The following is a 57,671-nucleotide window of genomic DNA, read 5'->3' as shown; positions in this document are numbered from 1 at the left end:
TCAGTTCGTGCATCACGTCGGACACCACGCCCAGCCGCCGTGTCCTCGCCGCCCCGTCCGGCTCCCGTGCGGGGGCGAATGAAAGTTCGTCCGGGCCGACGCTTTCCACGCCTTCCGGTTCCGCTGGCCTGCCCATCGGGCTGTCGTCTCCATCGTCCGTTACCGGTGGGGATGGTTCCGTATCCGGCCGCTGTGGTCGGCTGCCCGAAAGCAGCCCTTGTATTTCCGTGCGGAAATACAGGAACAGGACCGCCGCGTACCATGCGGCGGAGAGGATGGCCGCTGTCGTAAGGAACTGTTGCCAGGTGAATTGCTGTAACATATCTTTCTGCTTTTGGCCCCGGCACCCCATTGTGCCGGGGATTACGGAAGCAAAGGTGGGCAGGGGGCAAAAAAATCGTTGACAATCCGCATGGGGAGCCGGAACGATTTTCCTGAAAAGCGGCCCTTACGGCATGGTACGCGGGGATTTCGTGAGGGGCTTGTATGCGTTCCCGTCGTCTATCCTCCGGTGGACGGCCTCGCGCATCTCGTCGAGGAAGCGGGTCTTGCTCACCGTCTTGCGCTGCTTGATCTCGCTGAACCTCCGGTAGTAGCGGTGCAGGCTCACCCCGAAACTCTCTTCCAGCCATCCGATGATGTCGCCGATGTCCGCACCGCCCTCGTTGATCTGTTTGGTCTCGTAGATGCCATAGGCTATTTCTATCAGGTTGCAGGTATCGCCCGTCCATTTCATTTCCCTGCCCTTGCGCGTCATGCGCGGAAAGACGTCGCCCGTTTCATGGCCATGCATCGATTCCAGTATATGGGTGTGCAACCGTTCGTAGGCCATGAATTTGGCAAACAGATAGCCCATCTTGGTCCCGGTGCGCCCGTCCACGTCCGGCACTTCCGGTATGAGGATGTCGGGTATCTCCGCGTTGGGGATGAAGTAGAGGTGGTCGAGTTCAGTCGCGCCCAGTTTGTAGTATTGGTAATGGAATGGCTGCATGGCCATGAAACGGGCGGTGAATACAAGCTCCCTCTTCCAGTAATCTTTCAGTCTGTTACGGTCGCCGATGGGCTGGTTGGCTTCCATCGCATACCATTCCATGTGCTGGACGTGCCAGCTTAGCACGGAAGGCCACACCGTTTTGTACAGGTATATCTCTTCGTCTGCGGTGGCGGGCGGGCGTTTCTCCACTTTTTCCCTGAGTTCCGTTTTCGCCCTGCGAATGGTGCGCAGGGCGAGCCTGAGCCGTTCGAGTGTATCGCTCACCCCGTCCAGGGCCGATTCCAGCCTTTCGGCCAGTTCCCGGCCGGGATTCCCATAGATTACATTATCCATTTGACCTCCTTTATTTGGTTTACATGCCACGGAAAACCGCCAAAGGAAAGGGTCGCGGGGATACGCGTCAAGTAGATGTACCGTACATATACCCCGGGATGGGAAATACGGAAATCATGGAATACAGCGGGATTTTGCTTATCTTTGTGATGTAAAAATATTGCATAGCGGCAGCTATTTGACTTGTCACTGAAACCCGCGAAGTTTTGAATGAACACAAGGAAAAATAGGCTGGTCGCCCGCGTTATAGCGTGGGCGCAGCTTATCTTGTGTTCGGGTTCTTCGCGGGACCTCAGGGGCAGGTAAGTTTGTGTCCCACGCTATATCGTTGATGTACCCACCGTGCCGGGACAGCGGTGACAAACTTCAGGCGATGCATCCGTTCAATACCCCGGCAATCCTCCGCCAACCCATCGATACCCTTGGCATGAGTCGTGAATTTACCGTCACGATGGAAATCCTCGGATTCGTGACACTCGGCGACCTTGCCAGTCGCCGTAGCAGGGATCTGTTGGCCCTGCCGGGATTCACGCGGGAACTGCTCTATGAATACGTCGATTTCATGGAAGTCAACGGGATGGGAAAACTCATCGACCCCTGAACGGAAAAGGGCCGATGGAGAAATCCCCACCGGCCCGCAAACACACGAAATAAATCCTTTACCCGAAGTCGTCGATATCCTTCCGCAGGTCGTCGAGGAGTTTCCCGATGGCACGGATAGCGGACGGCTCCTTTGTGTAGAATTTCGATTTGATGCTGGCGGGGGACAACGACTCCTGCCCCCTTGTGGCAAATGCATGGGCTGTCTTCTCCGCGAACAGGTCGAGGTTGGCCTCGTCGTACATGCCATGGTCATACAGCAGTTTCTGCCACAGGGCCAGTTGGGTGGCCTTGAACGTCGTGTTGAGTTTCATCACGTTGTGCCGTTGCCGTGCTATCCCACCGTTGCCGCCGATTTCCGCGTCCAGCCACCGGATGAGTTCCTCCGACATCGGCGGCATATCCCTGTCGAAGCGGAGCATCGTGAGGCGATGCGTCTGCAATACGTGTTGGCGTATCCCTTTCAGGTAATCCGCGCGGGCGGGACCGTCCATCCCGTTGGCCTTGAAACGGATGGCATGTGCAAGGTAGGCCGCAAAACGGGCGTGGTTGAACCCCAGTGCGATGAGCCTGATGCATACCAACCATTTATCGAGCACGCCCTCGGCGACCAATCCTTCCAGCCCTTCCGTGTATTTCCGCAGGTATTGGAACGCCATCCATGTCGCGGCTTTCGTCTTGTCCCCGAACCGTTCGAGCGGCACGTCCATGATGTTGAGCAACGCCGTGTCGATGGCCATATCCGTGAGGGAACGCTTCACGGCTTCCCACCGTGCCCGCAACCGTACCCCCATGGTATCACGGAAGATTTCGGGCAACACAATCTCTTCCGGCAGCATGTCCGATACGGCCCTGCGCAGGGCATCCATGATGCCCACTAAAACTTCCGCATCGGGATTGTACGGGGATTGGGGGTCATAGAGGCTGTTGCAAAGCCCGACCAGCCTGTTGAGGTGCGCCTTGAGGAACAGCCTGATCTGCGTCTCGTTATCCAGCCGGAGCAGTTCGGCGAGCAGTAGCGCTTCCAGCCGCTTTGCCTCCGTCGATATCAGGGGGTCCGGGCCGCCCTGCCCGTCGGCTTTCCTCGGCGTGGCGGCCAGGTTATCCAGCAGTTCGTACTCATAATTCAGTTCTTTCATTTCGATTCCTTTCTTGCTTTCGGCCGCTGCCCGCCATGCCCAATGGATGATCTGCCCGATGGTGCGCCGGAGGATGTCCCTATTCCGGGATGCGTTGAGGTCCAGGCCGCATACAGGGCCGTTGTTCGCGCTGGATTGCAATACGGGGAAGTAGGTGCCGCCGAGTACGACGGCCAGTACCGCCCCGAAGTGGACATCCGTCCCCGAGAACCATCGGTCTGCCAGCCGGATGAGCTGCATCCCTTCGGCCTCCCTCTTTGCGGATGCCGACCGCATCACCGGATGGTATTCCGATGCCTGCCAAAGGATGACCCGCTGCATTTCCCTGTCGTCAAGGAAATGCTGGAAGTTCTCCTGCATCAGCTCAGTGAATACGGCCTCCATCTCCGTCGCGGACAGGGGTTCCGTCGGCCTGAACCGTTCGAAGAACGGCGGCCAGTAGTCCCTGTCGCGGACGTACTCCGCAAGCAGCTGGCCGAGGCCGCCGAAGTGGTAGCGGATCATGTTCTTGTCCCTCCCCACACGGCGGGCGATGGTGGTGGTACGCAGGTCGTGGAAGCCCGTTTCCCGCAGGATTTCACCCACGGCCTCTTTCAGGGCCCGCATGGTGGCTTCCCTGTCCCTGACCTTGTATTTCTTCCGGGGCGTGGCCATCATTGTGTGCTCATTTCCTTTTTCCTATTCCTGTTTTGCGGATGACCCATTCCCACGCATTCAGTACTCTGTCCAATTGTTCCTCGGTGTGCGTGGCCATCACACTCATCCGTACCCGTGCGTCCTTGCGTGCCACTGCCGGATAGTTTATCTGGTTGGCGTACACACCCGCTTCCAGCAGCAGCCCACAGATCTGCGCGTTCAATTTGATGTCGCCGATTTTCACGGGGATGATGGCCGATTGCGTATCGCCCGTTTCCAACCCCATCCCCTGCAATCCCCCTTTCAGATGGCGGATGTTATCCCACAGCTTGGCCATCCATCCCGGCTCGTCGTCTACCAGATCGATGGCCGTGCCGATACAGGCCGCCGCCGGGGATAGCGTTGCCGAAAAGATGTGCTGGCGTGCCTGGAATTTCAGGTAGTCCACCAGTTCGCGGCTGGCCACCACGTAGCCGCCAACATGGGCGAATGTCTTGCTGAACGTTCCCGTGACGATGTCCACCTCCCGCAACAGGCCATGCAGTTCCATCACTCCGCGTCCCGTGTCGCCGATTACCCCCGTGCCGTGCGCGTCGTCCACCATCAGGTAGGCCCCGTAATGCCTGCACAGTTCCAATATGCTGTCCAGCGGGGCAAGGTCGCCGTCCTGCGAGTACACCCCGTCGATGATGACCATCCGTGTCCGGTAGCGGTCGTTCGATAATTTCAGTACCCGTTCCAATGCGTCCATGTTGTTGTGGGGAAATGTCTTCACGTTGGTCATCAGGCAGCCCTCGTATACGCTGGCGTGCACGGCCATGTCCAGTATGGCCAGATCGTCCCTCCGCAGCAGGCATTGCAGCGATGCGCTGTTGGCCGTGTATCCGGTGGAGTAGACAATGGCGCTGTCCCGTCCGAAGAACGCTGCGATTTTCTCCTCCAGCCATTGGTGGAAATCGTAATGCCCGCCGATGGCCGGACTTGCGCCCGCACCTGTCCCATACTGTTCAATGGCTTCTGCGGCCATGGCTTTTACCCGTGGGTGTTGCGTGAAGCCAAGGTAGTCGTTGGATACCAGGCTGACGAAGCGTTTGTGGGCGATGCCCGTTAATTCCAGTTCCATCTCCGGCCCGCAACCGGAAAGGTTCCGCTGGCGGTAGTTCCATTCACCGACTTGTTTGCGGCTGTCCACATAAGCCGTCCAAAGCGCCGCCCGTCCGTACGGGTCGATGCCCGGAATGTCCTCGAAGTCCTTGAAGCTCGCTTTCTCGAAATCAATTGTTGTCATAGGCCCTCCCTACTTTGATTGGTTAAAACTATGGCACCAATATCGATACGGAATTTGCCCCGGGTGGGGAATTAAGGGGCATTTTTTTGGAAAAAGTTTGTTTTCTGGTTTACTGCATGTTTTTTAACAAAGCGCCCTCGCTCCACGGTCGCGGAGCAAGGAACGCTTTTTGCAAACACATGACTCTTTATTCCAACCGGGACAACCGCATCACGTGGAACTGACCGTTTTCACGTAACGTCTCGCAAAATCGATACACTGCCGTGGAGGAATCCTTAGGACACTGGAGCCTCAAAATTGCTTTATCGGCATTCCAAGAGTTAACATCCAATCCAAGCGGGATTAGCCCCATCTTGTCCGTCATCCAAAACGGCGTAAAACTTTGGCCTGATACTGCCATCAACTCTATTTCCCAGACTTCGGGTTGGATTGCATTCATTTCTTCTTTACTGGATAGCCCACGCGAGTGCGTCGTCGAGCAGCTAGTAAGTACCAGCATCACAAAAACCGATAAGACGATCATACTTTTCATAGCTTCTCTTCAAACAGCTGCTTTTCTTCCGGTTTGATGAATTCGCCGTATTTCTCCAGGTATTCCTTTGCCACGGGCCGGAATGCATCCCAATCCTGCTGGTTGAGCGTATGGATGGTCTTGGCCCGTAAATACATTTCTTCGCCGGGTGCGCCGTAGCTTTTTACCTTTTCCCGGATTTCTTCCCAATTGGGCTTCGTATCGGGTGTCGGGACGTACGGCTGGATGACATCGGTGAAGATGATGTTCATCAATTTGATATGCAGCGGACGGTTACCCTCGGATTGCACCACGAGTATGGGAAAACCCGCATCCGTTACTTTCGTCGTACTGCCCTCAATGAAGGCCAAATCCGCTTCGCTATAGGGTGCCGAAAGCGACAGGATGTACAGGCTATTGAACCGGTTCTTACCGGCCGCGTCGCCGGTCTGCGCGGCCAGCATGGCTAACCTTTTCAAATCGGTTTCCCGACCGTCGATGTATTCCTGTAGTGCCTGCTCATAGGTCACCGCCGGATCGGTCAGGTCGGCATCGATGGCCGTCACTTCCGGGATTGTACTCCTATCCGGACTCAGTGGCCGATGGATTTCCCGTAACTCCGCGAACGGGATTTTGATCACTTCCCGGTCGTACGTCATCAATCCGTTCTGTTCGCCCTCCACATCGAAGGGCTGGGTGTAGATTGATGCCGACAAGCCCTCCTTTTGCAGTAATTGGAGGTGCTTGTTCATGATGCTGTACTTCGCCTTCAGCGCCGCGGGCTTTTCGTTGATATAGCCCCAGGCGCTGCCGGTGTTCCACTGGTGGCCGGGGATGAATACGCCGATGCCGCCGAATTCGCCCAGTACCCGCGCCTTGCCATCCATTTGGAGGCTGTTCATCGGATCGGGGTAGCTGTGCACATCGGTTATGTCCGAATTCACATAGGCATCGGGGGACGGTGAGCGGAGCTTTTCATTGACGTAGAGGTACTCCCCGCTGTGGCCGTTGACCAGCCTTGACGGATCGGTGTCTTTTACCCATTGCGTCAACAGTTCTTGATCATACTGCCCCCACTTCTCGTTGAACAGCACCCACGTGGTGATGCTCGGGTGGTTATGTAATTGCGCCATCATTTCCGCGCCCTGCTTTTCGAAGATTTCCTTCGCCCCTTCCGGCAGGTTGGGATTTGGCTGCACGAAATCCTGCCACACCAATATACCCAATCTGTCGGCATGATAGTACCACCGTGCCGGCTCGACCTTGATGTGCTTGCGGATGGTGTTGAAGCCCATCGCTTTGATGGCTTTGATGTCAAACGCCAATGCCTCGTCTGTCGGAGCCGTGTACAATCCGTCCGGCCAGAAACCCTGGTCGAGCGTGCCCAGGTTGAAATATGGCTCGCCATTCAGGAAAATGCGGTCGTGACCGTCGGCGCCCCTCTCTACCGAAACTTTTCGCATACCGAAGTAGCTTTTTACTTTATCCGCTCCCAAGGTTACTTCCAAGTCGTAGAGGTAGGGATCGGCGGGTGACCACAACCGCACATCGCTTATCGGCAAACTAATCTCCGTATTGGCATGGCCTTTTACCGTCCGGCCCGCCGCGGTCACCGTGACCGGCTTGTCTGTTGCCGATTCCACTACGACGCGGACGGCTCCGTTATCCACATTGGGCGTTATCTTCAACCTTGTAATGTAATCCTTCGGCACCGTTTCCAGCCACACCGTCTGCCAGATACCCGATGAAGGCGTATAATAAATATTCTGGGGGTTGAGCACTTGTTTACCCCTCGGACCAATCCCCGCGTCACTCGGATCGTAGACTTTGACGACGAGTTCATTCGCCCCGCTTCTCACGAAATCGGTGATATCGAAACTGAACGCCATGTAGCCGCCTTCGTGGGTACCTACCTCTTTACCGTTCACATACACCCAGCATTGGTAATCCACCGCGCCGAAGTGCAACAACAGACGCTCACCTTTTGAAAGCGCCGGGCGGTCGAACGACCGCCGGTACCAGAGCCGCTGCTCGGGTAGCAGCGTACGCTTTACGCCCGATAGTACGGACTCCAGTGGATACGGCACCAAAATCTGTCCTTCATACGTAGGTGAATTGGTTATGCTATCGGTAACGGCGTATTCCCATAACCCGTTCAGATTCGTCCAGTTATTACGCATCAGTTGCGGACGGGGATATTCGGGAAGCGCGTTATCGGGCGCTATTTCCCTAGCCCACCTTGTTTGGATCGGAGCGGATTGGACTGTATTTTTCTCTTGTGCCGCTGTATCGTTCATTGAAGAGATGAATACAGCTGTGGCTATCAGCAACTGTTGCGTTATTTTATTATGCCTGTACATCTGTCGTTTGTCTGATTAATCTATTTATTGTCTAGCTGTGGTCGGATACCGGTCGGCCAAGCATTTCCAGTATCCCTTCGTTTTCGATGATGATCATTCCCTGTCGGTCCGTTGTGATGCCGGATGCCATCCGGTACGTATAACGAGGTACTGCCCCTTCCATCACCGTGGGCATGTATCGGAATTGGATGTTCGCCGTACCGTGCAATGCATCGCCTACCTCGATGATGTGCGTGGAGATGACAAAGGCACAGGTATGGTATTTTGCCAATTTCTGGGTAACCGCTAATGTCGCGTCGTAGGCGTCCTTCACATTGGTTCCCTTGAATAGCTCATCGAACAGGACGAACAGCCGCTTTCCGCTGCTCACTTCTTTCGCCACCAACTTCACCCGCATCACTTCCGCATAGAAATGGCTCCAGCCCTGACTGATATCGTCCGGCACATTGATGGATGTAAAGAGACCTTCCATTACCGCGAAACGCATCCGCTCGGCGGCCACCGGAAAGCCCATATGGGCCAGGTAAAATGAAATACCCAGCGTTTTCATCCACGTGGATTTCCCCGCCATGTTCGCACCGGTAAGGAAAACGACGTTTTCCTGCCTGCTGAGTGTAATGGTATTGCCCACCGCATCCGCCAATGCGGGGTGCTTTAAGTTCACCACCTCAATCCAATCGTTGGTTTGGCCAGAGCCTACATCCACTGCTTGTGCATAAACCAGGCCTTTGTCTACCGCCACCTGTCCGACGGAAAGATAGACATCCAGCTCATAAAGCAGCCGCAGCAGTTCCTCCAGTTCCCGCCGGTACCTGTTCAGCATCAGGAATTGGCATTGGGCCATCTGCTGCACGGTATAGGGGTACTTCGGCTTAAGCTGTTTCAAGCCCGGTGCATTAATAATCGCCGAGACCCGATCCTGAATCGCCTTGCAGGGGTGCTCGCCTTGACCTTGCTTTTCCAGTTGGCCGAGCAGGTTACTGGCCGCTAACAACACTTCCTGTACCGCGAAGATATGTCGCTGCTGGATGGCATATTTTTGCGAGCGGTAGAGTACCTCCTGTGTCTTTTCTTTGTAGCAGTTGAATAGGCTACTCAACGGGTTGGCCGGCCGTGGCTGGGTCAGGTATTCCGAAGCCATCTCGGTGAGCTCGCCGTTGATTTCCAGCTTCACCCCCAGTCTGCCCAGGTATTCGATACGGGCCGAGCGTTGGTTTATCGCCATAGCGTCGACCAAAGGTGCCCGGAACATCTCCTCCAGCAGCAATTCGCCGCCCCGTGTCTTTACCCGGTTGAACAGGTTGAACATGGAGCCAATCTTGTATTTCCCCATCAGGTTCAGGTCGGCCAATGTCTGTTTATCCGTTATGAATGCCATTGCACGCCCTCCATTTTTTTCAATCCTTCGTCCAGCATTTCCAGGATGCCCTCATTCTGGATAATGACCATTCCCTGTCGGTCCGCCGTGATTCCTTCCTTCAATAGTCGGGTATACACCGGCGTATTGCCATCCATCTCGGTGGGCAGGTATTGATACCTTATCGGCAAAGCTTCCTGCTGTAAGGCTTCGCCCGCTTCCATGATGTGCGTGGAGATTACAAAGTGGCTGCCGTGTTTGGCAGCGAAGGCTGTGGTCAGCGCGATGGTGGCGTCATAGGCATCCTTTACGTTGGTGCCCCGGAACAGTTCATCGAAAATGACAAAAAGCCGCTGCCCCTCACTTAAGGCCACTGCTACTTTTTTAACCCGCAGCACTTCCGCGTAGTAATGGCTGGCACCCATACTGAGGTTGTCGGCCAGGTTGATGCTGGTATAAATCCCATCCCGTACCGCAAACGTTAAATTTTTAGCCGCTACGGGAAATCCGATATGCGCAAGGTAAAGTGCCACTCCGATGCTTTTCATCAGCGTCGACTTACCCGCCATATTGGCACCGGTGAGAAATAGCACATTATATTCCCTGTCTAGATCGAGATCGTTCGCTATGGCGCCTTCCACATGCGGGTGGAATACCTCTTCGTAATGGAGACCATCACTTTCCCGTGGCATGGCCTTGGCAAAATTATAATTTCGGCTACGCGCCAGCTGCCCGATGGCAATACACACATCCAGGTCATACAGCAGTTCCAATAACTCCAGCATGCTTTCGCGGTGATCAAAGCGCACCCGTTTATCCAGTTCGGCAAGTTCCATCACGTTCAGCTTTACCTCAAATTTAGCGCTTCCATGTAGCCGTACCTCTCCGAACTCTTGTGCGTTAACCAATTCCCTCAGCTTGGTATAATCGGGCTCAAAAGCGGTACCGGCCACCCGTGTTTCCTGCTGCTGGAGGAACATATCCAGCCTGTAAAACAAGCGCAGCACAGCCTGCACCCCGTCGTGCACGAACATTTGGTCAGCATCGGTGGCTACCATATCTTTGAGTCGCTGGCTCAACGACTGACCCCCGACCTGTAATTGGGTTCTTACGTCATCATTTTCCAGGTAATAGGCTATCGTGCCAATTGTGGTCGAATCGACGGGGAATTGGAATTCCTGCATGCTGAAATACTTGTAAAGTCCCACCCTTGCGTTGATTGATTTCTCGTCTGCCAACGGGCGGCGGAAAAGGGCTTCCAATCTCACCGCCCCTCCTTGCGTACACGTTTTATTGTACAAATCGAAGATGGAGGGTTTTCCGGCTGCACTGAATATGCCCAGATCACTTATCGTCTGTTCGTCTATTGTTAAATACTTCACTTTTCGATTATTTACGTTTGCGGCGGATCAGGATGATGGACGCAATCAATGCGATCAATGCAGGAATAATCCAATAATAAATCACCTTTTGTTTTGGAATGCTATTTACCGTAACACGGAATTTATCATCGGTTTGCGGTCTAAGCGTATTGGCGGGAAACGCTCCGTACGAGAAGCGGCTGAAACTCCAAAAGCCGAATTCAAAATTATACCGATACGGATAACCTGTCCCGGCAGACTGCGTGCGTGTGAGGAAATCGGCATCACTTGTTACGACAATCCGTTGCTCTTTGCCATTGACCACCCGTTTCATGCCCAATGCCGTGACGAAGCTGCCACGTTCGTCACTGGGCAACCTTTCCACCTCAAGCTGTAACGAATCTTCGCTAATTGGCGCCAATCGATTCCAGCTTAGTGTTGAATCGGTATAAAGTAACGGTTCTACCTGAAAGCCGTCTTTTTCTTGATATTCAATGGCGCTTGCCCCCTCCATCGCTACCCGGAATACGGAATCCCCTCGGTATTTAGTTTCATCTGTTATGAATTGTGCAAATTGTGGGGATAGATCTTTGGCTGTATCTGTGAGGACTGCAAATGCACAGTGACTCGAGAAATAATCGTTAGGCTGGATCAATAGCCCATCCCGCAAGGAAAGCCCCAGCTTATCGAATAGCGGTTTCGTCACTTCTTTCCTATCCGGTTCGCTGGCTATAAAGAGATTACCGCCCTGGTCTATGTACTTGCTGATTTTTTCCAGATTACTTGCCGAAATCGGTGTGCGGGGATCCGCAATCGCCAATGCCGCTATTCCATCGGGGATATCCCGTTGCTTCAATGATAGCGTGTCAAAATCGTAACCTTGATTAATCAAGGAGTACCTAAAGCCCCGACTGCTTGTTAGCGTTGAATAATCCCTTGTCCGCTTTAAGAAGGGACTGCGTTCAATCTCATCAGATAAAAAGACTACCTTTGGTGCGGTATCGATTAACTGATTGATTGCTGCCGCAATCTCGTTTTCAGATGGCCAAAATTCCTGATCATCGAATGTCCTAACGATGGTCGTTTTATCTTTATATTTTAGCAAGAAGAAACTCCTGAATTCTTCCTCTTTAACATCAACAAGTTGATTGACCTGATCCGGCGTTAAATAGTGCTCTATATCCGTTCTAAATGTCTTCGCCTCTTTCTCTGCGATTTCATCGATGGTTTTGTCTGGATTTAGCTTATAATGATATGAGTTCGTATCAAGGTCATAATATGACTGAAACTTCACCTTTATATCAGGTTTGAACCGGATGTAGGGTTCCCACACATTACTGACAATGCTGTTTTGCTGACTTGAAAGGAAGCGCCATCGACTCATTTGAAACAAGTTCGAAAAACCGATGATTTCCAACTCGCCATCACTCAATTTAGCCAACATGCTTTGGGTTGGCGGCGTAATGGTGTAAATCTGATCGCGAGTGGCATCCACATATACATTTAATTGGGGCCTGCTCGTAATGTAACCAACAACGAAAGCGATAGTGACTACAAGTAGGTAGCGCATCGTCTTCTTACCCACGGAAACGGATTCTGTTGCCGCTTTGATGCGAATCGTCGTAAAACACAAAAAAGTCGCTATCAGAATGATGAAGTAAAATAAATCCCTGAGGTTCATCAGACCGCGAATAAAATTGAATGACTTCTCACCGATGTTTAGGTAATAGGTTATGTTACGGGCAGCTTCTATCTCTTGCCAAAGGTCCCCTACATTTGAGAATAGCGCAAATAGGCCCAAGGTAATAATCGCCGCGACAATCTGGTAGGAAGTCAAAGCCGATATAAACAATCCAATTGCAGCATATGTAGCCAACACAAGGAAAAGACCCAGTAGCGAAGCGAGCATCTGCCCATAATCGGGATTCTCCAGGCTGATTGCTACCCCCACATAAGTAAAGACAACCAACGCCAACAAGCAAAATGTAAAACAGAGTACGGCTACATATTTGCCCAAGACGATCTCCCTGACCCGAATGGGTGAAGAGTAGAGGAGTTTGATTGTACCGCTGCTCGTTTCCCGACTAATCAAACCCATCGTAATCAACGGGAAGAATATGTACAAATTCTTGATTACCTTAAACAGATATCCACCGGGTGGATTTGCTGTCAATTGAGTCGTCAAGTCCTTCATGGCTCTCAAGTACAATCCACCCTTTTCAAATCCCATCAAGTAAAAATCAGTAACACCGATGTAGTCTGCGCTGGTCAAGACCACAAAAAGAATCATTAGTATCCACGCTATGGGAGAATAAAATAACGTGTGCAGTTCGTTTCTAGCGATGTGAAATATTTTTTTCATTACTAATTATTTGCGGTGTTTTTAGTTAATTGCCTGAATATCTCATCAACCGAATTCTTTTCAACGGTCAATTCGGTCAGCCGCCATCCCTTCCCTACGCTTTCCTTGACTATCCCTTCACAGACACTTTTATCACCGTCGAAAAACACCCGATAGGATTTAATCCCCAGTTGTTCAACCCGATTGATGCCTTTAATTGCCGCGACACTTTCCAAGTCTGGTGCATTTTCAAATTCAACTAGCAGGCTCTGGGGTGCGATGTAGTTGTTAAATGCCTCCATACTATCGGAAAACACCAGCCTTCCCTGTTCGATCATGATGATATCTTCGCACAATACCTGAATTTCGCTCAGGATATGGGACGACAGGATCACGGTTCGATCCTGCGCAATTTCCTTGATCAGGTTACGGACTTCCACAATCTGGACGGGATCCAGGCCATTTGTGGGCTCGTCGAGAATCACCACTTTTGGCTTATGTACGATTGCCTGCGCAATACCGACCCGTTGCCTGTATCCCCCAGAAAGATTCTTCAGCAGACGATTCCTAACGTGTACGATGCCGCATTTTTCCATCACTTCTTCCAGTGATGGCGGTATCGCAGCTTCCTTAATATCCCTCAGCCGCGCGCAGTACAAGAGGTATTCATACGTCGTCAAATCGAGGTATAGTGGAGCAACCTGGGGAAGAAATCCGATTTGCCGCTTCGCGTCAATGGGGCTTTCATTTGTATTTATCCCATTGATGTAGACGCTGCCTTCCGTCTGATTTAGTACTCCACAGAGAATATTCATCGTGGTCGACTTTCCTGCCCCATTAGATCCCAAAAGGCCGTAGATGCCCTTTTTGTTTATTTCGAAATTGATGTCTCGTATCGCCCACGCGGTTGCGTAACGATGCGAAAGATTTTTGATTTCTACGATTTGATGTGTTGCCATTTCTTATTTGCTTAGTATCTTATCACTTTCGTTGTATCTAATTGAATGAATTAATCTTATTCACCGTAGAAATTCATCCATAGTGGGCCCTTAAAGAAAGCCCAAATGGACTTTCCTTAAGGGTGGATTCACTGGAAATCACTTAATAACCACTGTTCTGGATAAGTTGCGGCGCCTTTTCAAGTTCGACTTGCAGGATTGGATACCATTGCCAATTTGCATCCCAAGTACCACCCTTTCGAGGAGTCACTTCCGCCATGACTTCGTTAACGCTACCTGTACGTTTAAGATCCAGCCACCGGTGCCCTGATTCGGTAAAGAATTCTATCCGGCGCTCGTGAAGGATTGCGTCTAATAGTTCCGATTTTGTTGTGGCTTCTACATCCCCAAGGCCCGCCCGGCCCCGAACCGCAACCAAATCGCTCGCAGCCTCCACTAACTTATCCTGCTGTGCTAATGCCTCTGCCCGGATCAGGTATTGTTCCGCGAGCCGGAGAACCATGGAATACTCCGTTATCGGCTGATTAAAGACGCTTACTTTGTATTTGTATGGATAGTAGAACGTTATTCCATTCACGTCAACATTACCTACCCACTCTGATTTACGTTGATCCTCTTCTTCAAAGCTACCGAGTAAATCTTCACTTAAATAAACAGGCCAGCTGTTTTCATTTGGCCCTGTTTCCGGAATGATAAACAAAATGCCTTCGGGGGTATTCGCCCCGCTCAAGATAGGCTGCAGTTGCCAAATCGCCTCGCGACTATTTTTCAAAAAAACATCATTAAGCGAACTCAGGCCATAAAGATCCGATTGCTGGATCACTGCGGTTGCTTCTATTTCGGCTCCAGCATAATCTCCGGTGTACAGGTATACCCGTGCGAGCATGGCCGTTGCTGCCCATTTGTTTGGCCGGACTCGCTCACTGGTCGTAGCACTCACGTTTGCATCCAAATAATTTTCGGAAAGATCCCGCTGTGCGTCCTTTAAGTCGCTAATAATTTGCTGGTAGACAACCGAGCCATCCATCCGCGTCGCGGCCGCATTATCTTTCCAGTCAACACCCAGCACCAATGGTGTATCGCCGTAGAAATTCACCAAATAAAAATAACAGAACGCCCTAATGAACTTGGCCTCGCCAAGCAGACGTTGCTTAACTATCGGGGTCAACTTGGTTGACTTCTCTAATCCATCTATGGCCGCATTCGCTTTAAAGATGATTGGATAAAGCCATGACCAATAGTCGAAACCCTGCGTCAGTGTACTGGCGGATAGCGAATTTTGATAGTACTGGACATAGCTGGGGTTTGCATCGGCGCTATGAAGGGTAAGTTCATCAGCCGATAGCCCTCCTAGTAAGGACAGTGAAACAAACCGGGCGGCATCCATAGGCCCCGAACACATATTGGTATAGATGCCCGTTAAGACGGCCGCAGCGGTAATGTCGTCATCGAACACATTATCTTGATTAACGCTTGTATACGGAGGGTCAACGGCAATCCATTTCGAGCACGATAAGGAAAGCAAACATGATAGCACAATCAATATGTAACCAACTGACTTTAAAATATATCTCGATCGCATGCTAATATTCTTTTAACTATTTCAACTATGATTAAAGCGTCGCCTTGACACCAACAGTGAATATACGAAGGGGAGGCAATCCTAACGAACCCGGGTATTCTGGGTCACCACCAACGAAATTTGTGAATGTTAGTAAATTCTGCCCTTGTGCATATAGTTTCGTATTTCGTACGAAATCGCTTACCCGCCATTTTTCAGGCAAACTCCAGGATAATGAGACGTTCTTCAGCCGTATGTAGGAGGCGTCCGAATAGCTGATATCTGAAGCTTCTCCAAGCCGATACTGATCGCCTATACTGTAGTTTGAATTAAACCGCTGATAGGTTGCATTATCACCCGGCCTCTGCCAGCGACCCAAAACTTCTACGGGTTGGTTCCTATTAATTCCCGGCAAACCGTAACCCATTCTGAAATTACGGCCTTTTTGTTTTACGAATTGAAACAAAAAATCGAGGTCGAATCCCGCATAGCCGATAGAATTCTGGAGTCCTCCATACAGAGTTGGTGACGTGTCAAATAATACCGTTTTATCCGATGGGTCGCTTGGTGTCGACGTCGGCTGCCCATCGCTACTCGCAAATTGATAAACTCCCGTTTCTGGGTTCACCCCCATAAAATGGAATGCTCTATTAATTGTTGTCGGTTGTCCGATCTCCAACCAACCTGCATATGAAGAATTTTCAATGTTCGGAAATCTTAATAGTTTATTTCTGGCAACGGTTATATTGATGTTACTTGTCCATTTAAACTTTCTGGAATCGATGTTTGTTGATTGCAACGATAGTTCCCATCCGTAATTTTGGATTGTTGCCGGAAAGTTCTGAGCAATATTAGAAAAGCCTGTTATGATAGGTAGCCGATAAGATATCAATTGGTTGGACGATCGGTTATCATAGTAGGTTGCATTCAACAGAAGTTGATCTTCAAACAAGCCGAGATCGATTCCTAACTGCATTTTTCTTGTTTGTTCCCATTGCAGGTGCGGATTCGGTAGACCGGTTGTCGCTAAACTTGATACCCCCTGATAAGGCACCGGTGCAAACACGGATGTATATAAATTAAAAAACTCATAGTCGCCGATTTGGTCATTACCCGTTATTCCGTAACTCCCCCTCAATTTACCGAAACTTACAATTGGCAGGTTCTCGTCAATAATTGGTTCTTCAGAAAATATCCACGCAGCGCCAATTGCGCCGAAATTCTGAAGCTGATTGGCTCCGCCGAATCGACTACTGCCATCCCGACGCGCCGTAATATTGACAATGTATTTATCAGCAATATTATAGTTAACCCGACTAAAGAGCGCATTGTACCTGTACAATAATGCGAAAGAAGGCCCAGAAAAAACCGAACCTGCATTTCTGATGGCTAGCATAGCGTCGTCAGAATTATAGTACCAACCAGACAAATGCTGACCAGTACTGTTCTGCTGTTGAAAGGTCGAGCCAATCAATACATCCAGCCTTCCTTTCCAAACAGTTCTCTTATATGTTATTTGGGGCTCGGCAATCCAAGACCGGATATTGCTGTTCCCATAACCCGCGTTTCTGCCGCCATTGGGGCGATCTTCAGGGCGAAGAGCGGTCAACGGGGAAAGACGAATTTGATCTGAATGAAGATTCGTATAACCCAAACTGCTTTTTATATTTAATCCAGGTATTATCTCATAGCTCAATACCGTATTGCCTATTAAATTAGTCGTTTTGTTATTGAATCTACGGTATAGATAAGACACAGGGTTCTCCCATGTTGACGAACCAGCAGCATTCGGCTCCCAATTGAGTTCGCCATCATCCGTATAAAGCGGAGGCGCTACCGGTGGGAGATAAAGTGCGTGGCTGGTGATGTCCTCGTTCGGCAGCCGATTGTCGTCCAGCATGTAGTTTCCCGAAAATTGCATCTTAAACCGTTGGTTAGTAGAAGCGGTATTGATATTAAAATGCACGGAGGCCTTTTGATCGGAAAAATCGTCCGGAAATACCGTTGTTTCCCTATGGTATGTACTACCAACCAAGTATTGAACGTTTCCAGTACCTCCTGATATCAAAGCGCTTATATTCGTATAATTAGCAGTTTGCCCGATGAGCTCTTTTTGCCAGTCCGTATAGCGGGTCGTATCCCAAACCTTCAAGTCATTAGCCACAAACGCAGGATCGCGCCAATCGATGCCATCATTTTCGAAGGCCTCGTATCGCATATCCAGGTATTGTCGGGTATCCAGTAGGTCGATTTTACGCGCAACTGTACCCCACCCACTTTGAAGGTTGAAGTCCACTTTGGTTTCGCCTGAACCGCCCTTTTTTGTCGTAATCAGGATAGCACCGTTGGCGGCACGCGAACCATAAATCGCAGTTGCATCCGCGTCTTTAAGGACATCGATACTCTCAATATCATTCGGATTTATAAAATTCAAGGGATTTCCTGCAACCCCATAACCCGGACTTACCGATTGCCCCCCTGCAGTGCCTTGTATGCTACTTACTGATGGAAGCATTTGCGATCCAAACGGGACCCCATCAATTACATACAGCGGTTCACTTCCTTTTGCAAGGCTATTCTGCCCCTGTATCCTCACCTTGATGCCACTGCCGGCGAAACCAGTTTGCTGAGCTATTGTTATACCCGGTACCCGTCCCTGTAGTGCTAAAATCGGATTATTGATCGGCTGCTTTTCAATTTCCGAGGCGCGAACCGAAGTGACATTTCCAGTATTTAACCTTCGACTTGTCGTACCATATGCAATTATTTGTACTTCGTCCAATGGGCTTTCGGACTTTTTGAGCTGGATGGTGCCCATGTTTGCTTGCACTACCACTGTTGCAGCGGCATATCCGATAAATGATACCTGAACCTGCCCGCCATCCGGGACGTTTTTTAACCGAAACATGCCGTTGCGATCGGTGGTGGTTTGGACCGTCGTGCGTTTGCCGTCGGCGGTCAACACCACGATGCTGGCGCCTTCCAACGGCGTACCCAAGCTATCGGTGACGCTACCGGTGATCTGTTGCTGAGGCTTCACGCTAGCCTCTTCGTCCGTAAAAAACTCCTTGATGCGCTGCGGGATGGGTTTCTCCCGCTCTTTGATGATAATGGTCTTCTCGTCAATCGTAAAGGTGAGCGGCTGTCCTTCTAGACATTTGTTAAGAACTTCTTTTAAATCTGTTTGATTGAATTGGGCATCGATTTTCCGGTCGTCATTGAGCTTTTTGGCCGAATAGAATACAGTGAAATCCGTCTGCCGCTTGATCTCCTTGAAAACCTGCGCAAGGGTGGCATCCTTTTTATTGTACGTAATGTAAGGCTGGGCCAAACTGGTGGCACCCACCTGAAGGATGGCCATCAACAAAATAACCGATGTTATATTTATCTGCATAAGCACCTTTCGTAAAATCGACGGGCTTATGTCCAATCCTGCGGAACCCCAACCCGGCAGTAATCTTTTTATACAGCGCAAGCGCCTGTATAATACATTTTCAGTAAAATTTATATACATTTGAATGTTTGGTTAGATAAAAACTATTGTACGCAACAATTTTTTGTCCCGAACATTCCTGCCTGGCAGGAACCCGCCGGAAGTGCTGTCAACACTCCCGGCTTTTTTACGGGTGGGGGTGGGGTGTGTATGTGCTGGCCGTGTCCTCCTTTGTTATTGATGAATCCGTTTTGTTACTTATTATATACCAGAATCGTTCGGTCCCTGATTTCAAATCGGATGTCCCCGGCCTGTTCCAGCATACGCAGCATGGTCGATACGTCGTCGTACCGGGAAATGGTGCCACTAAATAGCTCCGAACCGGATATTGTATCACGGTATTCCACATCCACGTTGTACCAACGGGCCAGCTTGCGCATGATGCTCTCCAACGGCTCGTTGTGGCATACAAACTCGCCGTTTTTCCAATCGATGGCCTCGTCTGTATCCACCTCCTGCAACTGAAGGCCTGCTGTGGACAATACACTCTGCTGCCCAGGCAGGAGCAACGCGGGCTTGGCCGCCGGATAATCGGGAGCGGGATGTACGCGGACCGAGCCTTCCAATAATGTGGTTCTTACGGCAGGTTCATCCGCATAGCTATTGATATTGAAATGGGTACCCAAGACTTCCACGTCCTGTCCTTCGGTATGTACCCGGAACGGAGCAGCTTTGTTGTGCGCTACCTCGAAGTAACCTTCACCGGTCAATTCCACGTTGCGTTCGTTTCCGGTAAATGCTATGGGGTAACGTAATGATGAAGCGGCATTGAGCCATACTTTGGTGCCATCGGGCAGGGTAATCTGGTATTGCCCGCCTTTTGGCGTCGATATGGTCAGGAGGTTCGAGACGTTAGACGTGCGTTGTCCCGCATCGGCTTCATCCAGTGCCGTGCCGTCATCGTAGGTGAGTAAATCACCGATCACAATGCCCGTTTTTTCTTCACTCAACTCAATGGTGTGCCCGTCTGCAAGCGTGAGCGTAGCCCTGTTGCCGCCGGGGGCAATATCCGCTGTCTGGCGGTCGATGCCGAAGAAATAGAAGCCAACCGATAATGCGATGATGACCGCTGCTGCGGCAGTGATGCGGATAGGGGTGCGGGATAGTCGCCTGACTTTTCCCTGTGATTGCCTGTTCCGCATGATTTCCGCAAAAACGTCTTTCCGGAGTGCATCGTAATCCCACGCCGGTCGCGGGCCCTGCTGCCGTTCCAGGGCGCGATTGTACCACGCCTTTAGCCGCGCCGCTTCTTCGGGTGTACATTCCCCCTTCTTGTAACGTTTTATCAATGCTTCTAACTCGTGCTGGTCCATCTCGCTTTATAACTGCTTTCCCCTATAAGACGGGATGGTAGGCGGTTGGTACAGGTCGGGAAAGCAGGTTATTTTCAGTATTTTTTTCAACCAACTGAAAACCAGATTAATAATTTTTAATGAAAAATTGATTGGTGGTTGGATAGGTACTGCTTACAGGCCCAGGCGGGCCCGGAGACGGGTAAGTGCGTGGTTGATATGGAACTTGACGGTAGAGGTGGATATGTCCAGCTTTTCGGAGATCTCCCGGTGCGATAGCTGTTCCGTCCGGCTCAACTCGAACACCTCCCGCATACGGACTGGCATGTCATCCAGTTCTTCGCCGACCAAACGCAGCACTTCCCTTTCCAGCAAACCGTCATCGGTCATCGCCGTAGCATTATCTTCTTCGTTGTCGAGTTGATTCAGGTATTTTAACCTGACCTTATTCCGGTCAAGCACGTCGAGCACACGGTGTCGTACAAGGGTATGCAGGTACGCCGAAAGGGACACTTTTAGTTCGAGGTCGGGGGCTTGGTTGAGCAATTTGACAAACACATCCTGTAATACGTCCCGGCATTCTTCCTCATCATTCAGCATTCGCTGTGCGTGCCGTAGTAAAGTCGGCCAATAGCGGCGGTAGATTTCAGCAAAGGCCGGCTCATTTCCCTCTTTTACAAGGAGGAAAAGTTCCGTATCCGTGTATTTGCCGTATGCTGCCATTCGTCCTGCATATGTGAAACAAATTTAGGGAAAATTTAACATGGATGTTACTTCGTGTTCATAAAAAGGTAGTGGTTATTTTACCTGCGTGGGTTTTAATTGATAATTCCTACCTTTAAAACGTTTTACCACCTGATGGATGAAAAAGCAGGTTTTTCTGATGCTGTTGGCGATTATCGGACAGATGGCCTGCCAAAAGCCTTTGGTGTAGCATAACGGAATAGCGAACGGATGGCAGCGGCAATTAGCATAAGACAGGAAACAGCAGCCGACTTTGCGGCGGTATTCGACGTGAACCGCCTGGCATTCGGCCAAGATAATGAGGCAAGGCTGGTCGATGCGTTACGAGCGAACGAAACGGCATTCGTGCCGGAGCTTTCCATCGTGGCGGTCATAGGGGCCATCGTGGTCGGGCATATCCTGTTTACGAAAATCACTATCAGGGGTAGCAATGGAAATCTGCATGGTAGCCTGGCACTAGCGCCAATGGCCGTGAGGCCTGAACACCAAAAGCAAGGGATTGGCAGCCAGCTTGTCCGCAAAGGCTTGGCGGTGGCAAGCGGCCTGGGCTTCCAATCGGTCATTGTGGTAGGCCATGAACAGTACTATCCGAAATTCGGATTTGAACCGGCGGAAAAATGGAACATCAAAGCTCCTTTTGAGGTGCCCTCCGATGCCTTCATGGCTATTGAATTGATTGCGGATGGGCTGAGGAACGTCTCCGGGATGGTCGTTTATCCAGCGGAGTTTGAGTCAGTATGATTGGAACAATTGCAAACGGGTAATGATGCGGAAGTAAGGTTCTACAATAAAAGAATTTCTGATTTATGTCGCCTGATCCTTTACTTGCTGATTACTATTATCCATGTCGATATTTCTAAGGTTGTCAAGAAATAACTTAAAAATCTCTATTTCTTCGTCAGAGAAAATTGCCTGAGCGCCACATTGGGGACAGCAAAAAGCTCCCGATTCTAAAAATTTTTCCGGGTCTACGGTTAGTTCTCTTTCCACTTTACAAGTATCACATTCAAATGTAAGTTGCTTAGATAACCAAGCGAACATTCCTCCGCCGGTTTCTCGTAAACTTTCATATGCAACTATTCTCTGCATTCCCCTAATTATTTTGCCCTTATCATTGATTTCGTCGGGCAAAAATTGAGAAATGACTTCGTCGACGACGTTAGCTGTATATATAAGCAGGATTGGGACAATGAAGTAGTAATGTTTAAAATATCTTTTATAGTCGTCAGCAGTGGAAAATATAAAATTAAAATTCTGATTTTGGGTTTTATAGTGCTGGTCTGTGGTAACGATGTGTAATGCCTTATTTGAAATGCCATTAATGCCATATTCACAGGATTTCTCATATCTAAAGTCATATATCAAGCTGGATGACATTCCAAAATTTGGACACTTCCTTACGCATTCAGCGATGATTTTTCTCTTGTATTCCGATGTATTCCTTTTGGAAGGATCATAAGATTTTGGGTCGCCGTTATAAAAAAAGGATTCGACAAATGATTCGGGCTCGGCGAGAAGCTGTTCAAGAAGAAACAATTCGTCTGTAAACGGCTTCCGTAGTAAAGAATACGCTACGGTTATTTTACCTTTTTGTGCAGCAAGAAGTGATTCGTGAATAAAATTCACCAAATCAGTTAAAACGCTAAGCGAAATGTGTTTAATAAGAAAATGCTGTAATTCTTTTTTCTTTTCATTTTTGGCTAACCAGTCTAAAATATGTTCGTTTTCAAGTGGCAAATCTAGTCCGCCGTTTTCGTCAGGAAAATGAAAGGAGGATAGACGTAAATAGGGATAATAGTCTGGATTCGCTACTATCAGCGTAAGATGGTCGTATATATAGGCACATATATTATTAACAGAATGGTATTCTTCCGGCAGTTTGGTTGGTTGTCCCTTTTGTATAAGTAACATGGCACTAAATTTACTAAGCGTAATATGATTTCTCAAATTTATACTTTTATGATATCACTGCATAAAAGTAATGTTGTCTTAGGCATGATGGATGGTTGGGATGGGCTATTAGGCGGCTTCCTGACGTTCGGACCGAGATTGGCTCAATTACATACACGAGGGTTTTAATTCCGCAGGTATAAGCAAGGAAATGGTTACCTCTGCTGAAACTGATTTTAACCCCAGCAAGACACTTTTTTACCAAAATTTGGTAATTAAAAATATTTTACCTATTTTTGGTAATTATTAGTTCTTTAACATAAAAAAATACTATGTAGAAAATGGTCGTCATCATCGAAGATGATTACCTGAGTGACCTCTATGTTGGCAAAGCCGTGAAAGGAAAACCGCGATTCGGCCAAGAAATCATCAGGGGTTTCAAGAAACGTGTTTTGCAAATGAAGAATGCGAAAAACAGCAACGATTTGCGGGCCAACAAATCGCTTCATTTCGAAAAGTTATCAGGTAATCTACAAGGAAAGTACTCCGTGCGGGTCAACGATGCCTATCGCATCGTGTTCCGGCTGGAAACGGAAGGTGGCAGGGAGCGTGTTGAGATTATCTTCGTGGAAGATCTCAGCAACCATTATTCCTGACGTTAAAATTTTTAAACTTTTAAAATTTCTAAAAAAGGAGCTTTACCAAATATTACAGGAGACGTATATCGTGGTAAACCAAGTATTATCAAAAAACGGAGAAGAATTGATCACTGATTTCGTTCTCCATCCCGGCGAGGCCTTATTGGATGAGGTCGAAGCAAGGAAATTAAAGAAATCAGAATTGGCGAAGGCATTGAATATTTTGCCCGGCCATTTAAGTGAGTTGTTCAGCGGCAAGCGGAATATTACCGCAACCACTGCCGTGAAGCTGGAAAGGGAATTGGGCATCAGTGCCGAATACTGGATTGGTCTGCAAACGGATTATGACCTCGCCAACGCCCGCAGGGAATTGGAAGTGGCGTAGGCCGGACACCTCGCAACGCATTGTCACATGGAAAGCGTCGGGCCGGTATGGTCGTCGGCGCTTTCCTATTTTTGGGCGTCAAGTTGACCTATCAAATCCGGACCAAAGCCTTACTGGTATCGAATGACTACAAGCTGATTATGTAAGACCGGTTGCAGCTTTCCAAACTTTGAAAACGCACCTTAGACTTTAAAACTTACATCTTGGAGTTTGACAAAAGGTGAATAATTCTACATCTGTTGATAAGAACTGCTACGACGCACTATTAAAATTTTGGATATTCGTTTTACGATGGAAGATTTGACATTCGAAAAACTCAAGGTAAAAGAGGGTAAAGACAGGCCACGCGCTTTTGAAAACGAACCTTTTCCTTACAACCAAATCTCCGATTCCAGAAGATTTGAGGAATTGGTGTACAGCTTGTATAAAATCAAAATCGAGCACAGGGAATTCAATGTGTTTGATGATATAGTATTGATGACGGGTGTCAGAGAAAGCGGAAGGGACTGTGTGCTATATGTCAAGGGCAACCCTTATGGTTTGATCCAATGTAAACAGTATCAGAATAATCTCAGCAAAAATCTTCTTGGAGAGGAGATTACTCGATTCGTACTATACGCATTGGCAAATCCATCATTGATATTTGACAAAGAGGACTTTACTTATTTCGTTTGTGTTTCCAAAGGTTTTGACAATAAATGCAATGAATTTATTGATGGCTTTAATCATCTTATTAGAAAGGAATCGATGCTTGACCGATGGATAACGAAAAGTTTGAAGCAATCTACCTTGAAACACCTGTCTTCGGATGGAAATTTGAAAAATGAAGCGTTGGATATTTTAGGTAAAATAAAGATAAAAAGAATTTTACCCCAAGATTTGGATGCAATGTTAGCAGAGCCGAAAGCGGCGCATCTAATCCCATTGTTTTTTGCAGTAAAGAACATCGTCAATAATGAAGGAATATTGAGGATAGAGGAAAAGATCGACAGACTGTGGATTAACCAATTATCCGTGATTGAGCTGGATCAGCAATTGCAAAACGCTTCCAATGATTTGAAATTTCAAAAGAACGAATTCGAGGGCTTTCCGGAATCTCATATACCGAGAAAAGAAGTGGATGAACTCTATAAATGGGTCACCGGCGATTTGACAACAGACAGCAAGGGCCGTCCGGAAAACATTTGCCTGTTGGCTGCAAATGCTGGTACGGGCAAGACGGTAATCTTAAAAGACCTTTATGATAAACTTACCGATGATGGTATCCCTGTACTTGGTGTAAAAGCGGATTTAAATTATGCAGGTACCCTCAAAGAACTTCAGGAAAAGGTTAATCTATCAATCCCCGTTTTTGAATTCATCGATCAATGTAAAATACATTACAAAAATCTAGTTGTCCTCATTGACCAAATTGATGCGTTGTCGCAATCTGTATCATCCCGGAGGGAATACCTCGATACCTACAAAAAACTTATCGATAAGTATACCTATGTTCACGGTGTCCGAATTATTGTGTCGGTGAGGACTTTTGATTTGAATTACGACCAGACGCTACGGGCATATCGAAATGTAAAATCGGTCCGAGTTCAAGAATTACCGGAAGAAACCGTAGTACAGCAGCTAAACAAAATTAATATAAGTAGAAAGCAGATATCCAGTAAACTGCTAAGGTTGTTAAGGACTCCCGTATATCTTAATATATTTTCGATCATTGCAAAGCAACAACCAAACTTTCAAGGTATTACAACCGTACAAGATTTATATCAGGTACTTTGGGATCAAAAAATCGTGCATACGGATAATTATGTTGCCGGTAAAGTTGAAAATGCCAGGATAAAGAGGCTACTGTACGGAATCGCTACCGACATGGCTGCCAATCAGCAGATCAATTCAGTGTACGATTCCAACTACGAAGATTTCAGCAACGAAATAAGCTACCTGACCAGCCATAACCTATTGACTAGGAAAGGGAAGTATATTCAATTTTTCCACCAAACATTTTTTGATTTTGTCTTTGCAAAGAAATTTGTTGAAGAAGGAAAGAGCATAAAATGGTATATAAAAAGCCATCGCCAATCGTTGTTAATACGCCCTGCTCTAAAAATGATTTTGAATTACCTTCGAGATTACAAACCGAAACAATTTCTTGAAGAAGTACATAAGCTACTTGAGGAGACCAGTATCCTTTACCACATAAAGCACCTTCTCATTTCTTTTTTGGCCTCAATAGACGATCCCAGTGAAGAAGAAATAAAATTCTTGGTGGAGCAGCTAAAGCGGTCCATTCATTGGCAGATAGTTTTCTATGAACATGCTTTAAGCACGCGGTGGTTTGATGCGGCATTAACTAATGGACTATTGGATTCGCTAAGGACGCCGCCAAGTACTGTCACGCCCAAGCCCAAACCGAAAATCTCCTTATTGTCCTTTCTCGTCAGAAACCGAAGTAGTGTCGATGTTGAGAATTACCGTAGGCACACTTGTTCCGTCTTTGTCAAAAGTCAGCTTGTCGAAACACCAGACAAGGTTCTCGGATTTCTATCCGGCGTTCAGGATGAAGGTTTCGTAAGATGGTGCTTGTTTTCGCTCAAAAACTGGAATAACAGCAATGCATACAGGTTATTTGAAAGATGTACGGATTTTAAGGAAACCGACGCTTACGGATATCACCATGTGCTGGAGACCATCGCAAACTTCGACCCAAAATACGCGCTTTCAAAAATTGAGGATGATTTGCTGTCCGACACATATTTTATCAAGTCAAAAAATCGGGACTATCAAGAGGAAAAGCTACTGAAAATTATTGCGAAAAAAATCCCAGAGCTCTTATTCCCAATTTTGTTAGAAATCGTCGAGAAAAAAATCAACGATAAAAGATACAGGAAAGCGGGAATCGATGGTGAGTTTCAATACGCCAATATCTACTTGGGTGACGAGGACCATTTAAAGGGGAACGAGTTTTTATACAAGTTATTAGCTGTTTGTTTAAGGAAAGTTGCAGGACAACACCGTGAGGTGTTTGCCGATTTTTGGCATCGTTACAACACCACAAAATCTGAGAGTAGACTCCGCTTATTGGTTTTTGCATTGAAAACAAACGAAGCCCTCTACCCGAATGAGATACACTTTCTACTTCGACACCTTGAAAATAACTCGTTGTTAAAGAGTCATGGCAGGCTTAATTTTGAGTTCCGGGAGCTTTTCGAAAAAGGCTTTTGCTATTTTAGTGAAACGGATAAAAACAAGTCCATTGGGATCATTAATCGCCTAAAAATCAAAGATGAATTGTTCGTATACCCTCAGAATAAACTAAGAGACAAACCACTCTATCATCTACGTTGGGGCTTGACGAAGTATTTTATGCTCCTTCGATTGCCGAATAGGTATATTGAAGAGGACTTACAACTGAAGAGAACGTTCCAGGAACTGGAACGAAAGTATAAAAAGACCAAAGATGCCAGACCAAGCAATGGTGGTATCGCAGGTATTGTGGGTACGCCTATCCAGCGAGACAAATATCAATATCTGAGTGACGAACAATGGATCAAGTCATTTCTGAAGTATGATAATAACCGTCGGGAAACACACTTCCTAAAAGGAGGCCTAGATGAAAATGCACGCGCATTCCATGAAGCGGTCAAAAACAATCCTGATAATAAAATCGGTTTAATAGACACGATCATGCTTGATGAACGTGTACATCAAGATTATAAAGTACATGGGGTTTGGGGCTTGGGCGAGGGAAAAGCAGATACGGCGATTGTTTTGAAATACCTGAAAAGGCTACTAACAGATGGATTGGTTCTATCAAAAGCTAACATGTCGCTTTGCGGTTTGATTGCCAGACACTTGATAGAAAGCAAAGTCTACGACAGTGACATTATCAATTTTCTTGTTCAACAAACGGAATTCAAGGACGACAGACAATCAAAAATTGTTTTAGAAGAAGTAAAGGAAAAAAAGACAACGATTAATGGATTAGTAACGTGGGGACTGAATAGTATCGCGGGTTCCGCGGCCTACTCCTTGTTGTTCATTGATAGCAACGAGCATGAAGATACGGTATTTTCTACATTGGCAAAAGCACTGAATAGTTCAGAAAATTATGTTAGGGCAATTGTTTTATCTAAATATGCCTTTTTAATGCATTTAAATCCCGAAAGGGCATACGATCTTTTCGTAGGGATTCTGGAAAACGAACAAGATGTCGATGTTCTGGCAGCGTCATTATGGTCACTGCAATATCTTGTCAATCATGACTTTGTACGCCTGATTCCGACATTAAGAAAGTTAGTAGCATCATTTGATAAATTAGGCGATGACGATATGCGATGGCTGGTTTCCATATTATTCTTTTCCTGGCTGAAAGAACAAAATGGGGCAAAAGAAACCTTCTTTGAATTGCTGCAATCCAATGAAAAAAGCCATGATTGGTCAGTACATGTAGCATTTGAAGGTTTTTACTTTGATGAAAATTCTAAGACCAAAGTTTTCGAACTACTAACCTTTCTCCTAAGCGAGTCAAATAAGAGTCTTCAGAGACGTTTTAGGTTGGAATTTTTGCACATGGACGAAATAAAAATTTTGGACATTAAATCCTTCCTCGAAAAATACATCTCGTCGAAGAGTTTCAAAATTTCTTCATATTTCGTACAGTATCTCACAGAAAAGACTAAGGAAGCCCCGTTTAGTTGCGTAGATTTGTTCGATTTGGCAATCACTAAGAGCAGTCAAGAGGAGGAAGATGACTATTTGCTGAGATCGGAGGACGACGCCACAAAATTTGTAGTCGGCGCTTACAATGCGTTAGATGATGAAGACAAAAAAAGCAAAAAGTACCGAGCCAAGCTTTTAAAAATGTTTGATAAGATCTTAATGGATTACCGTTTCAAAAGTAAGGCCGAACAAATTTTGGAGGACATTTAGACACATAAAACCCTATATTTTGTTACCCTTAGCTTGACGAGACTTTGTACCCCCTCACTATCAGTAAATTCACATGGATATAGACTTTCCTTCGGACGGATCACCCGCGGGGGGCTCCGTCAATTCGTTAGCATTTCCGGCCTCGTGTTGTTTTGGTTTTTCTGGCCATTCCATTTCTATCCGTTCTAACTCCTCCATCATCAATTCCCTAACTTCGCGTTTGATTTTCAAGTAATTCTCACGGATGTCCTCGGCGGTGACGGTAGCGATCCTGGGGATAGGTTGGTAGGCAGCTTCCTCACAGGCGATGGCAGCATGGTCGTTCTGTACTTCGCTGTGGAATACCTTGAGTGCAATTTTTTCCTCGGGGTTGTCGGCCACCATGCCCACGAACGTGCCGGAAGAAAGTGTGGCAATCTTGGATGCGGGGATGGCGTAATCCAGTTGCGTGGACTTGGTGAAGGTGGTGTCGGAACTGGTGAGCGTGGTGCTCGTCCTGTCCTGCATGATCTTGCCGAACGTTTCCGAAAGCGTCTTCGCCGTATCGCCCGTGACCTGCCCACTGATGATGTTGCCCACGATGCCCGTAATCACGTCGGCCTGCTCGGCACCGTAATCTTTTTTTAGTTGGCTGAAATCCTGCACGGCGATGGTGGTAGCCACCTTGTTGGAGCGGGCCGTGGCGATGAGGCTGTCGATGTTGTTGAAATAGATGGTGGGGAACTCGTCGAACACGAGGCTGCTTTTCTGTTGCCCCTTGCGGTTGACCAATTTGATCATACGTGATATATATAAGGAGAGCACGGCCCCATATATCTGCAACTTCTGCGGGTTGTTGCCGAGGCAGACAATCTTAGGATGGTCAGGATTGTTCACGTCCAGTGTGAAGTCGTTGCCGGACAGCACGTAATAGAGTTGGGGGGATGACAGCCGTGCCAACCCGATTTTGGCGCTGGCTATCTGCCCCTCCAGTTGCTCCTTGGCGTTGTTCTGGAATGCGGAGATGAACGGATTGATGAGTGTCTTGATCTCGTCCTGCTGGCTAAGGATGGCAAAGAGTGGGTCGTAGTCGGCCTGCATGAGTTCGATGACATGGGGCAATGTGCAATAGATGCCGTCCCCGTACCGCCGCAGATACCAAATGATGGCGGTGAGGAAGTTGATGGGCGATTCCACGAAGAAGTCGCCCTGTTTCTTTATCCATTCGCGGTTGAGGCCCAGCATGATTGTCCGTGACGCTTCGGTGGCATCGGTGATGTCATCCATACTATGGGGATCGAGGGGGTTGCAACGGTGTGTACGGCTGAGGTCGTCGAAGTTGATGACGTAGAATTTCGGGGGTACGGGGTAATTCCTGCGGTACCGGAGCAGTTTGTTGTAGGCAATCCTGGTGAGGTCGTCATACTTGAAGTCATAGACGAACAAGGCGAACCCCTTGCGGATGTGCTGGTCGATGATGTGCCGGATGACGAAATAGGACTTTCCGGCACCGGGCGTGCCGATGACCAGTAGGCCACGGAACGGGTTGATGAAATTAATCCAGCTTTCCCGTATCCGGTCTTTCAGCCTGTACTTCGCAGGCAGGTTGACGGAATACTCATTTTCGAGTAAGCGTTCCTCCTGCGGGAATGTTTCGTTATCCGCATTGAAGATGTCGTTTTGCAGGCTGAATTTGATGAGGCGTGACAGGTGGGTGCCGCCAATGAGCATGAGCAAATAGCCCGTTCCCGTGAGGCCGATGTATCCGGCGGCAAGGGCACTTGGCGAAGCGGGCAGGTAAAGCACGAGGGCACTGGCGAAATAGAGTGACACGCCACTGGTGATATAGGTGGCGATGCCGCGCCAGCCGATTTTCTCGTCCTTGCGGCCCTTGACACCCATGAGCGAAATGGCAAGGAAAACCAGTGCGGCTAACTTGGGCTTGGTCGTACCGTCAAATAAGCCGGTAGTGACCAGATTGGCCATGAGACTATCTGTAATTTCGGCTGTCCAACCCCAACCCCTGAAAGCGAGGTAGCAGGTGAGGTAAATATGGATACCCAGTATGGAGAGACTAATCAGCCTGCTGAGGTCGGCTATCTTACGTAGGGATTGGATGTCTTCTCCGGTGTTCATTTTATTGTAGATATGAGATGTGAGACATGAGTATTGAGATTCAGCATTATCGCTATCCTGAAAAGCGGAAGCCTTTGCGTCGTTTCTTCTTTCGTTTCGGGATGGCCGGGGCGTAATCGGGTGCGGTCTTGGCAAGGGCTATGTCGAGCAGACCTTTGCCATCATCCACTTTCTGCTTCGGGGGCTGGTGTTTGGCTAATACCGTTTGCAGGTAGTTGGTCGGCGTGACTGCCGGACGCAGGTAAGTCTTTTGCTGTTGGCGTTGCCCTTGTTTTTTGCTGTCCGTTTCCTTGCCCCGCTGTTGTCCTTGCTTGGTGGTAACGGCCATATCCGCATGGGCCAATTTTTCGGTGATGGCCTTTGCGGTGTACACTTTGCCGAGGTCGCTGCCGTTGAATACCGTCTTGTGACTATTGTCCACGTAGGTGATGCCGTAGATCCGGCCTTGCTCATTCTGCCGGAATACGGCATGGATGCCCTGCTTGGCCAATTCGGAGATGAAGGTGGCTTTGGTGAATTGGGTGTAGCCGTCCATCACCTTGTCGATGCGCTGCTTGAAGTCGTCTTTGTGGAGATTCCGTTTTTCGGCGTTGCGCTCGAATTTCTTTTCGAGGTGGTCCAGCGTGGGTTTATAGGGCAGCACACTGGCCTTGAACGGGATGCCGATGCGGTTGCCCTCCGCGTCGATGATGGAGTAGACCAACCCACGGTGCTTGTACATATCGGTGTCCTCCTTGCCCCGGTCGGCCACTACGTTGTATTGGCTGAGCACGGCATTCAGTTCGGCAAGGCTGGTGAATTTGTAGCTGCGTACCACGGCACTGACCACGTTGCTGATGGCGCGTTTTGTGGGGGTCCTGCCGTATTGCGCCTTTTCGGGGTCGATGGCCTTGATGGCATCCACCCGTTCCCGTTGCTTGCTTTCGGCAGGTACGAGCCTGAACTTCCGTTCGATTTCCTTGCGGGCGGGTTCGGATAGCGCCTTGCCGATATTGTGGATGTTGATGGGCTTGCCGTCCGGCTGGATGGTGGTGGTGACGATGTGCAGGTGCTGGTGGGATACGTCCTTGTGCAGGTAGACCAGGTAGGGCTGGTCACCGAGGCCGATTTTGCCCATATAGGTGTCCGCTATTTTTTGTAGGGTGGTATGGTCGAGTTTCTCGCTCGTGTCGAAGTTGAGCATGATATGCAGGGCGTTTGTCCTGACCTGCGGACTGAGCTTGGTGAGGTTCTCGAAACGTTCCAGTTTGGCGTTGAAACTGAGTTTGTCCAGTTCGGTGCCGAACAGGCTGGCCATGATGAGTTCGGCATCCCCCTCGGTGACCTTGTGCTCGTTGTAGTTGAGCAGGCCGCGGATGCTCTTGCCGCTGATTATTTTCGTAACCATTTCTCGGCAAGCTGTGATACCATAACTAACAGTCGTTCCACCTTGTCGCCCACATCCTTATAAAGTATGGCTGTGCGGTTGACGTAGAATGCCCGTTCTGATTCGCTGTCGCTGATGTGGAAGCGGTGGGTCTGCTGGTTGATGTTGATGCCGATGGCTTTGAGTTCCCTGCGGATGCGGGTGAGTTCCTCCATCGGGCGGTCGAGGGATACGTCGTGGTGGAACAGGTTGATGCGCTGCCGGGATAGGATGCGCCGGGCCACTTCGCCGATGCAGTGGCAGTCGCTTTCCTTCCGGATGTTTTCAAGCCGTGCGTAGGTGGCTTCGTTGACCCGGATCACGAGCGGCCTGTTGAGCAGGTCATCGGGATTGGTGAGCTTTTTCCTTGCCATTGGGTATCTCTTTTCCGTCGGTCACCGACTTCGCAAGTTCCGCAGCGAAGTCACCCGCCCACGGGGCGGCAAGGCATTTTCGTATACGAAAATACATCTTGCCGTACACACGGGTGTACGCAAAGCTGCTACCGGAAGGCGGTTGCCGGAACGGTGTTTTGTGTTATGTCTTTTGTTGTGGCGTTCGGATCTTATCCTGTTTCGCCCATTTCTTCATCATACTTCTGTACCTCACTTAGTGGGATGGATGCCCGCAGGAGTTGCCGGATGCGCTGCCGGTGCGGCCCTTTGGCACGCCGGAATTTCGGGGCGAAGCTGCAAGCCGGATGGCGGTTGCCCTTGTTTCTTTTGGGTGCTTTGCTGTTCATGGCTATTCTCGTATATTTATAGCCAAAGTTGGGGAGATGGATTGGGGTTGTTTGACAATCCGCTTGGGGAGGGGGTAGAATTAAATAGATTTTTGTATACACACTTGCTGATAACATAGCTTTAGCTTATAACTTATAAAATGGAGATACCAAAGCCACTTATAGATCAAATTAAAGATGGGAACGTAGTATTGTTTTTAGGAGCGGGGGCTTCATACGGAGCCAAACACCCTAAAGGCATTAATCCTCCAAATGGATACCAACTTGCGCAACTTATTTCTGACAAATTTTTGACTGATGAGTTTTCTGATCAGTCATTACAATATGTGTCTGAACTGGCAATATCTGAATATGATCTATTCTCCGTTCAGAGCTATATATATGAATTATTTGAGCCATTTTCTCCAAATGATCATCATTTGGAGATTCCGAGATTTGTTTGGAAATCGATAATAACAACAAACTATGATTTAATCATTGAAAAAGCATATTCTCAAGTTGATCCAGTACAAAGCTTGGCTAAATTTGTTAAAAATGGAGAGCGGGTCAGAGATAAAGTGAAATCACCAAAGGATTTACCGTTTTATAAGATTCATGGCTGCATAACTGATATTAACGACCTAAACGCCCCTTTAATATTGACCGCAGACCAATATATAAATCACAAGAAAAACCGGGATAGGCTGTATTCTCGAATAGAATCACTTGCATACGAATATGCTTTTTTGTTTGTTGGATTTAGTTTTGCAGATCCTGATATTAGAAAGATATTGTTGTTATTGGACGAACTAAAAGATTCTAGGGTCAGGTCTTATATGGTAGGACCAAACATTAAAGATCAAGAAGCTAGATTATGGGAAAATAAAAAGATTACCGCGATTAAAATGACTTTTAGCGATTTCATGGATAAATTAAAGGTGGAAATAGGTGAAGAAAAGAGAAAGTTAGCACTAATAAGAGGTGATGAATTCATGGTTCATAAAATTTTTGAAAAAGCTATAATATCAACTAATGAACTGAAGCCGTCAGAAACGTTGTTAAATTCTTTAAATTATGATTTTCAATACGTTCACAAATCTCTGAGTGAGGTTAACACCGATCCTAAAGAATTTTATAAGGGATATTTTGAGAACTGGGATCCTATTCTAAAAAACCTAGATGTCAGAAGGGGATTAACAGACATTGTACTGTCTGAAATTTTTCTTAACGATGACAATATAAGAGAGAACCGCTTTGAGTTTTTTTTAATAAAGGGGTATGCAGGATCGGGTAAATCGGTACTATTGAAAAGAGTAGCATGGGAGGCCTCAGTTTTATTTGATAGAATATGTTTGTTTTACAATGCCAATAGTATAATTGATATTTTACCAATCAGTGAATTATGTAATTATTTAAAGGACAGAATTTACATCTTTATTGACAATATCTATGACAATCAGGATCATATAATTGATTTTATCGAGCTTGCAAAAAAAGATAAATTGCCAATAACTTTAATCGGGGCCGAAAGAGTTAACGTCTGGAACGCGGACTGCGATGAATTAAAAAAGTATTCAGATAACGAATATGAACTAAGGTACCTAACCGATAATGAAATTAATAATCTATTAGTCAAACTTGAAAAATACGACTCACTAGGATATTTAAAAGACAAATCAACAGAGGAAAGAATAGAAGCACTTTCGTATAAAGCTGGCAGGGAACTTTTAGTAGCGCTATATGAAAGTACTATGGGTAAACCATTTTCGGAAATAGTTCAAGATGAATACAATTCAATATCCAATCCGGTCGCCCGTTCTTTGTATTTGACAGTAAGCATCCTACATCGTTTGGGTACAGAGGCTCGTGCAGGTCTGATTTCAAGAGTTCACTCAATTCCTTTCTCATACTTTAAACAAAATTTGTTTAAACCACTAGAATTTATCGTTTTTGATAGGTGGGACTATCGTATTAATGATTACATCTACTTAACTCGACATAAACAAATTGCTGAAATAATTTACGAAGTAGTATTATCGGAGCCACAACACAGATATGACGAGTATATAAGAATATTATCCTGCCTTGATGTTGATTTTGAGAACGACCGTATTGCTTTCCTCTCTATTATGAAAGCTAAGAATTTGATGGAAAACTTTAAAGATCCTGAGATGGTTAGAACCTTGTATAAGGTTGCTAAGGAAACGAATCCTCTTGATGCAAAGTTATTACAACAAGAAGCAATATTTGAAATGAACGCGCCAGGAGGAAATTTTAATAAAGCCTCCGAATTGTTAACCGAGGCACTAAAATTGGCTCCAAATGACAGTGTAATTCAGCATTCATTCGCCGAAATGGCATTAACAAGAGCAGAAAAATCGACATATAAAGTTGAAATCAATAAATATTTGAACGAAGCAGAAGTCGTTTCAAAAAAACTAGTTGCAAAATCTAAAGATAGGCCACACCCTTATCATACTCTGCTAAAAATTCATCTTTTCAAGCTTAAAATGCTTATTGAAGACGGTGATTCGCCTTCATTTGAACGTCTCATTAAAGACACTGAAAAAGTGCTTTCGTTTTCTAAGCAAACCTTTCCGCAGCAGGAATTTATACTTGAAGCAGAATCTCAATTTAATAAAATATTAAACAACAAACCTGAAGCTATACGATTATTGGAAAAAGCCTACGAGTTAAATAAGAGAAGTCCGTTTTTATGCTTACGATTAGTGATGCTTTATAATTCAAATAAGGATTTCCCGAAGGCGAAATCAATAATGGAAGATACCTTAAAACTAATTCCCGGGGATAAGGATATTAATTTTCAATACGCATTGAATCTGATACGAACCGATGGAGACAAACTTGTTAATATCAAGCACTATCTAAACCGTTCCTTTACTAAAGGAGATAACAGGTACCAAGCGCAATTTTGGTTCGCAAGAACTCTATATTTATTGAACGAAATATCAGAATCAAATACAATTTTTAAAAGTTTAAATAAAATTAGTATTGAGCCGAAATTGAAAAGCAAACCGCGAGCTAAAGTTCGTAATAATGGAGAACTTGTTAAATATAAAGGCTCAATCAATCGAATCGAATATAATTTTGGATTTGTCACCCGTGACGCAACGGCAGATCAGATTTACTTCTATAGATACGAATCCGATTATGAGGAATTTTGGGATGATTTAAAGAACGGAGATAGGATTAGTTTTAATTTAGCCTTTAACTACAAAGGCCCTGTCGCAATAAATGTCAAGAAGGAAATGATTGATAATTAAATCAGTTTTTTGGCAAAAACCCGTTGAAATATAATTTCCATACCAATTTGCACGGCCTCCCCATAAGGATTGTCAAACATTGATTTTTAGCATCATCATATTAGCTCCTTTTTCAAAAAAGGAGACCAAAATGACTGCTGAAAAACTCCCACAAACCCCGGAAAATAGTGAAAAAAAAGTTGATGAAAACAGGAAAAAATTACGTAACTTAATAGCTGAAATCGTCGCAAAAATCATCATAAGGGAAGTAAATGAAAGCAATCGGTTACGTCAGGATAAGTAAGAGAGACCAGTCGAATTACTCGTTGGATTACCAACAAAGCAGCATCCGGGAATATTGTAAACGGAACAAGGTGGAACTTGTCTCCGTGTTTGTCGATGACGGGGAAAGTAGCTACACATTTGACCGCCCGGATTACATGGCATTGGAAAAATTCATCCGTCAAAATAAACGGGAAGTGAAATATTTGGTAGTGCTCGACCACGACCGCTTTAGCAGGAACCTGGCTGAGGCTTTGCTCAAAATTGAGCAATTGGAACGGAAATTCGGGCTTACCGTACTGGCCACCAACGAGCCGCTGGACATTGACCCCTCCGACCCTGCCGTCTTCATCCAAAGGGCTTTTAAATACCTAATGGCCAATCACGAGCTTTTCACGATACGCAAACGGGCGCAGATGGGGATCCGGCAGGCGCAGGAATCGGGCAGGCATGTTAGCGTAGCACCTTTTGGGTATATCAATGCCCGTGATGCAAGTGGTAAGGGTATTTTGGTCATTGATGAAAACAGATCCTTTATTGTTCAGAAAATCTTCCGCGATTATCTGGCTGGTATCCCACATTATGAAATATACAAAGAGGTTAGAAAGCTGGGGCTTACATTGACCGGAAATGACAGCATCGCAAGGATATTGGGCAATTGCGTCTATGCCGGACTGATTAAGGTGCCGGGTAATGAGAAACTCCCTGAAAGGCATGTAAGCGGCCTCCATGAACCGATTATTCCGGAAGCGCAATATTGGCTGGTACAGGAAATGCTCCAAGCCAACAAACGGGCCGAGCAACCGCAGCCCAAAGAGGAATTTCCGTTGCGTGGATTGCTGAAAAGCCCCTGCTGTGGGGGCAATATGACGGCAGGATGGAGCAAGGGACGCAGAAAGCGTTATTTGTACTACCGTTGCATTAGGCATAGCAATGTCAACATTTCAGGCAAGGTGCTGCATGACAAGTATGAGGCACTGGTCAAGCATTTGGACTTTGCGCAGGAAGACCTTGACTTCATCATTGCCGATGTTGAAGAAAAGATGCGTAAAGACCTCGACCTGATGAAAAAGCAGGTGGCTATCAAAGCCGGGCAGTTGGCTGCCGTCGAAAAACAAATAGACCGACTGGAAGAACGTATGATAAACGAGGAGCTTGAAGCATCTACTTATAAAAAGTATTTCAGGAAATTCAAGATGGAAAGCGCACGGCTGAAAGAAGAGATTGCCTATCTTGAGCAGGGTTCCGAGGATGAATACAACCAACAGCTACTGCGGCTCCCCTATTTGGTCAATCTGGCTACCATTTTTGAGCAAGTACCTGTCACAGACCAGCATTCGATTATGAGGGATGTGTTCAAACACGGTCTCACGTTCAGCGAAGGTGTGTTTAGAACACCGTGGATTAACCCTATGCTTGAACATAACCTACAGATACTCAAAGAAAAAGAGCTGCTCTTTTTGGAGCAGCCCTCTGATTTTTTAGATGGTTTCCCATCAGGTCGGGGTGGCGGGATTCGAACCCACGGCCTCTTCGTCCCGAACGAAGCGCGCTACCGGGCTGCGCTACACCCCGATGAGGCCGGTAATGTGGGTGCAAAAATATCATTTCTGTTTGAAAAAAGCGAAAACTTAGATTTTTTCATTCCGACCTCAACTATAAGCGGTGGTTAAATCGCTATTCCATGGCCATCCCACCATCCACAACCAGTTTCATCCCGGTGATGAACTTGCTGTCATCGGAAGCTAAAAACAGCACGCCTCTGGCGATATCGTCATTGGTTGCGTATCTAGCTAATGGAATGGTGGCCTCGAAACCTTTTTTGACAGATGCTGCTTCACCGGGCGCGAAACCTTCTTCCAGGGAGCGCATCATGCGATTATCTACCGGGGCTGGGTGGATGGAATTGACACGGATACCACGCGGGGCCGCCTCCAGTGCGATGGTACGCGTAATACCAATCACCGCGTGCTTGCTGGTCACATAGGCACTCATCGATCCGAATCCCATCAGACCGGCCACGGACGACGTATTGATAATACTTCCGCCATCGTTCATTTCGGGTAAAACATATTTAATACCCAACCAGACGCCTTTCACATTCACACCGATCAATTTGTCGAATGCATCTTCCGGATATTCGGTGATGGGCTTTACAACGCCTTCGATTCCTGCATTGTTGAAGAACACGTCAACCTTTCCGAACTTGCTTACCGCATGTTGGACGTACTTCTGGACATCACTAGACTTGGAAACATCCGCCGCCACATAGCTGACATCCGGACTATCCAATTCAGAAGCAACTTTTTCAAGCGCTTCCTCGTTGATGTCAACGAGAACCACCTTTGCACCTTCTTCCAAAAATAATTTTGCTGTAGTAGAGCCTATCGCACCGGAACCTCCGGTGATAATGGCGACCTTGTTTGCTAACTTTGCCATAACTTTTGAATTAAAATAACCTGTTTCCTAATAGCTTTAAAAGTAGGAACCCCTTTCGTAAATAGCGGTAACGTTGGTCACGTCGAAGGATGACATTAGTCAATCATCAACCGAGGGGCACATCGGCGTGGCAAGGTCAAAATACGGGATAGGAAGCCATCGCCTCGGGAAAAACTAACAGCGGCATCTCCACCCGATGAATCAGTTGCCGGGTGGTACTTCCCTTAGTTATCCTGTACCATCGGCTCCGCACCCGGTGCACAAGGACAAACAGATCGCAGGGCCCGTGCAGGCTTGACCGGTACAGTCCATTAACCACAAACCGATTCCGGACGGGCCGGTAGTACAGTTTCGGATACCCAACCGCTGTTGACACTTCAGTAAGGAAGTCTCGAACTGCATCGGGAACGTCTCCGGGTTTCTTCACCTTATTGGATACCCATACCAATGAAATTTCCGAGCCGAAATGGGTGCACAGGCTGCTCAATGAGTGAAGCGCACGCATGTGCGACCGGCTGAAGTCCGTTGCGAAACATACATAAGACGGATCCTCGTATGCAGCGCCCTCGGGAACCACCAATACCGGGCACATCCCCATTGAGAGCATGCGATTCACGTTGTTCTCGAAAAGTAAACGGGTTGCCCGGTGCCGTCCATGTATCCCCACCACAGCCAACACAACATCGTGGTTGGCAAAAATGTGGCTTTGTACAGCATCGGTTAACTCGCCCAGTTCACTCGCACACGAGATAGTTGGCGTGAAATCTCCGGAAGATGGATGGGCAGAATTGACTAGGCGCTCCGCCCATGCCGATAACGTGGTAGCAAGACTCTCCTTCCGTAAAAAATAATCTTCCACCGACCACGATTTGAATGACTTGTCCGAAGGATCGGGCATCGTAAACGCGTGGTACAGCATAACATTGGCATGGATCCGCGTTGCCAGCCTGAACGCGTAATTTGCGGCCGCCGCTGCCTGTGGAGAGAAATCTGTAAGCATCAAAATCGTTTTCATAGTGCTGCCCCAATCCGGGATTGTCTGGTAGTTTCGCGGGATCTGGATTTCTCACGTGCCGAAGGAACTGCGGTTACTGCCTCTGCCGCCGGAAGCATATTCAACTCACAGAATATCCGGTAGTGCGCTTTCGCTACCTCAGCCCACGTGGATGACGCCATGACCTGCAACGCCCTGCTACGCATTTGCTGAAGTCGTTGAGGCGCCGCAAGCAGCTCGGTGATTGCTGCTGCAAATTGCCCGGGCTGCTCAAATCCTACCAGGATGCCCAAATCTTCCGTCAGCACTTCCCTTGCATGCGGGATGGGTGTGGATACCACCGGACACCCGCAACTGAGCGCATAGGCAAATGTGCCGCTAACCGCCTGGTTCGGGTCTTTGGAAGTAAACAGATACATATCGGATAAGGCGAGGTATTCAAGTAATTCACGGGTTGGCAGGTACCGGTCTATAAAGCGGACATGGCCGTCAAGACCGAGCTCACTGACCAGGTAGTTCAGCAGGTTTCGGTAAGCCTCGCCTTCACGTTTCACAATTTCGGGATGCGTTTCGCCGATGACCAGGTACAGCGTGTCGGGAAACCGGTCGATTACCGATGGCAGCGCCTGCAGTGCCGTTTCAATACTCTTGCCCCGGCTCAGAAGCCCAAATGTTGCCAGTATCCGGCCGCTCACAGGTAATCCGTACCGCCTCCGCAACCGCTGTTTGTCCATCTCCTTTGGAACTTTGTGAATACCATGCGGGATAACGGCAATCTTTTCAGGCCGAATTTGATAGTCAGCGACCAAAAGATCGGCCGCATGCTTGGTCATGACGATGATTTTATCAACGGCTTCACTGATTGCACGAACCGTTTTCAGAAGCGGGTAACCGGGAGCGGGCAGTACGGTGTGGAAGGTAATGATCACGGGTTTACTGAGGTGGTAAAGCAATAACAGCAGGTGGTCTCCATATTCGCCACCGAAAAGGCCAAATTCATGCTGGATGAATACGCCTCGTATGTCGCGGTTTCCATTGATCTCCATGGCCATATCCGGGTAATCTTCAAGTGAATCGGCACAAAGTGTATACTTGACCTCCGTATCGTAAAAATACCGCCTACCCTGGGGTTCTAACGCGCAAACAAGCGAGTCGAACGGCACCTGTGCACAGGTGCGCAGCGCTTCGATCAAATCATGGCTATAGGTGGCTATTCCACATTCACGGGGTGGATAGGACGTTATAAATGCAATTTTGCTGGACATAATACCGGGCATAATAAGTAAATTAATAAAACGATTTGGACGCTGACAATTCCTGTAGCAGGTCCTTCAGGTTTACCGAGGCCACCGCTATCCGACTGTCTGCGGCACCGTAATAAATGTAGAGCCGGTCTCCGAATATGGCTGTACCTGTAGGAAATACAACATTGTTTACATATCCCCGCTTTTCCCAGTCTTCCTCGGGAGACAAAAGCGGCCGGGGAAGGCGGGCAATTTCCCGGCTTGGATTGTCCCTGTCAAGTAAGGCGGCGCACGCATGGTAAACATACCCTTCGGGGCCATCGTATACACCGTGGTAAATCAGCAACCAGCCCTCATCCGTCAATAACGGCGGGCATCCGGCGCCGATGTAGCTGGATTCATGGGGATATTTAGGCTCCATGACAATGTGGTCTGAAAAGTTAAGCAGGTACCGTTCCCAAAAATCGGTTGTCAGCTCGTCAGGGATATTCCTGGCGGAGACGATTTGTATCCCCGGACGGATCCGGTGGAGAAATACGAGGTTTCCGTCAATCCGGGCCGGAAAAAAAATAACATTTTTATCCCATAAATTTAACCCTGCCGTCAATAAGCCATGGGCTGCGTATTCGCGATGCTCCCTGAAATACTTTTCATTCAACCGCATACCGCTTTGCACCAATTCGGAAAACCGCCTGAAGTTTACTTCGGGTACAATCACTCCTTTTTTATCAAAGTGCCGGAGGTCTTCCGAAACCGCCAAAGCACCCAACGCGGTAATGCCGTCGTAAGCCGTGTATGAAAGGTAATAGCTATTGTCTACTTTGACAATACGGGGGTCTTCCACTCCCTGGCGTTCGTAAGGATACTGCGGAATGATCAGCGGTACTTTGCTACGCTCCACAACCTGTAATGCCCCCTGCAAACGGCAATAGCCGATGGTGGAAAAATTCCCCCTGCGTACCGCCCGGTAAAACAGATGTACCTCATCGCCGTCCTGGTAAACTGCCGGGTTGAACACCGCAGCGCTTTCAAACCCCAAAACGGTCTTTTCGAGCAGCACTCCTTCCCTTTTTACCGTGACCATGGCTTTTTATACAATTTATTACCCGTGCATTTCCCCGTTTAGCATATCTCCAGAATCTGATACACCTCTGTGCCAAATGCAAATGAATCCCCTTTCTTTTTTCCGGCCATTGCCCTATACAGCGGGCTTTGGGGGGAAATGCCAATGAAAGGCGTCCCATCCACCTCAAACCGCTCGATACTGACGGAAATGTAAAACAGTCCCTTGTCAGTTGCCACCACGCTCCCCAACTGCACCTCGTCATAGCGCTCTTCCAGCCAAAGGTGCATTCCTTCCAGGACCTTCAGCTCTTCGCGGGCAAACAACAGCTGGTCTGTCAGCTGCCGATGCCGCAGGGCCACTTCCTCGACAAGTCCCGGTTGGTCGGCACCATATTCCGTTGATCCGCCCCCATCAAGCTCCCTAATTCCTCGGTTGAAATCTGCAATAAGCGCCCGCTGCTTTGCAATGCAGGCGCGCAACAGTTGTTCTTTTGATGGCAGTTGCATCTGTTTCTGTATAGTTGTCATGTTGTTACGTGTAGTGGTCTTTGATATTTTGTTTGCACCCTAACGGTAATCCGGTTTGATATCCCTTTGACCTGCTCGATGTCATTGACCGCATTGAAAGCGGCAACTTTTCCGCAATAGTCGTCCACTTCTCCATCCAATGTCACCCAGCCGTTATCCACCGCTACGCTGATTCGTTCTCCGGCCAGTCGTGGGTCCCACACAAATGCCTCCGCAATTTCAGCCGCGATGCGCGTATCATCGTCGGCCTCCTTACATTCCACCTGTAGGTCTAACGCTACAGCCCTCACTTCCCGGAGATATTTCGCAAGCCGCTCGGCCTCTCTTTTCTCCCGCATATTCCGCACGCACCCCTTCAGCGTGACCACGCCCTGATTTACATCAACCGCAATGTCTTTGGTCTTCAGTATCTCGTTGGCCTTTATCAGGCCCAACAGCGTTTTCCGGATGGTTGTGTCTGTTTCCATGACTGAAAAAATTAACATTTCTGTTGTTCAAATATGGCACGGCAATCCGGCTTTCCGCATGATCAATCTCTGCAGCATCGGTGATTTTTGTCATTCAGGGGCGTTACCGTTTCGGGTACCTTAGCCAAAAAATACAAGTTATGAGTACTACAGTCAGAAAAAAGACCAGTCTCCCGTCGGTGATGTCAGACTGGCTGAGTCCAATCAGTTCCTTTTGGGATCGCGATTTCTTCGATTCAGATTTAGGTTTGTTCAGCAGGCGCCTTGGGTTGAGCGTACCTTCGGCAAACATCTCCGAAACGCCCCAGGCTTACCTCCTTGAGTTGGCCGCGCCCGGATTGAAGCGCGACGATTTCAAATTGGAGGTAGAAAACCATACCCTGACCATCAGCAGCGAGAAACAGGAAGAGAAAGAAGAAAAGAAAAACGGCTACTCCCGCAAGGAGTATTCTTTCAATTCCTTCAGCCGTTCGTTTACGCTGCCCGATTCGGTGAAAGAATCCGATATCAGCGCTTCCTATACCGATGGCATCCTTAAAATCACGATTCCGAAGACCGAGGAAACCCCTGAGCAACCGGCGCGTGCCATACCGGTTTCCTAAGATAGCCAACCGTTGGTGCAGGATGGGTCCTGCACCAACTTATCCCTACCGCTCGTCGGTTTTCATGAAGAACACAGGCACGGTCGGTTTGTGGGCGATAACCTTGATCAGTTGTTTCGAAAACATACGGCTGAAGAACGGCTTGTCCATCGGGGTCATCACCAACGCATCCAACTGCTCCCGGGCAACCATGCGGTTGATGCTCACCGGGAGGTTGCGGGAGATTGCCAGCTTGAACTGTAATTCCGCATCTGAACCGGTTGCGATCTTTTCGAAACGTTTTGCCCATTTCTGCATTTTTTTTGTCTCTTCCTGTTTTCCCTTTTCGTAAAAGTGAAACAGGGTAATGACCACCGGACGATCCATCAATGTCGTAAAATCCTCCAGCGCTGTAACCTCAGTGGCATGGTAATTCACCGCAAATCCTACCCGATCCATGCGGAATGTGGATATCCTGGCCGGGATGGCCACCACCGGAACCGGTGATTTAAGGATGACGGCAAACGTATTGCTGCCCAACACGGCGTATTTCAGGCCCGTGGCACCCTGTGTACCCATCACGATCAGATTTACATTTTTTTCGCGCGCAAAATTAGCGACCGTATCCGCCATTGTCCCTTCCCGGTTTTCACCGGATATGGAAATGGCAGGAAATTGCTTTTTCAATTTCTCTATAAGTTCCGCCATTTGCTGGTCTGTGGCATCCTTTATTTCAACCCATGCGGCCCCGGTAACGCCGGGATACGCCGATACGGCATAAAACGATTGATATACGTGCAGCAGGTGCAGTTTCCAGCCGTGCCTGGCTGCCATTCCTGCGGCGTAGAGGCATGCCTGGTACGCATGCCGTGAAAAGTCTGTGGGTATCAGAAGCGTTTTCATTTTTTAAATGATTTATGTGATGAACTATTTCACTTCGAAAGTAAGCCGACCGATGTGTAGCGGCGAATGACGGTTACCCCGGCTTCCGATGATTGATATCATTGATAACCTCTTTGCACAGCGATGGTCTCGCCGGGGATGGTGACCTGCTCCGATATGACAAAATTCCCAACCGGCTATGACAGCGGTCATCCCGAAAACACGCAAATGGCAATAACTTGCACGTAATTCAATTGGTTCACATATAAAAATACATGCATTATGTCTGTCTTAAAAGTCATCGAAGTACTGGCCAACTCGACCACCGGTTGGGAAGATGCCGCCCAAGCAGCCATCAACGAGGCCTGCAAAACATTGGAAAACGTCCGTTCCGTCTACATCGTGGATCAGAGCGCCACCGTAGCAGACGGAAAAATCACCGAATACCGCATTACCTGCAAGATCAGTTTTGAACTGTGGCAGTAGCCGATAAACTGTAGTGATGAAAGCATGGAGACTTCACGGTGTATCTGACCTTAGCAAGGACAGCCGTCCGCTGAAAGCGGTCGAACTGCCGCTACCCGAACCAGGCCCCACCGATGTCCTCATCCGGGTATCCTGTTGCGGGGTCTGCCATACCGAACTGGATGAAATCGAGGGCCGGACGGTGCCGCTTTATTATCCGGTGATCCCCGGGCACCAGGTGGTGGGGCATATCCACCAACGAGGGTACGAAGCCAGCCGTTTCGCCGTAGGGGATCGGGTGGGCGTAGCCTGGATTTATTCGGCGTGCGGCACCTGCGAATATTGCCAACGGGCGCAGGAAAACCTGTGCCCGGAATTTAGGGCTACCGGCCGGGATGCCAATGGAGGCTATGCCGAATACATGGTGGTCGATGAAAAATATGCCTATGCCCTTCCCGATGTGTTTTCGGACGCTGAGGCCGCGCCGCTTTTGTGTGCCGGAGCCATCGGGTACCGGGCATTGAAGCTTGCCGGCATCAGAGACGGAGATATATTGGGGCTTACCGGCTTCGGGGCATCCGGCCACCTGGTGCTCCAGACGGCAAGCTATCTTTATCCATCGTCACGCATCCTGGTCTTTGCCCGCAGTTCCGAAGAGCAGGCCTTCGCCCGGTCGCTGGGTGCCCATTGGGCAGGAAACACCACCGACACTCCTCCGTTTCCCATCCAAGCCATCATCGACACCACGCCCGTTTGGACACCGGTTCTGAGCGCCCTGCGCCACCTTAAACCCGGCGGAAGATTGGTCATCAATGCCATCCGTAAAGAGCAGACCGACCAGCATGCACTGCTTGAACTGCGCTATCACGAACATCTATGGATGGAAAAAGAAATCAAAAGCGTTGCCAATATCACCCGCGAGGACGTCAGTGCGTTTCTCAAACTTGCAGCCGCCATTCCCCTCAGGCCCGACATCCAGCTTTATCCCTTTGAAATGGCCAATCAGGCGCTGGTTAACCTGAAATGGAAAAATACAAGGGGTGCCAGTGTGTTGGTGATGGAGTGATGGTACAAGCCACGAAGCAATGGCTTAGCGGTCCATTTGGTAGGGGAACACCAACATCGGAAAATCCGGAGAGAGGCTCAGTTTACGGAGTGTCCTGCGCTGAAATATGCTCGACACAAGGTTACGGTGCCGTGTAAACAATACCAGCAGGTCGTAGTCGTGCATCACATCGGTCAGGATGCCCGGCACATCGTCGCCCACCGCCCGTTTAAACCGGATGTTCCGCTTCTGGCCCAAGTCATCCTCAAGGACGTTGCGGAAGCACCGGAAGACTTCGTCGCTGACCGCTGTCCGCTTTTTGCTGACATGGAATACCGTCAATTCCGGTCGGTACCGTGCAAACAGTGTCAACAGTCCGGTGATATGGCTCAGGTCATCCGGACAGTAGTCTGTAGCATACAAAATTCTTGAAGGCTTTTCAAACCGACAATTTTCCGGAACGAGCAGCAACGGTTTACGGGCATCCCGGATTACCTGATAGGTGGTTGTTCCGAAAAGGTGGTCCATTTCCGTGTCTGCACCGCCGGTACCCATCACGATCAGTTCAAAATCGCCAAGCGAAATTGCTTTTCCCAACGCATCTGAAACAGTCGCTATGTATGTCCGCAGATCCGCCGTACACCGGATCTTAAATTCGTGTTCTAAGGAAGCGGCATAGGATTGCAACTGTTCTTTCGTGCCCCGCGCCCCGTCGTCGGCCAGGGGGAGCGCACCCGGTGCCTCGGGCACTACACCATGCCACGCGGATACCTGCTCTACGTAAAGCAGCACCAAATCTCTATTGCGGTCCTGCGCGAGATGCGCTGCATATTTTGCGGCATTTACGGCCGCTGCCGAGAAATCAAAAGGACATAACAGCTGTTTCATAACGTTATTTTTTAGGGCCGCACCGCTAAACTCGATGCGGCTCTTTGACACACTGCTTGATTTAACTTACAGCGCAGTAATGGCGATGTTATCCTCCACGTCGGTTACACCCGGAGAAGCCCAAACGGCTTTTTCGACCTCCCGCCGCTCATTCCATGTATTGGCCTTTCCATTCAATATTACCTTGCCGCCTTCGGTGCGTACCCTGATGTTATCCGCATTGACGGTGGCCCTCCGGTGAAGCGCCTGCCTGATTGTTTTTTCGATATCAATCTTTTCCAAACGAGGTTTCAGGGTAATGGCATTCGTAATGCTCCGTACGCCGGCAATATCCCGCACTGCTTTGTATGCCGCATCCTTTTCGAACTGCCAATCGACGGCGCCTTCGAGTGTTACCCAACCCTCTTCCACCTTCACTTTCAACTTTGATTCAGGCACCAGTGTATTCCACTTGAATGCGTTCAGGATCGCTTCGGCGATAGCCGTATCGTCACGCCGGCCGGCTTTGCTGAATCGGACCTGGATATCTTCCGCGACCGCCACCACTCCATTTACCCGCATCGCCGCTTTTTCTGCAGCATACTTCTTGGAAAAACTGTCCACGTATCCGCTCAGTGTGATTACGCCGTCCTTCGCGGAAACGCCGATTTCCGAAGCTGCGACCATTGGATCCCATTTCAGTTCATCCATAACGTCGCGTTGCAATTGTTCGTTGGTTTTCATTGTATTTAACATTTAAAAGTTAACGAATTACTTAATGGCTAAATTAAGCTTCCGGCGATTTGAAGTCCGATGATAACGATCATACCCGTCCGTGATTTTTATTCGGAACCCATCCCGTTTTGGCTAACGGCTGATTCGTTCCAGCTTTCCGATTTCCAAAATTTTGATCCCTCCGTCGGTCAGGCTGATGAGGTGCTCGTCACGGAAATCGGCAAGTGTACGGTTGAGCGACTCCAGCGCGGTCCCCACAATGGCAGCGATGTCTTTACGTGACACCGTTAGTAGCGGCATTGCCTTATCGGCGATGCCCTGCTGCCTGTAAAGATAGGTCAACGCCGAGGCGACACGCTGCCGCACAGACTGGTAGGCCAGTTCCAGCAATCGCTTTTCATTTTCAAACAAGTTGTTGGATAAGATCTTGATGAACCTCGAAGCAATCTCACGGTTCGTATGGATCAGTGTCTGGAAATCGTGTTTGGGAATAACCCCCACTTCCGTATCCTGCAAGGCAACGGCACTATCGGTATAAGGCGTATCCTTGAGCAAGGGTACGTATCCGATGAATTGCCCTTCCCGGAACATGCCCGTAACCAATTCCTTTCCATCCGGATTGATGCGGCTGGTTTTTACTTCGCCCCGGATGATGTAATAAAGTTCGTTGGGCCATTGGCCTTCCATAAAGATATGGTCGCGCTTCTTGTATGATTTCCGTGGTCTCTCGGCAGAAATACCCAGCAAATCCGGCAATCGGCCCGCATTCTCCAAAAAAGCATCGATGTCATCTAGCTGGGTGCCGAAAGAGGTTTTTAACTGCTCGCTTTTTTTGAGGCGTATCGCCACGGTGTCCAACAGCTCCATCCCGTCAAAAGGCTTTACCAGGTAATCATCGGCACCCAAGCCCATGCCTTTCCGGAAGTCTGATTTCTCTGCCTTGGCGGTCAGAAAAATAAACGGGATATCGGCGGTATCCGGATGCCTTGACAGTACGTGTAGCACGCCATACCCGTCCAGTTCAGGCATCATGATGTCGCAAAGCACGAGGTTCGGCTTGTGTTTCAGGGCTTTCTCCACGCCCGATTTACCGTCGAATGCGGTCAGCACATCGTATCCGCCGATCTTCAGTATTCCGGCGATGTTCTCGCAGATTTCTTCGTTGTCTTCGATTACTAAAATGGTCGTTTTCATGCGTATAGCATTTAGTAAGTAGAATGTGTTTCAATGCGCTATCCCGACGCCGCATGCACTGGCACCACGGGTATTTCCACGGTAAATACGGTTCCCCCCTGCCCGCTGCTGGTCAGCGTAATGGTCCCGCCCATCATATCCACATAACGCTTCACGATGTGCAACCCCAATCCGGTTCCACTGACATTCTGTACATTTTTGGCCCGGAAAAACCGGTTGAACAAATGCTTTTGCTCTTCTTCGGGTATACCTACTCCGTTGTCGGCCACCCGGAGCGTCAGCTTTCCTTCGGCAATGCAGGAAGTAATATTGATCCGGCCGTCCTCGCCCGAAAATTTAATCGCGTTAGACACCAGGTTGAGTAGAATATTGCGAAGAAACTGCTCATCCATGCGGATTTCTTCAACTCCTCCTTCGTGCACGTACTGAATCAGTTGGCCCCGCTTCTTCACTGCATCCATTTCATCCACGATCTCCAGGATGCTGTGCCGGATATTCAAACCCATATACGTGATCTCCACTTTTCCTTCTTCCATTTTGCTGAGCGATAGGAAATCATTCAGGATGGAGGTCATGTTGTTCACCGCACGTTTGATCCGGCTGATATGGGTTGTCTTCTCCTGCTCGTATTCATCGGTATTGTAATTTTCAAGCAGAAAAAGCGAGGAAAGGATGGTACTCAGGGGTGTCCTGAATTCATGGGATGCCATGGTCACAAACCTCGATTTCAATTCGCCCAGTTCCCGTTCCTTGTCCAGTGCTTTCAGCAGGTTGACTTCCATCGTTCGCAGGCTTTCATTGGTTGTCTTCAGCCGTTCCAGGGCGGTTTCCAGATCCCTGGTCCGCTCCGTTACCCGGAGTTCCAGTTCTTCGTTCAGCCGCTTGGTTCGTTCCTGCTCCGTGCGGATCTGTTCGGCGGCCTTTTTGCGTTCGGAAATATCGTTTACAAAAGCGATGACGATCGTCTTCCTGTCGGCCTCGAAATAACCCAGACTGATTTCGACCGGAAATTCATGCCCGTCTTTGTGCAGCGCATACAACTCCAATCCCGCACCCATCGGCCGGTTGCGCGGTGCGGCATGGTAGCGATTCCGATGTGCGGCGTGCTGACTGGCGAAACGTGTGGGGATTAGCTTTTCTATGCTGCTGCCGATCATTTCATTCCGGTTGTAGCCAAATAATTGCTCCGCATAGGTGTTGGACAGGATAATTTCCCCGGTTTGGTTTACCATTAACATACCTTCCGTTGCGTTTTCGAACATTGCGTCAAGCCGGGCCTTGTCTTTCAGCTCTTCCGCGATGTACCGTTTTTGACGGTACATGAAGTAAACCACCGTCCAGACCGTACATATTGCGATAAAGCTTCCCGAAAAGGTGGCCAGACCCCAATTGTCCCGTTCAATGGACAGGAAATACGTCAATACGACGCTCGCCGTCGTAATAACGGCCAATACATTGTAATATTTGCCACGTACGCCCAACCAAAGGAAATATAAAAGGAACAATATATAGGCGGTCGACCATGCCATTGCATTACCGGGAGCCCAGATAACAATCAGGGACACGGCAGTGATCAACAACACCCCCATCAAAAACAGGCGGAAATCCGAATCGACCCTTAATTTCATACGCAAAGAGTGAGGTCCGAACACCAACTTCGGTAGCCGGCAGGTGGGTTACAAGACACGGGCTACCTATGGATAATGCGCTTACAATCAAAAAGTTCATAACAAAATTCTGAAAAATAAATCAAAAACAAAATAGTCTCGTTTTACCGCGCCCCCCTATTGGTGAAGAGAATTTACACGAATCAGCTGCGTAAATTTCGTTTAAGGGAATGCAGGTTACAATGATCAATGTCTGATAATTGAATGATTTCTGTCACGATCGGTTTCACCCTACCCGATGGAATAATCCGTACCTTTAACCTGTCATCACAATCAGCAGTATGTCTTATCACATCCCCGGCCACCTGAAAGGCCTCACCGACAGCGAAGTAGCCGCTTCCCGGAAGCAATACGGTTATAATCAATTGGATGCCGCGCCCAAAAGCTCCGGGCTGTTGCTGCTCATCGATATCCTGAAAGAACCGATGCTCATCCTGCTGATCGTCATCTCGTTCATCTACGTAGCGGTGGGCGACTACGGCGAAGCTGCCTTTATGTTTGCCGCCATCGTTGCCGTATCTGCCATTTCCTTTTATCAGGATAACCGCAGCAAAAAAGCACTGGAAGCGCTGGAAAAACTCAATGAGCCCCTGAGCCGCGTGATCCGGAATTCAACGGTCGTTGACATCCCCACCCACGAAATTGCCGTGGGCGATCTTTGCATCACCGAGGAAGGGAAAATCATCAACGCCGACGGGCGCATTGTACACAGCAATGATTTCTCCGTCAACGAAGCTTCGCTTACCGGCGAGAGCTTTTCCGTATTCAAAGACAGCCAGGCGGAAGACAACCAGGTATATAGCGGCACGCTCACCGTGTCGGGGCTGGCTGTTTTCGAGGTAACGAAAATCGGGAAGGAAACCCGGATCGGCCGGATCGGCGAATCGTTATTGACGATCAAAGCGGAACCCTCTCCCCTGCAGCTTCAGATCGCCCGGTTCGTAAAAACGATGGCCGTCATCGGCATCGTCATTTTCCTGATGGTATGCATCTTCCGGTATTATCAGACCGGCGACTTCATTGCGAGCCTGCTCAACGGGCTTACGCTGGCCATGTCGGTGCTGCCCGAAGAAATCCCGGTTGCATTCACCACGTTCATGGCACTGGGAGCCTGGAAACTGATGCAGGAAGGCATTATCATCAAACGAAGCAGCATTGTGGAAACACTGGGCAGCACCACGGTTATCTGCACGGACAAAACAGGCACCATTACCGAAAACTCGATGCACCTGATCGCCCTATATGATTTCCGGACCGACAAGCGCTATGGCGATGACGCATTCAACGACCCGGAGCTGTCCACTCTCATCAGCTATGCCATGTGGAGCAGCGAACCCGCCCCGTTTGACCCCATGGAAAAAACGCTGCACAGCGTTTATGAGCAAACGCAGCCGAACGACCTGCGGGGTGACTACCGCATGTTCCATGAATATCCCCTTGAAGGGAAGCCCCCGATGATGACGCACGTATTCGAAAACGCCCGCAAAGACCGGATTGTTGCGGCCAAAGGTGCCCCCGAGGCCCTACTCAGCGTATCCCGGCTGTCAGCCAAGGAAAAGGAGCGGGTTAGGGACCAGATCAAAGCCTTCGCACAGCAAGGGTACCGCGTACTGGGCGTGGCCAAATCCCAATTCGAAGGAGGCGACTTCCCTGAAAAACAGCAGGATTTCCCGTTTGAATTCCTGGGGCTGACGGTCTTTTACGACCCGCCCAAGAAAGGCATCAAAGATGTATTCCAACGGATTTACGAGGCCGGAATCGCCGTTAAGGTCATCACGGGCGATAATGCGGATACCACGAACGCCATCGCCTCCCAGGCAGGGATCGTCAGCGATGCGCCGCCTGTAAACGGCGACGAGATCATCAATCATACTGAAGAAGAACTGATGCAGCTATCGGCACGTACCACGCTGTTTACCCGGATGTTTCCCGAAGCCAAACTGGCCGTGGTAAACGCACTGAAAAAACGGGGCGAGGTGGTTGCGATGCTGGGCGATGGCGTAAACGACGGCCCTGCGCTGAAAGCAGCCCACATCGGGGTGGCCATGGGCAACAAAGGGACGGAGATCGCCAAATCGGCCGCCGCTTTGGTGATTACCAATGACGATTTAGGTAAATTGATCACCGGCATTGCAGCGGGAAGGCGGATTTATGCCAACATCAAAAAAGCCGTCCAATACATCATTTCCATCCACATCCCCATTATCCTGACGGTTTCCCTGCCCCTGTTTCTGGGCTGGGTATTCCCGCAGATCTTTACACCGGTCCACGTCATATTTCTGGAACTGGTGATGGGGCCAACCTGTTCCATTGTCTATGAGAATGAACCCATGGAACGCAACGCCATGCAGCGGCCGCCGCGGATCATGACCGACACGTTTTTGAACGGACGCGAACTGACGATCAGCATCGTTCAGGGGTTGGTGATAACCGCCGGTGTGCTGTTTGCCTATCAGCTGGCCGTACAGACCGGCGGGGACGAAGCAAAAACGAGAACGCTGGTGTTTACCACGCTGATCTTTGCGAATATCCTGCTGAGCTTTGTCAACCGCTCGTTTTTCTACAGTGTTTTTGAGCGTTTAAGAAGCCGAAACCGCTTGCTCACCGGCATCACGGTGCTGGTATTGGTTATTCTCTTTGCCATTCTTTACGTAGCCCCGCTGTCCCGATTTTTTGACGTAACGCCGCTGCGTGTAACCGAACTGGGGATCTGCCTGGTCATCGCCTCGGTTTCGGTGTTGTGGTTTGAGTTTTATAAATTGTTCCGCAGGAAAAGACACACGTTGCCCGCACAAGCCAGGCTGGCACATGACGGCTCCGAGAAAGGGGCATAACAGGTAATCGTTTAGGGATGAGGCGCAACTGTTGGCTCGTAGTAAAGCACGATGGCGCCCGAACCGAACGTTTCGGTCTTTATGAGCTTCAGAAAGGTCATATCGTTGATGTTTTCAAATAACGGCAACCCTTTCCCGGCGATAACGGGATGGACACAGAGTTGGTATTGATCGACTAATTTAAGTTCCGTTGCGGCCACGATCAAACTCCGGCTGCCAATCAAAATGTCTTTCTCCGATTGTTGCCTGAGTACTGAAACTTCTTCTTCGAAACTGCGCGTTGCGATCCGTGCGCTTTCCCAATCCACACGTTTCAGCGTCCGGGAAAAAACAAGTTTAGGAACGTTGTCCATAATCACCGCAAATTCATCCATTGCTTTGTTGCCCGTAGGATTTTTTACGATCGGTGGCCAGTATTCCATCAGCTGGTAGGTTATCCTTCCGTATAGAATGATACCGGCACTGCGTAGCAGTTCGCTGTAATGCTCATGCAGTTCATCGTCTGCAATGCCGTACGTGTGGTCGCAAAACCCGTCAAGCGTCATATTGATTGCTGCAATTAGTTTTCCCATGCTGTGTTGTTTTGATCAATGTCTACGCAAAGATACCGGGACAATTCAGCAATGTGGCTGGGAAAAGGGGACAAACTGCGGGGGCGGAAAAGACAAATACCTACAACGGAGTATTTCGATAGCGACGTCTCTTATCGGGCGAGGATAGATTTTTGTAGTTTCAAAACAACAGCATGGAGTCACTATTTATCTTTCAACAAGGCCTTTTGGCTTCGGTAAGCAATGAATTCAGACGTTTCCTGCACGGTAAAATTAATTGGAAATTGCGGATGATTGGTATAAAAGGGGCCCCGTGGCGCTGGAAAAACCACCCTGATGCTGCAACACCTTAAATATGATTTAGGTGACTCGTTCAGCAAAGCGCTATATGTAACTGCCGATCATACCTATTTTTATAACCACAGTCTGCTCGATACGGCTACCACTTGGTATCAACCCTTTCAAACCCAACATCTCGGCGTTGGCGTCGAAACTCGATATTGTCCGCGATAGGATCTACGAGTATATCCATCAATTGAAGGATGCCAAGCTGTTAAATATATTGACGGTCGAAGGCAAAGGCATGTCGCGCTTGCAGAAACCGGAGAAATTGTATCTTGAGAATACCCACCTTGCCTTTGCTATGAACCCTAATCCGGACCGAGGTAATCTCCGTGAAACGTTTCTGTTGAACCAACTGTTAAATAGTGGCGCCAATGTATGGTCGCCAAAATCTGGTGATTTCAAAGTGGGAGCTGTAACGATAGAAATCGGTGGAAAGGGCAAATCAGCGAAGCAGGTAGCTGATACGGGCGATTATATTATAGCTGCCGATGATTTAGAAACTGGGTTTGGCAATAAAATCCCTCTTTGGCTTTTCGGTTTTTTATATTAGGGCCGGGCATAAGCGTAACAACCTAACTCCGCAAGTCATTTATTTTTTGTATATTCGCTCAATTCCATGGCAAACTACGCTCATAAGAACATTTTGGCGTTGCGATTCAGCTGCGCTTTCTGAAAATAATTTTCTGTAAATCCGGGTATGGCCTGCGGCAAAGTCGCGGCACGGTTCCCGTGGCCCATACTGGGGTATGGTAATGCGCCCGATATCCATGAAAAATATAGTATTTATCAAAAAATCAATAATTAATGGCAGAAACATTTAGTAAAAGAGAACGAAGAAAAAAGAAAATCGAAAGAAGAAGAGAAAAAGAATTACGGAGAGACGAACGGCGGAACACCGTAACCAAAGGGAAAAGCCTTGACGAAATGATGGCTTATGTTGATGAAAACGGAAACCTTTCGGAAACACCGCCCGATCCCAAAAAATCGTACACGATCGCAGCCGAAGAAATTGTCATTGATATTCCGAAAGCCGCACCGGCGGATTCCGAGGAATTGCCGACCGGCGTTATCAGCTATTTCGATCCGGCCAAAGGATACGGTTTTATCGTTGACGAACAAACAAAGGAGCGGCTTTTTGTACACGTCAAAAGCCTTGCTCAGCCTGATATGGAACTGAATACGGGCGATCGGGTTTCGTATACCGCTATGCGTAGCCAAAGGGGGATGCAGGCTGTAGCGGTGATGAAACGATAAATGCAAAAAAGGCGGTTAGCGCCGAAGGTTGAGCAATTTCTCCGTATAATCGACCATGAACAATGGAATGTTCAACATGCCATCGTCCATTTTCAGGTTCCTTAGGGAATACCGAAGTCGTACGGGCGGGTTATAGTGCTGGTTATAAATCGTGAGACTTCGGCCCCTTACGTTTTCTTCTGCCTTGACTTCAATGGGAATGATGTCATTTTTCACCTGCAACAGAAAATCGACCTCAGCTTGATTCCCTGACGTCCAATACCGAGGTGTGCCTTCAAAACAAGCTACCAGATGCTGCAACACAAAATTTTCGGTCAGCGCCCCTTTGAATTCAGTAAATAGACGGTTGCCCTCCTTTACAGCAATGGGATCCAACAAAGAGAGCCGACGCAGCAGCCCGGCATGCGAAAGCCAAAGCAACGCATCTTCATAGTCCCTTGCCCTCGCTCCTTCACGTACCGTTTGATACAGGAATTTTTTATTATCACGGGCCAACTGCGATGGGATCGAAGACCAAATGTATTGGATTTTCGGTATATCTTTATTGTCTGCGTGTTTTGAAAAGTCGAGCACATAGGCATTCAATATATCCTGCAATACCTGCTGTGTGGCCTGTACATCTCCCGTCGCTACCAGTGTGGCTACCGCCTCGGGCATGCCTCCGGATATAAAATAGGTTTTAAGCTTATCTACGAGCGTATTAAAGAAAATATCGGGCAATGGTTCCAGTTTATCGATACCATCCAGGTATTCGAATAGCTGTGGGCTATCTATCGACAGGAATTCGGCAAAGCTAATGGGATTGACCTGGAGGAAGGTGACCTTATTTTTTTCACATAATCGATAGTTAATCTGTGAGCATGTTAGCCATAAGACACCTGTATCGCAGCGGGAAACGCGATTAAAAACACCAAGCCTGAAGATGCCACCCGTAGGCGGTCTCTTCAGGCTTGACGAAATTTCAACCGGCTACTGGCGTCTTCGCCATAGACGTTGCAGCAGCCACGTCACTATAAAGCTCACCACGGCACCAATGGCGGCGAGCAACGCCGTGCGCAGCATATCATACACGCCCAACTGGCCGATCACACTCAGTAGTGTTCCACCTGTGGTGCCGATACCAAGCTGCTGGTTAGTCTTCATCGCCGTCCCTCCTATCCTTGGCTGCGCCTTCCACCGCTTCCAATACACCCAGCGCCAGTGCGAGGTATTTGGCTACCACTACAAGTTTGGGCGGCAGCTTCAACGGTGAAGCAATGATTAGTTGGCTCGCCACCGCGAGTCCTTCTTTGATTTGTTCGTAAATTGCCGGTTTCCCCGCTTCGGGTAGGCCGACTGTTTCTTGGTTTTCTTTCATTTCTTTGTTTTTCGGTGATCGTTCTGGTTGCGCTTTGGTTACGCAACGCAACTGGGACGGGGTCGCAGTTAGCAAGCCCACCGGAACTGTAACGCTCGCTTCACTCACGCCACTAGGTTCCTTGTGGACTTGCTAAACTGCTTAGGGGAAGAAATAAGTGCCCACCGGAACTGTAACGCTCGCTTCGCTCACGCCACTAGGTTCCTTGTGGACTTGCTAAACTGCTTAGGGAGAAAATAAGTGCCCAACGGAACTGTAACGCTCCCTTTGGTCACGCCACTAGGTTCCTTGTGGACTTGCTAAGCTGCTTAGGGAGAAGTTAACGCTCCAGATCCACCCCCCAACCCCTACCCCTACTGGTTTGCAACCAGTGCAGACACGGCCTAGGAGATCCTAGCGAAGCGACGGAGATCCAGACGTGGAGCACTGGTTGCAAACCACCACCCGATCATTACCCTGTTTAATCTCCTCCACCAGCAACGTATCCGCCCGACCAACCACATATTTCCAGATTGATTGACTGTCTGTAGTTTTACGCCCAAAATATTATTGAAATGAAAGAG

48 protein-coding genes, 1 tRNA gene and 1 pseudogene (1 of these 50 running past the window's edge) are annotated in these 57,671 nt (G+C 48.5%); 14 read left to right on the top strand and 36 right to left on the bottom strand.

Features of this window, described 5'->3' with window-relative positions; genetic code table 11:
- Both IEX60_RS13650 and IEX60_RS13645 read right to left on the bottom strand, forming a co-directional pair.
- Nucleotides 1-322, bottom strand: the 5' portion of a protein-coding gene (locus IEX60_RS13650) for a hypothetical protein (RefSeq protein ID WP_188751547.1). 188 nt of this gene lie to the left of the window's left edge; the window shows 322 of its 510 coding nt (coding positions 1-322); its start codon is at nt 320-322; its stop codon lies off the left edge, out of view.
- A 126-nt stretch (nt 323-448) separates the two neighbouring features.
- Nucleotides 449-1,327 (bottom strand): RteC domain-containing protein, encoded by an 879-nt coding sequence (locus IEX60_RS13645; RefSeq protein ID WP_188751545.1) that lies wholly within the window; start codon nt 1,325-1,327, stop codon nt 449-451.
- 331 nt (nt 1,328-1,658) lie between these two features.
- Here IEX60_RS13645 and IEX60_RS13640 point away from each other — a divergent pair, with 331 nt between their 5' ends.
- Entirely contained in the window at nt 1,659-1,928 is a 270-nt protein-coding gene (locus tag IEX60_RS13640) for a hypothetical protein (protein WP_188751544.1), read from the top strand.
- Between the two features lie 58 nt (nt 1,929-1,986).
- On the opposite strand, the gene IEX60_RS13635 is transcribed toward IEX60_RS13640, so the two are convergent.
- Nucleotides 1,987-3,426: a hypothetical protein gene (locus IEX60_RS13635; RefSeq protein WP_188751542.1), complete on the bottom strand. Its 1,440-nt coding sequence runs from the start codon at nt 3,424-3,426 to the stop codon at nt 1,987-1,989.
- Between IEX60_RS13635 and IEX60_RS13630 the strand changes: the two genes are divergently transcribed.
- Nucleotides 3,406-3,765 carry a hypothetical protein gene (locus IEX60_RS13630; RefSeq protein WP_188751541.1) on the top strand — a complete coding sequence of 120 codons (360 nt, stop codon included), beginning with the start codon at nt 3,406-3,408 and terminating at the stop codon, nt 3,763-3,765. The two genes, IEX60_RS13635 and IEX60_RS13630, sit on opposite strands and share 21 nt — an antisense overlap.
- On the opposite strand, the gene IEX60_RS13625 is transcribed toward IEX60_RS13630, so the two are convergent.
- The 11 genes from IEX60_RS13625 to IEX60_RS13575 form a co-directional block, all read right to left on the bottom strand.
- Nucleotides 3,731-4,990 carry an aminotransferase class I/II-fold pyridoxal phosphate-dependent enzyme gene (locus IEX60_RS13625; RefSeq protein ID WP_188751538.1) on the bottom strand — a complete coding sequence of 420 codons (1,260 nt, stop codon included), beginning with the start codon at nt 4,988-4,990 and terminating at the stop codon, nt 3,731-3,733. The two genes, IEX60_RS13630 and IEX60_RS13625, sit on opposite strands and share 35 nt — an antisense overlap.
- A gap of 187 nt (nt 4,991-5,177) precedes the next feature.
- Nucleotides 5,178-5,522 (bottom strand): hypothetical protein, encoded by a 345-nt coding sequence (locus IEX60_RS13620; RefSeq protein ID WP_188751535.1) that lies wholly within the window; start codon nt 5,520-5,522, stop codon nt 5,178-5,180.
- A complete protein-coding gene (locus IEX60_RS13615) occupies nt 5,519-7,798 on the bottom strand; it encodes a glycoside hydrolase family 2 protein (protein ID WP_188751534.1) in 2,280 nt (759 codons plus the stop codon). The genes IEX60_RS13620 and IEX60_RS13615 overlap by 4 nt, the downstream gene beginning before the upstream one ends.
- Nucleotides 7,799-7,892: 94 nt before the next feature.
- Nucleotides 7,893-9,239 carry a MutS-related protein gene (locus IEX60_RS13610; RefSeq protein WP_188751532.1) on the bottom strand — a complete coding sequence of 449 codons (1,347 nt, stop codon included), beginning with the start codon at nt 9,237-9,239 and terminating at the stop codon, nt 7,893-7,895.
- Complete coding sequence (locus IEX60_RS13605; protein WP_188751530.1) at nt 9,227-10,600, bottom strand: MutS-related protein; 1,374 nt, start codon at nt 10,598-10,600, stop codon at nt 9,227-9,229. Before IEX60_RS13605 ends, IEX60_RS13610 begins: the two co-directional genes overlap by 13 nt.
- A gap of 7 nt (nt 10,601-10,607) precedes the next feature.
- Nucleotides 10,608-12,941 carry a Gldg family protein gene (locus tag IEX60_RS13600; RefSeq protein WP_188751528.1) on the bottom strand — a complete coding sequence of 778 codons (2,334 nt, stop codon included), beginning with the start codon at nt 12,939-12,941 and terminating at the stop codon, nt 10,608-10,610.
- A gap of 2 nt (nt 12,942-12,943) precedes the next feature.
- Nucleotides 12,944-13,879 carry an ABC transporter ATP-binding protein gene (locus tag IEX60_RS13595; RefSeq protein ID WP_188751527.1) on the bottom strand — a complete coding sequence of 312 codons (936 nt, stop codon included), beginning with the start codon at nt 13,877-13,879 and terminating at the stop codon, nt 12,944-12,946.
- Nucleotides 13,880-14,021: 142 nt separating this feature from the next.
- Complete coding sequence (locus IEX60_RS13590) at nt 14,022-15,335, bottom strand: RagB/SusD family nutrient uptake outer membrane protein (RefSeq protein WP_188751525.1); 1,314 nt, start codon at nt 15,333-15,335, stop codon at nt 14,022-14,024.
- A 157-nt stretch (nt 15,336-15,492) separates the two neighbouring features.
- Entirely contained in the window at nt 15,493-18,834 is a 3,342-nt protein-coding gene (locus IEX60_RS13585; protein WP_188751522.1) for a SusC/RagA family TonB-linked outer membrane protein, read from the bottom strand.
- Between the two features lie 293 nt (nt 18,835-19,127).
- Nucleotides 19,128-20,246 carry a FecR family protein gene (locus IEX60_RS13580; RefSeq protein WP_188751520.1) on the bottom strand — a complete coding sequence of 373 codons (1,119 nt, stop codon included), beginning with the start codon at nt 20,244-20,246 and terminating at the stop codon, nt 19,128-19,130.
- 153 nt (nt 20,247-20,399) lie between these two features.
- The gene (locus IEX60_RS13575) at nt 20,400-20,948 is read right to left on the bottom strand and encodes an RNA polymerase sigma factor (RefSeq protein WP_188751518.1); all 549 of its coding nucleotides are present in this window, start codon (nt 20,946-20,948) and stop codon (nt 20,400-20,402) included.
- 231 nt (nt 20,949-21,179) lie between these two features.
- Between IEX60_RS13575 and IEX60_RS13570 the strand changes: the two genes are divergently transcribed.
- On the top strand, nt 21,180-21,710 hold the full coding sequence (locus tag IEX60_RS13570) for a GNAT family N-acetyltransferase (protein ID WP_188751516.1): 531 nt from the start codon (nt 21,180-21,182) through the stop codon (nt 21,708-21,710).
- A gap of 63 nt (nt 21,711-21,773) precedes the next feature.
- Here the strand turns inward: IEX60_RS13570 and IEX60_RS13565 are convergent, their stop codons facing one another.
- On the bottom strand, nt 21,774-22,880 hold the full coding sequence (locus IEX60_RS13565) for a hypothetical protein (RefSeq protein WP_188751514.1): 1,107 nt from the start codon (nt 22,878-22,880) through the stop codon (nt 21,774-21,776).
- Between the two features lie 320 nt (nt 22,881-23,200).
- Between IEX60_RS13565 and IEX60_RS13560 the strand changes: the two genes are divergently transcribed.
- The 3 genes from IEX60_RS13560 to IEX60_RS13550 all read left to right on the top strand — a co-directional run bounded on the left by IEX60_RS13560 (nt 23,201) and on the right by IEX60_RS13550 (nt 28,808).
- Complete coding sequence (locus IEX60_RS13560) at nt 23,201-23,515, top strand: type II toxin-antitoxin system RelE/ParE family toxin (protein ID WP_188751512.1); 315 nt, start codon at nt 23,201-23,203, stop codon at nt 23,513-23,515.
- 106 nt (nt 23,516-23,621) lie between these two features.
- On the top strand, nt 23,622-23,882 hold the full coding sequence (locus tag IEX60_RS13555) for a HigA family addiction module antitoxin (RefSeq protein ID WP_188751511.1): 261 nt from the start codon (nt 23,622-23,624) through the stop codon (nt 23,880-23,882).
- 291 nt (nt 23,883-24,173) lie between these two features.
- On the top strand, nt 24,174-28,808 hold the full coding sequence (locus tag IEX60_RS13550; RefSeq protein WP_188751510.1) for an NACHT domain-containing protein: 4,635 nt from the start codon (nt 24,174-24,176) through the stop codon (nt 28,806-28,808).
- Between the two features lie 69 nt (nt 28,809-28,877).
- On the opposite strand, the gene mobC is transcribed toward IEX60_RS13550, so the two are convergent.
- The 4 genes from mobC to IEX60_RS13530 form a co-directional block, all read right to left on the bottom strand.
- Nucleotides 28,878-30,923 carry a conjugal transfer protein MobC gene (gene mobC / locus IEX60_RS13545; RefSeq protein WP_188751509.1) on the bottom strand — a complete coding sequence of 682 codons (2,046 nt, stop codon included), beginning with the start codon at nt 30,921-30,923 and terminating at the stop codon, nt 28,878-28,880.
- A 52-nt stretch (nt 30,924-30,975) separates the two neighbouring features.
- Nucleotides 30,976-32,310 carry a relaxase/mobilization nuclease domain-containing protein gene (locus tag IEX60_RS13540; RefSeq protein WP_188751508.1) on the bottom strand — a complete coding sequence of 445 codons (1,335 nt, stop codon included), beginning with the start codon at nt 32,308-32,310 and terminating at the stop codon, nt 30,976-30,978.
- Complete coding sequence (locus IEX60_RS13535; protein ID WP_188751507.1) at nt 32,295-32,702, bottom strand: mobilization protein; 408 nt, start codon at nt 32,700-32,702, stop codon at nt 32,295-32,297. Before IEX60_RS13535 ends, IEX60_RS13540 begins: the two co-directional genes overlap by 16 nt.
- Nucleotides 32,703-32,893: 191 nt before the next feature.
- Nucleotides 32,894-33,070: a hypothetical protein gene (locus tag IEX60_RS13530; protein ID WP_188751505.1), complete on the bottom strand. Its 177-nt coding sequence runs from the start codon at nt 33,068-33,070 to the stop codon at nt 32,894-32,896.
- 140 nt (nt 33,071-33,210) lie between these two features.
- On the opposite strand from IEX60_RS13530, the gene IEX60_RS13525 reads away from it, so the two are divergent.
- Nucleotides 33,211-36,333, top strand: coding sequence for an SIR2 family protein (locus IEX60_RS13525; protein WP_188751503.1), 3,123 nt, complete (start codon nt 33,211-33,213; stop codon nt 36,331-36,333).
- Nucleotides 36,334-36,584: 251 nt separating this feature from the next.
- A pseudogene (locus IEX60_RS25150) lies at nt 36,585-37,481 on the top strand (recombinase family protein); the annotation flags it as partial.
- A 57-nt stretch (nt 37,482-37,538) separates the two neighbouring features.
- On the opposite strand, the gene IEX60_RS13510 reads toward IEX60_RS25150, so the two are convergent.
- The 8 genes from IEX60_RS13510 to IEX60_RS13475 form a co-directional block, all read right to left on the bottom strand.
- On the bottom strand, nt 37,539-37,859 hold the full coding sequence (locus IEX60_RS13510) for a hypothetical protein (RefSeq protein WP_188751499.1): 321 nt from the start codon (nt 37,857-37,859) through the stop codon (nt 37,539-37,541).
- Between the two features lie 236 nt (nt 37,860-38,095).
- Nucleotides 38,096-38,169 (bottom strand) — tRNA-Pro (locus IEX60_RS13505).
- Nucleotides 38,170-38,271: 102 nt separating this feature from the next.
- Nucleotides 38,272-39,033, bottom strand: coding sequence for an SDR family NAD(P)-dependent oxidoreductase (locus tag IEX60_RS13500; RefSeq protein ID WP_188751497.1), 762 nt, complete (start codon nt 39,031-39,033; stop codon nt 38,272-38,274).
- 136 nt (nt 39,034-39,169) lie between these two features.
- Nucleotides 39,170-40,048, bottom strand: a complete 879-nt coding sequence (locus tag IEX60_RS13495) for a universal stress protein (protein ID WP_188751495.1) — start codon at nt 40,046-40,048, stop codon at nt 39,170-39,172.
- The gene (locus tag IEX60_RS13490; protein WP_188751493.1) at nt 40,045-41,292 is read right to left on the bottom strand and encodes a glycosyltransferase; all 1,248 of its coding nucleotides are present in this window, start codon (nt 41,290-41,292) and stop codon (nt 40,045-40,047) included. Before IEX60_RS13490 ends, IEX60_RS13495 begins: the two co-directional genes overlap by 4 nt.
- Before the next feature lie 22 nt (nt 41,293-41,314).
- Complete coding sequence (locus IEX60_RS13485; RefSeq protein WP_188751491.1) at nt 41,315-42,355, bottom strand: glycoside hydrolase family 130 protein; 1,041 nt, start codon at nt 42,353-42,355, stop codon at nt 41,315-41,317.
- Nucleotides 42,356-42,393: 38 nt separating this feature from the next.
- Nucleotides 42,394-42,864: a GreA/GreB family elongation factor gene (locus IEX60_RS13480; protein WP_188751489.1), complete on the bottom strand. Its 471-nt coding sequence runs from the start codon at nt 42,862-42,864 to the stop codon at nt 42,394-42,396.
- A complete protein-coding gene (locus IEX60_RS13475) occupies nt 42,861-43,331 on the bottom strand; it encodes a BON domain-containing protein (RefSeq protein WP_188751488.1) in 471 nt (156 codons plus the stop codon). Before IEX60_RS13475 ends, IEX60_RS13480 begins: the two co-directional genes overlap by 4 nt.
- A gap of 140 nt (nt 43,332-43,471) precedes the next feature.
- Here IEX60_RS13475 and IEX60_RS13470 point away from each other — a divergent pair, with 140 nt between their 5' ends.
- Nucleotides 43,472-43,933, top strand: a complete 462-nt coding sequence (locus IEX60_RS13470) for an Hsp20/alpha crystallin family protein (protein WP_188751486.1) — start codon at nt 43,472-43,474, stop codon at nt 43,931-43,933.
- A 45-nt stretch (nt 43,934-43,978) separates the two neighbouring features.
- On the opposite strand, the gene IEX60_RS13465 is transcribed toward IEX60_RS13470, so the two are convergent.
- A complete protein-coding gene (locus tag IEX60_RS13465; protein ID WP_188751483.1) occupies nt 43,979-44,815 on the bottom strand; it encodes a universal stress protein in 837 nt (278 codons plus the stop codon).
- Between the two features lie 261 nt (nt 44,816-45,076).
- On the opposite strand from IEX60_RS13465, the gene IEX60_RS13460 reads away from it, so the two are divergent.
- Nucleotides 45,077-45,280: a dodecin family protein gene (locus IEX60_RS13460; RefSeq protein WP_188751481.1), complete on the top strand. Its 204-nt coding sequence runs from the start codon at nt 45,077-45,079 to the stop codon at nt 45,278-45,280.
- Nucleotides 45,281-45,296: 16 nt separating this feature from the next.
- On the top strand, nt 45,297-46,325 hold the full coding sequence (locus IEX60_RS13455; RefSeq protein ID WP_188751479.1) for a zinc-dependent alcohol dehydrogenase family protein: 1,029 nt from the start codon (nt 45,297-45,299) through the stop codon (nt 46,323-46,325).
- 24 nt (nt 46,326-46,349) lie between these two features.
- Here the strand turns inward: IEX60_RS13455 and IEX60_RS13450 are convergent, their stop codons facing one another.
- The 4 genes from IEX60_RS13450 to IEX60_RS13435 form a co-directional block, all read right to left on the bottom strand.
- Nucleotides 46,350-47,192, bottom strand: a complete 843-nt coding sequence (locus tag IEX60_RS13450) for a universal stress protein (RefSeq protein ID WP_188751477.1) — start codon at nt 47,190-47,192, stop codon at nt 46,350-46,352.
- Between the two features lie 66 nt (nt 47,193-47,258).
- On the bottom strand, nt 47,259-47,915 hold the full coding sequence (locus IEX60_RS13445) for a BON domain-containing protein (RefSeq protein WP_188751475.1): 657 nt from the start codon (nt 47,913-47,915) through the stop codon (nt 47,259-47,261).
- A 123-nt stretch (nt 47,916-48,038) separates the two neighbouring features.
- Nucleotides 48,039-49,100 carry a response regulator gene (locus tag IEX60_RS13440; RefSeq protein WP_188751472.1) on the bottom strand — a complete coding sequence of 354 codons (1,062 nt, stop codon included), beginning with the start codon at nt 49,098-49,100 and terminating at the stop codon, nt 48,039-48,041.
- Nucleotides 49,101-49,138: 38 nt separating this feature from the next.
- Entirely contained in the window at nt 49,139-50,728 is a 1,590-nt protein-coding gene (locus IEX60_RS13435; protein WP_188751470.1) for a sensor histidine kinase, read from the bottom strand.
- A gap of 320 nt (nt 50,729-51,048) precedes the next feature.
- On the opposite strand from IEX60_RS13435, the gene IEX60_RS13430 reads away from it, so the two are divergent.
- Nucleotides 51,049-53,601, top strand: coding sequence for a cation-translocating P-type ATPase (locus IEX60_RS13430; protein WP_188751467.1), 2,553 nt, complete (start codon nt 51,049-51,051; stop codon nt 53,599-53,601).
- Between the two features lie 11 nt (nt 53,602-53,612).
- Here the strand turns inward: IEX60_RS13430 and IEX60_RS13425 are convergent, their stop codons facing one another.
- Nucleotides 53,613-54,173: a dihydrofolate reductase family protein gene (locus IEX60_RS13425; RefSeq protein WP_188751466.1), complete on the bottom strand. Its 561-nt coding sequence runs from the start codon at nt 54,171-54,173 to the stop codon at nt 53,613-53,615.
- A 460-nt stretch (nt 54,174-54,633) separates the two neighbouring features.
- Between IEX60_RS13425 and IEX60_RS24820 the strand changes: the two genes are divergently transcribed.
- A complete protein-coding gene (locus tag IEX60_RS24820) occupies nt 54,634-55,047 on the top strand; it encodes a hypothetical protein (protein WP_229717562.1) in 414 nt (137 codons plus the stop codon).
- A 254-nt stretch (nt 55,048-55,301) separates the two neighbouring features.
- Nucleotides 55,302-55,751: a cold shock domain-containing protein gene (locus IEX60_RS13415; protein WP_188751464.1), complete on the top strand. Its 450-nt coding sequence runs from the start codon at nt 55,302-55,304 to the stop codon at nt 55,749-55,751.
- Between the two features lie 15 nt (nt 55,752-55,766).
- Here the strand turns inward: IEX60_RS13415 and IEX60_RS13410 are convergent, their stop codons facing one another.
- The 3 genes from IEX60_RS13410 to IEX60_RS13400 form a co-directional block, all read right to left on the bottom strand.
- Nucleotides 55,767-56,471, bottom strand: coding sequence for a DUF8612 domain-containing protein (locus tag IEX60_RS13410; protein ID WP_229717561.1), 705 nt, complete (start codon nt 56,469-56,471; stop codon nt 55,767-55,769).
- A gap of 249 nt (nt 56,472-56,720) precedes the next feature.
- Nucleotides 56,721-56,894 carry a hypothetical protein gene (locus IEX60_RS13405; protein ID WP_188751831.1) on the bottom strand — a complete coding sequence of 58 codons (174 nt, stop codon included), beginning with the start codon at nt 56,892-56,894 and terminating at the stop codon, nt 56,721-56,723.
- Nucleotides 56,884-57,108 (bottom strand): hypothetical protein, encoded by a 225-nt coding sequence (locus IEX60_RS13400; RefSeq protein ID WP_188751461.1) that lies wholly within the window; start codon nt 57,106-57,108, stop codon nt 56,884-56,886. Before IEX60_RS13400 ends, IEX60_RS13405 begins: the two co-directional genes overlap by 11 nt.
- Between the last annotated feature and the right edge of the window lie 563 nt (nt 57,109-57,671).

The sequence above is a fragment of the Parapedobacter defluvii genome (assembly GCF_014642075.1).
Classification (GTDB): domain Bacteria; phylum Bacteroidota; class Bacteroidia; order Sphingobacteriales; family Sphingobacteriaceae; genus Parapedobacter; species Parapedobacter defluvii.
Note: the sequence above shows the minus strand (reverse complement) of the source record. Positions and strands in the feature narration are given on the sequence as shown.

Coding starts and splice junctions, on each gene's coding strand:
- IEX60_RS13645 (WP_188751545.1), bottom strand. CDS start 1,327: ATGGATAATGTAATCTATGGGAATCCCGGCCGGGAACTGGCCGAAAGG.
- IEX60_RS13640 (WP_188751544.1), top strand. CDS start 1,659: ATGTACCCACCGTGCCGGGACAGCGGTGACAAACTTCAGGCGATGCAT.
- IEX60_RS13630 (WP_188751541.1), top strand. CDS start 3,406: ATGCTGGAAGTTCTCCTGCATCAGCTCAGTGAATACGGCCTCCATCTC.
- IEX60_RS13635 (WP_188751542.1), bottom strand. CDS start 3,426: ATGCAGGAGAACTTCCAGCATTTCCTTGACGACAGGGAAATGCAGCGG.
- IEX60_RS13625 (WP_188751538.1), bottom strand. CDS start 4,990: ATGACAACAATTGATTTCGAGAAAGCGAGCTTCAAGGACTTCGAGGAC.
- IEX60_RS13620 (WP_188751535.1), bottom strand. CDS start 5,522: ATGAAAAGTATGATCGTCTTATCGGTTTTTGTGATGCTGGTACTTACT.
- IEX60_RS13615 (WP_188751534.1), bottom strand. CDS start 7,798: ATGAACGATACAGCGGCACAAGAGAAAAATACAGTCCAATCCGCTCCG.
- IEX60_RS13610 (WP_188751532.1), bottom strand. CDS start 9,239: ATGGCATTCATAACGGATAAACAGACATTGGCCGACCTGAACCTGATG.
- IEX60_RS13600 (WP_188751528.1), bottom strand. CDS start 12,941: ATGAAAAAAATATTTCACATCGCTAGAAACGAACTGCACACGTTATTT.
- IEX60_RS13595 (WP_188751527.1), bottom strand. CDS start 13,879: ATGGCAACACATCAAATCGTAGAAATCAAAAATCTTTCGCATCGTTAC.
- IEX60_RS13585 (WP_188751522.1), bottom strand. CDS start 18,834: ATGCAGATAAATATAACATCGGTTATTTTGTTGATGGCCATCCTTCAG.
- IEX60_RS13580 (WP_188751520.1), bottom strand. CDS start 20,246: ATGGACCAGCACGAGTTAGAAGCATTGATAAAACGTTACAAGAAGGGG.
- IEX60_RS13575 (WP_188751518.1), bottom strand. CDS start 20,948: ATGGCAGCATACGGCAAATACACGGATACGGAACTTTTCCTCCTTGTA.
- IEX60_RS13570 (WP_188751516.1), top strand. CDS start 21,180: ATGGCAGCGGCAATTAGCATAAGACAGGAAACAGCAGCCGACTTTGCG.
- IEX60_RS13565 (WP_188751514.1), bottom strand. CDS start 22,880: ATGTTACTTATACAAAAGGGACAACCAACCAAACTGCCGGAAGAATAC.
- IEX60_RS13560 (WP_188751512.1), top strand. CDS start 23,201: ATGGTCGTCATCATCGAAGATGATTACCTGAGTGACCTCTATGTTGGC.
- IEX60_RS13550 (WP_188751510.1), top strand. CDS start 24,174: ATGGAAGATTTGACATTCGAAAAACTCAAGGTAAAAGAGGGTAAAGAC.
- mobC (WP_188751509.1), bottom strand. CDS start 30,923: ATGAACACCGGAGAAGACATCCAATCCCTACGTAAGATAGCCGACCTC.
- IEX60_RS13540 (WP_188751508.1), bottom strand. CDS start 32,310: ATGGTTACGAAAATAATCAGCGGCAAGAGCATCCGCGGCCTGCTCAAC.
- IEX60_RS13535 (WP_188751507.1), bottom strand. CDS start 32,702: ATGGCAAGGAAAAAGCTCACCAATCCCGATGACCTGCTCAACAGGCCG.
- IEX60_RS13530 (WP_188751505.1), bottom strand. CDS start 33,070: ATGAACAGCAAAGCACCCAAAAGAAACAAGGGCAACCGCCATCCGGCT.
- IEX60_RS13525 (WP_188751503.1), top strand. CDS start 33,211: ATGGAGATACCAAAGCCACTTATAGATCAAATTAAAGATGGGAACGTA.
- IEX60_RS13500 (WP_188751497.1), bottom strand. CDS start 39,033: ATGGCAAAGTTAGCAAACAAGGTCGCCATTATCACCGGAGGTTCCGGT.
- IEX60_RS13495 (WP_188751495.1), bottom strand. CDS start 40,048: ATGAAAACGATTTTGATGCTTACAGATTTCTCTCCACAGGCAGCGGCG.
- IEX60_RS13490 (WP_188751493.1), bottom strand. CDS start 41,292: ATGTCCAGCAAAATTGCATTTATAACGTCCTATCCACCCCGTGAATGT.
- IEX60_RS13485 (WP_188751491.1), bottom strand. CDS start 42,355: ATGGTCACGGTAAAAAGGGAAGGAGTGCTGCTCGAAAAGACCGTTTTG.
- IEX60_RS13480 (WP_188751489.1), bottom strand. CDS start 42,864: ATGACAACTATACAGAAACAGATGCAACTGCCATCAAAAGAACAACTG.
- IEX60_RS13475 (WP_188751488.1), bottom strand. CDS start 43,331: ATGGAAACAGACACAACCATCCGGAAAACGCTGTTGGGCCTGATAAAG.
- IEX60_RS13470 (WP_188751486.1), top strand. CDS start 43,472: ATGAGTACTACAGTCAGAAAAAAGACCAGTCTCCCGTCGGTGATGTCA.
- IEX60_RS13465 (WP_188751483.1), bottom strand. CDS start 44,815: ATGAAAACGCTTCTGATACCCACAGACTTTTCACGGCATGCGTACCAG.
- IEX60_RS13460 (WP_188751481.1), top strand. CDS start 45,077: ATGTCTGTCTTAAAAGTCATCGAAGTACTGGCCAACTCGACCACCGGT.
- IEX60_RS13455 (WP_188751479.1), top strand. CDS start 45,297: ATGAAAGCATGGAGACTTCACGGTGTATCTGACCTTAGCAAGGACAGC.
- IEX60_RS13450 (WP_188751477.1), bottom strand. CDS start 47,192: ATGAAACAGCTGTTATGTCCTTTTGATTTCTCGGCAGCGGCCGTAAAT.
- IEX60_RS13445 (WP_188751475.1), bottom strand. CDS start 47,915: ATGAAAACCAACGAACAATTGCAACGCGACGTTATGGATGAACTGAAA.
- IEX60_RS13440 (WP_188751472.1), bottom strand. CDS start 49,100: ATGAAAACGACCATTTTAGTAATCGAAGACAACGAAGAAATCTGCGAG.
- IEX60_RS13435 (WP_188751470.1), bottom strand. CDS start 50,728: ATGAAATTAAGGGTCGATTCGGATTTCCGCCTGTTTTTGATGGGGGTG.
- IEX60_RS13430 (WP_188751467.1), top strand. CDS start 51,049: ATGTCTTATCACATCCCCGGCCACCTGAAAGGCCTCACCGACAGCGAA.
- IEX60_RS13425 (WP_188751466.1), bottom strand. CDS start 54,173: ATGGGAAAACTAATTGCAGCAATCAATATGACGCTTGACGGGTTTTGC.
- IEX60_RS13415 (WP_188751464.1), top strand. CDS start 55,302: ATGGCAGAAACATTTAGTAAAAGAGAACGAAGAAAAAAGAAAATCGAA.
- IEX60_RS13405 (WP_188751831.1), bottom strand. CDS start 56,894: ATGAAGACTAACCAGCAGCTTGGTATCGGCACCACAGGTGGAACACTA.
- IEX60_RS13400 (WP_188751461.1), bottom strand. CDS start 57,108: ATGAAAGAAAACCAAGAAACAGTCGGCCTACCCGAAGCGGGGAAACCG.